This is a genomic window from Tolumonas auensis DSM 9187, from assembly GCF_000023065.1.
Lineage (GTDB): Bacteria > Pseudomonadota > Gammaproteobacteria > Enterobacterales > Aeromonadaceae > Tolumonas > Tolumonas auensis.
In genome coordinates this window covers 172,501-230,171 of record NC_012691.1, presented here as the reverse complement: position 1 = coordinate 230,171, position 57,671 = coordinate 172,501, and the positions used below count along the sequence as shown (strand labels likewise).

Annotated in this window: 45 protein-coding genes, 2 tRNA genes and 6 rRNA genes (2 of these 53 only partly in view); 25 read left to right on the top strand and 28 right to left on the bottom strand. The window is 49.0% G+C overall.

Going from position 1 to position 57,671, the window contains the following annotated elements; genetic code table 11:
* The 13 genes from tssM to tssA all read right to left on the bottom strand — a co-directional run.
* Positions 1 to 3,463 carry the 5' portion of a type VI secretion system membrane subunit TssM gene (tssM, locus tag TOLA_RS01105; protein WP_012728435.1) on the bottom strand. The gene continues 59 nt to the left of window position 1, outside the view, so only the first 3,463 of its 3,522 coding nucleotides appear in the window; it begins with the start codon at positions 3,461 to 3,463; the stop codon falls past the left edge of the window.
* Positions 3,460 to 4,326 carry a type IVB secretion system protein IcmH/DotU gene (gene icmH / locus TOLA_RS01100; RefSeq protein WP_012728434.1) on the bottom strand — a complete coding sequence of 289 codons (867 nt, stop codon included), beginning with the start codon at positions 4,324 to 4,326 and terminating at the stop codon, positions 3,460 to 3,462. Before icmH ends, tssM begins: the two co-directional genes overlap by 4 nt.
* Position 4,327: 1 nt before the next feature.
* A complete protein-coding gene (tssK, locus tag TOLA_RS01095; RefSeq protein ID WP_012728433.1) occupies positions 4,328 to 5,671 on the bottom strand; it encodes a type VI secretion system baseplate subunit TssK in 1,344 nt (447 codons plus the stop codon).
* A 73-nt stretch (positions 5,672 to 5,744) separates the two neighbouring features.
* Complete coding sequence (gene tssJ, locus TOLA_RS01090; RefSeq protein WP_012728432.1) at positions 5,745 to 6,296, bottom strand: type VI secretion system lipoprotein TssJ; 552 nt, start codon at positions 6,294 to 6,296, stop codon at positions 5,745 to 5,747.
* A gap of 5 nt (positions 6,297 to 6,301) precedes the next feature.
* A complete protein-coding gene (tagH, locus tag TOLA_RS01085; RefSeq protein ID WP_012728431.1) occupies positions 6,302 to 7,597 on the bottom strand; it encodes a type VI secretion system-associated FHA domain protein TagH in 1,296 nt (431 codons plus the stop codon).
* Between the two features lie 140 nt (positions 7,598 to 7,737).
* On the bottom strand, positions 7,738 to 8,742 hold the full coding sequence (locus TOLA_RS01080; protein ID WP_012728429.1) for a sigma-54 interaction domain-containing protein: 1,005 nt from the start codon (positions 8,740 to 8,742) through the stop codon (positions 7,738 to 7,740).
* 8 nt (positions 8,743 to 8,750) lie between these two features.
* The gene (tssH, locus tag TOLA_RS01075; protein WP_012728428.1) at positions 8,751 to 11,360 is read right to left on the bottom strand and encodes a type VI secretion system ATPase TssH; all 2,610 of its coding nucleotides are present in this window, start codon (positions 11,358 to 11,360) and stop codon (positions 8,751 to 8,753) included.
* Positions 11,347 to 12,366: a type VI secretion system baseplate subunit TssG gene (gene tssG / locus TOLA_RS01070; RefSeq protein ID WP_012728427.1), complete on the bottom strand. Its 1,020-nt coding sequence runs from the start codon at positions 12,364 to 12,366 to the stop codon at positions 11,347 to 11,349. Before tssG ends, tssH begins: the two co-directional genes overlap by 14 nt.
* Complete coding sequence (gene tssF, locus TOLA_RS01065; RefSeq protein WP_012728426.1) at positions 12,330 to 14,087, bottom strand: type VI secretion system baseplate subunit TssF; 1,758 nt, start codon at positions 14,085 to 14,087, stop codon at positions 12,330 to 12,332. Before tssF ends, tssG begins: the two co-directional genes overlap by 37 nt.
* The gene (tssE, locus tag TOLA_RS01060) at positions 14,077 to 14,490 is read right to left on the bottom strand and encodes a type VI secretion system baseplate subunit TssE (protein ID WP_012728425.1); all 414 of its coding nucleotides are present in this window, start codon (positions 14,488 to 14,490) and stop codon (positions 14,077 to 14,079) included. Before tssE ends, tssF begins: the two co-directional genes overlap by 11 nt.
* A 2-nt stretch (positions 14,491 to 14,492) precedes the next feature.
* Positions 14,493 to 15,968 (bottom strand): type VI secretion system contractile sheath large subunit, encoded by a 1,476-nt coding sequence (gene tssC / locus TOLA_RS01055; protein ID WP_012728424.1) that lies wholly within the window; start codon positions 15,966 to 15,968, stop codon positions 14,493 to 14,495.
* A gap of 18 nt (positions 15,969 to 15,986) precedes the next feature.
* The gene (gene tssB, locus TOLA_RS01050) at positions 15,987 to 16,481 is read right to left on the bottom strand and encodes a type VI secretion system contractile sheath small subunit (protein WP_012728423.1); all 495 of its coding nucleotides are present in this window, start codon (positions 16,479 to 16,481) and stop codon (positions 15,987 to 15,989) included.
* A gap of 13 nt (positions 16,482 to 16,494) precedes the next feature.
* Positions 16,495 to 18,036 (bottom strand): type VI secretion system protein TssA, encoded by a 1,542-nt coding sequence (tssA, locus tag TOLA_RS01045; RefSeq protein WP_012728422.1) that lies wholly within the window; start codon positions 18,034 to 18,036, stop codon positions 16,495 to 16,497.
* Between the two features lie 282 nt (positions 18,037 to 18,318).
* Between tssA and ppnP the strand changes: the two genes are divergently transcribed.
* The 3 genes from ppnP (at position 18,319) to TOLA_RS16745 (ending at position 19,679) form a co-directional block, all read left to right on the top strand.
* Positions 18,319 to 18,600, top strand: a complete 282-nt coding sequence (gene ppnP / locus TOLA_RS01040) for a pyrimidine/purine nucleoside phosphorylase (RefSeq protein ID WP_012728421.1) — start codon at positions 18,319 to 18,321, stop codon at positions 18,598 to 18,600.
* A 315-nt stretch (positions 18,601 to 18,915) separates the two neighbouring features.
* A complete protein-coding gene (gene ybaK / locus TOLA_RS01035) occupies positions 18,916 to 19,380 on the top strand; it encodes a Cys-tRNA(Pro) deacylase (RefSeq protein ID WP_012728420.1) in 465 nt (154 codons plus the stop codon).
* A gap of 149 nt (positions 19,381 to 19,529) precedes the next feature.
* Positions 19,530 to 19,679, top strand: coding sequence for a hypothetical protein (locus TOLA_RS16745; protein ID WP_171804895.1), 150 nt, complete (start codon positions 19,530 to 19,532; stop codon positions 19,677 to 19,679).
* A 97-nt stretch (positions 19,680 to 19,776) separates the two neighbouring features.
* Here TOLA_RS16745 and rrf (TOLA_RS01030) read toward each other — a convergent pair.
* The 4 genes from rrf (TOLA_RS01030) to TOLA_RS01015 all read right to left on the bottom strand — a co-directional run bounded on the left by rrf (TOLA_RS01030) (position 19,777) and on the right by TOLA_RS01015 (position 24,707).
* Positions 19,777 to 19,891 (bottom strand): 5S ribosomal RNA (gene rrf / locus TOLA_RS01030).
* A 126-nt stretch (positions 19,892 to 20,017) separates the two neighbouring features.
* Positions 20,018 to 22,906: ribosomal RNA gene (locus tag TOLA_RS01025) — 23S ribosomal RNA — on the bottom strand.
* A 135-nt stretch (positions 22,907 to 23,041) separates the two neighbouring features.
* Positions 23,042 to 23,117 (bottom strand) — tRNA-Glu (locus tag TOLA_RS01020).
* Between the two features lie 44 nt (positions 23,118 to 23,161).
* Positions 23,162 to 24,707 (bottom strand): 16S ribosomal RNA (locus tag TOLA_RS01015).
* The 16S, 23S and 5S rRNA genes sit together here with 1 tRNA gene alongside, the layout of an rRNA operon.
* A 428-nt stretch (positions 24,708 to 25,135) precedes the next feature.
* On the opposite strand from TOLA_RS01015, the gene TOLA_RS01010 reads away from it, so the two are divergent.
* Positions 25,136 to 26,245: a GGDEF domain-containing protein gene (locus TOLA_RS01010; protein ID WP_012728419.1), complete on the top strand. Its 1,110-nt coding sequence runs from the start codon at positions 25,136 to 25,138 to the stop codon at positions 26,243 to 26,245.
* 324 nt (positions 26,246 to 26,569) lie between these two features.
* Positions 26,570 to 27,862 (top strand): dicarboxylate/amino acid:cation symporter, encoded by a 1,293-nt coding sequence (locus TOLA_RS01005; RefSeq protein WP_012728418.1) that lies wholly within the window; start codon positions 26,570 to 26,572, stop codon positions 27,860 to 27,862.
* A gap of 51 nt (positions 27,863 to 27,913) precedes the next feature.
* Here TOLA_RS01005 and TOLA_RS01000 read toward each other — a convergent pair whose 3' ends face one another.
* Positions 27,914 to 28,774 carry a YicC/YloC family endoribonuclease gene (locus TOLA_RS01000; protein ID WP_012728417.1) on the bottom strand — a complete coding sequence of 287 codons (861 nt, stop codon included), beginning with the start codon at positions 28,772 to 28,774 and terminating at the stop codon, positions 27,914 to 27,916.
* 123 nt (positions 28,775 to 28,897) lie between these two features.
* Between TOLA_RS01000 and rph the strand changes: the two genes are divergently transcribed.
* Positions 28,898 to 29,614 (top strand): ribonuclease PH, encoded by a 717-nt coding sequence (rph, locus tag TOLA_RS00995; protein WP_321410412.1) that lies wholly within the window; start codon positions 28,898 to 28,900, stop codon positions 29,612 to 29,614.
* Positions 29,615 to 29,647: 33 nt separating this feature from the next.
* On the top strand, positions 29,648 to 30,289 hold the full coding sequence (gene pyrE, locus TOLA_RS00990) for an orotate phosphoribosyltransferase (protein WP_012728415.1): 642 nt from the start codon (positions 29,648 to 29,650) through the stop codon (positions 30,287 to 30,289).
* Between the two features lie 74 nt (positions 30,290 to 30,363).
* On the opposite strand, the gene dut is transcribed toward pyrE, so the two are convergent.
* Together dut and coaBC are read right to left on the bottom strand one after the other, a co-directional pair.
* Positions 30,364 to 30,819 (bottom strand): dUTP diphosphatase, encoded by a 456-nt coding sequence (gene dut, locus TOLA_RS00985; protein WP_012728414.1) that lies wholly within the window; start codon positions 30,817 to 30,819, stop codon positions 30,364 to 30,366.
* Positions 30,806 to 32,014: a bifunctional phosphopantothenoylcysteine decarboxylase/phosphopantothenate--cysteine ligase CoaBC gene (gene coaBC, locus TOLA_RS00980; protein WP_041609586.1), complete on the bottom strand. Its 1,209-nt coding sequence runs from the start codon at positions 32,012 to 32,014 to the stop codon at positions 30,806 to 30,808. The genes dut and coaBC overlap by 14 nt, the downstream gene beginning before the upstream one ends.
* 126 nt (positions 32,015 to 32,140) lie before the next feature.
* Here coaBC and radC point away from each other — a divergent pair, with 126 nt between their 5' ends.
* The 9 genes from radC to ppiC all read left to right on the top strand — a co-directional run bounded on the left by radC (position 32,141) and on the right by ppiC (position 39,893).
* Entirely contained in the window at positions 32,141 to 32,815 is a 675-nt protein-coding gene (gene radC, locus TOLA_RS00975) for a RadC family protein (RefSeq protein ID WP_012728412.1), read from the top strand.
* A 140-nt stretch (positions 32,816 to 32,955) separates the two neighbouring features.
* Positions 32,956 to 33,192: a 50S ribosomal protein L28 gene (gene rpmB / locus TOLA_RS00970; protein WP_012728411.1), complete on the top strand. Its 237-nt coding sequence runs from the start codon at positions 32,956 to 32,958 to the stop codon at positions 33,190 to 33,192.
* Positions 33,193 to 33,203: 11 nt separating this feature from the next.
* On the top strand, positions 33,204 to 33,371 hold the full coding sequence (gene rpmG, locus TOLA_RS00965) for a 50S ribosomal protein L33 (RefSeq protein ID WP_012728410.1): 168 nt from the start codon (positions 33,204 to 33,206) through the stop codon (positions 33,369 to 33,371).
* A 110-nt stretch (positions 33,372 to 33,481) separates the two neighbouring features.
* Entirely contained in the window at positions 33,482 to 34,111 is a 630-nt protein-coding gene (gmk, locus tag TOLA_RS00960) for a guanylate kinase (RefSeq protein WP_012728409.1), read from the top strand.
* A gap of 48 nt (positions 34,112 to 34,159) precedes the next feature.
* A complete protein-coding gene (gene rpoZ / locus TOLA_RS00955; protein WP_012728408.1) occupies positions 34,160 to 34,444 on the top strand; it encodes a DNA-directed RNA polymerase subunit omega in 285 nt (94 codons plus the stop codon).
* A 130-nt stretch (positions 34,445 to 34,574) separates the two neighbouring features.
* Complete coding sequence (gene spoT, locus TOLA_RS00950) at positions 34,575 to 36,722, top strand: bifunctional GTP diphosphokinase/guanosine-3',5'-bis pyrophosphate 3'-pyrophosphohydrolase (RefSeq protein ID WP_012728407.1); 2,148 nt, start codon at positions 34,575 to 34,577, stop codon at positions 36,720 to 36,722.
* Between the two features lie 215 nt (positions 36,723 to 36,937).
* Complete coding sequence (locus tag TOLA_RS00945; RefSeq protein ID WP_012728406.1) at positions 36,938 to 37,738, top strand: Cof-type HAD-IIB family hydrolase; 801 nt, start codon at positions 36,938 to 36,940, stop codon at positions 37,736 to 37,738.
* Positions 37,739 to 37,804: 66 nt separating this feature from the next.
* The gene (locus TOLA_RS00940) at positions 37,805 to 39,508 is read left to right on the top strand and encodes a COG3650 family protein (RefSeq protein WP_012728405.1); all 1,704 of its coding nucleotides are present in this window, start codon (positions 37,805 to 37,807) and stop codon (positions 39,506 to 39,508) included.
* 103 nt (positions 39,509 to 39,611) lie between these two features.
* Positions 39,612 to 39,893, top strand: a complete 282-nt coding sequence (gene ppiC, locus TOLA_RS00935) for a peptidylprolyl isomerase PpiC (protein WP_012728404.1) — start codon at positions 39,612 to 39,614, stop codon at positions 39,891 to 39,893.
* Between the two features lie 48 nt (positions 39,894 to 39,941).
* On the opposite strand, the gene TOLA_RS00930 is transcribed toward ppiC, so the two are convergent.
* Positions 39,942 to 40,835, bottom strand: coding sequence for a homocysteine S-methyltransferase family protein (locus TOLA_RS00930; RefSeq protein ID WP_012728403.1), 894 nt, complete (start codon positions 40,833 to 40,835; stop codon positions 39,942 to 39,944).
* Between the two features lie 69 nt (positions 40,836 to 40,904).
* Positions 40,905 to 42,476 carry a sodium/proton antiporter NhaB gene (nhaB, locus tag TOLA_RS00925; RefSeq protein WP_012728402.1) on the bottom strand — a complete coding sequence of 524 codons (1,572 nt, stop codon included), beginning with the start codon at positions 42,474 to 42,476 and terminating at the stop codon, positions 40,905 to 40,907.
* 213 nt (positions 42,477 to 42,689) lie between these two features.
* On the opposite strand from nhaB, the gene TOLA_RS00920 reads away from it, so the two are divergent.
* The 4 genes from TOLA_RS00920 (at position 42,690) to TOLA_RS00905 (ending at position 47,366) form a co-directional block, all read left to right on the top strand.
* A complete protein-coding gene (locus tag TOLA_RS00920) occupies positions 42,690 to 43,520 on the top strand; it encodes a transporter substrate-binding domain-containing protein (RefSeq protein WP_041609435.1) in 831 nt (276 codons plus the stop codon).
* Positions 43,521 to 43,651: 131 nt separating this feature from the next.
* Positions 43,652 to 44,440, top strand: a complete 789-nt coding sequence (locus tag TOLA_RS00915) for an amino acid ABC transporter permease (protein WP_012728400.1) — start codon at positions 43,652 to 43,654, stop codon at positions 44,438 to 44,440.
* Positions 44,441 to 44,467: 27 nt separating this feature from the next.
* A complete protein-coding gene (gene mdtD / locus TOLA_RS00910) occupies positions 44,468 to 45,916 on the top strand; it encodes a multidrug transporter subunit MdtD (RefSeq protein ID WP_012728399.1) in 1,449 nt (482 codons plus the stop codon).
* Positions 45,917 to 46,097: 181 nt separating this feature from the next.
* Positions 46,098 to 47,366, top strand: coding sequence for an O-acetylhomoserine aminocarboxypropyltransferase/cysteine synthase family protein (locus tag TOLA_RS00905; protein WP_012728398.1), 1,269 nt, complete (start codon positions 46,098 to 46,100; stop codon positions 47,364 to 47,366).
* 69 nt (positions 47,367 to 47,435) lie between these two features.
* Here the strand turns inward: TOLA_RS00905 and TOLA_RS00900 are convergent, their stop codons facing one another.
* Both TOLA_RS00900 and TOLA_RS00895 read right to left on the bottom strand, forming a co-directional pair.
* On the bottom strand, positions 47,436 to 48,098 hold the full coding sequence (locus TOLA_RS00900; protein ID WP_012728397.1) for a glutathione S-transferase family protein: 663 nt from the start codon (positions 48,096 to 48,098) through the stop codon (positions 47,436 to 47,438).
* A gap of 15 nt (positions 48,099 to 48,113) precedes the next feature.
* Complete coding sequence (locus TOLA_RS00895) at positions 48,114 to 48,620, bottom strand: NanQ anomerase/TabA/YiaL family protein (RefSeq protein WP_012728396.1); 507 nt, start codon at positions 48,618 to 48,620, stop codon at positions 48,114 to 48,116.
* Positions 48,621 to 48,836: 216 nt separating this feature from the next.
* Between TOLA_RS00895 and treR the strand changes: the two genes are divergently transcribed.
* The 5 genes from treR to ovoA all read left to right on the top strand — a co-directional run bounded on the left by treR (position 48,837) and on the right by ovoA (position 55,917).
* Positions 48,837 to 49,784: a trehalose operon repressor TreR gene (gene treR / locus TOLA_RS00890; protein ID WP_012728395.1), complete on the top strand. Its 948-nt coding sequence runs from the start codon at positions 48,837 to 48,839 to the stop codon at positions 49,782 to 49,784.
* Positions 49,785 to 49,985: 201 nt separating this feature from the next.
* On the top strand, positions 49,986 to 51,422 hold the full coding sequence (treB, locus tag TOLA_RS00885) for a PTS trehalose transporter subunit IIBC (protein ID WP_012728394.1): 1,437 nt from the start codon (positions 49,986 to 49,988) through the stop codon (positions 51,420 to 51,422).
* 68 nt (positions 51,423 to 51,490) lie between these two features.
* Complete coding sequence (gene treC, locus TOLA_RS00880; RefSeq protein WP_012728393.1) at positions 51,491 to 53,155, top strand: alpha,alpha-phosphotrehalase; 1,665 nt, start codon at positions 51,491 to 51,493, stop codon at positions 53,153 to 53,155.
* Positions 53,156 to 53,251: 96 nt separating this feature from the next.
* Complete coding sequence (cdd, locus tag TOLA_RS00875; RefSeq protein WP_012728392.1) at positions 53,252 to 53,659, top strand: cytidine deaminase; 408 nt, start codon at positions 53,252 to 53,254, stop codon at positions 53,657 to 53,659.
* Between the two features lie 83 nt (positions 53,660 to 53,742).
* Positions 53,743 to 55,917, top strand: a complete 2,175-nt coding sequence (ovoA, locus tag TOLA_RS00870; protein WP_012728391.1) for a 5-histidylcysteine sulfoxide synthase — start codon at positions 53,743 to 53,745, stop codon at positions 55,915 to 55,917.
* 49 nt (positions 55,918 to 55,966) lie between these two features.
* On the opposite strand, the gene rrf (TOLA_RS00865) is transcribed toward ovoA, so the two are convergent.
* The 4 genes from rrf (TOLA_RS00865) to TOLA_RS00850 all read right to left on the bottom strand — a co-directional run.
* Positions 55,967 to 56,081 (bottom strand): 5S ribosomal RNA (rrf, locus tag TOLA_RS00865).
* A gap of 55 nt (positions 56,082 to 56,136) precedes the next feature.
* Positions 56,137 to 56,213, bottom strand: a tRNA-Asp gene (locus TOLA_RS00860).
* Positions 56,214 to 56,276: 63 nt separating this feature from the next.
* Positions 56,277 to 56,391, bottom strand: a 5S ribosomal RNA gene (gene rrf, locus TOLA_RS00855).
* Positions 56,392 to 56,517: 126 nt separating this feature from the next.
* Positions 56,518 to 57,671: ribosomal RNA gene (locus TOLA_RS00850) — 23S ribosomal RNA — on the bottom strand; it runs 1,735 nt beyond the window's last position.

Genomic DNA, 57,671 nt, shown 5'->3' with positions numbered 1-57,671 from the left:
TGTGATCACCGGAGAACAGATACTGAGCCTGAACACCCTGATTATCGATGATGACCACCAGCTGATCTTCTCCGTCATGTGTTCTGACAACGCAATGATCCAACAACCGGAATAGTGACCAGGCCCCACTCTGTTTGGTCAGTAACGTTTCGCGACCATTCAGATCCTGCATGGATATATTGGCGGTACCATTACCCTGTGCCACTGGCCAACGCAGATCTATCGGTACAATCGGACCATGCTGATAAATCAGTGACTGCCCGGAATAAGCAAACTCCGACTTCAGCGCACCGGGATCCAATTCCAGCGGCTGAACTTTAAAGTTCATCCCGGCCTGGCCACCAGCCTCCGTAAAGAATGCTTTCTGGATCTGAGCTGCCCGCTGAAACTGCTGCAGCGAAGAACGACTCATGCGAATGCTTTGTCCATCAATGGAACGGGACAGCAATTCGCCACCGCGCACAAGAAAGAACGGCTTCAGCGGGCCGGAAACGAACTGATCCAGAACACCATCTTTTTTGAAGAATTCATTGAAATCACCCAGAGTTACATCCTTATCCGAGTCAGCAAACGGATAACGTCCCTTGATGGTGTTGTCATAAACAGTAAGTACATCGGTGCGATACTGCATCTGTACATAATCGGCGGCTTTATCCAGTGTCATACGCCAGGTCTGATCACCGATATCAATAAACCATGTCCGGATAGGTTCCGGTAACCGATCAGCAGCGATACGGATCCGGGTCAGTTCATCTGGTTGTCCCGACATACGGTTACTTGCCAGCTGATAAGCTGCCGCATCCTGATCCGGTGCATGAGCAAGAGCAGTAAACATTGACTGGATCGCATTCAGAGCTGTAAATGCATCCTGTAATGCCGGATTAGGCGTCCCGTTTTCCTGAACCAGCTGATGGAAGGGCGCAAATTTCAGTGCAAGCGCCTGTTTCGGTCCCTTGTTCTGCGCTTCCTCGAGCGCCGAACCAGCCTGCGCAACCAGTGCTTTGGCCAGTTTGCCCTTCCCGGTTTTCTTCAGCACGGCATTTTCAGCTTCGTCTGCAATTGATTCTGACAATTTGAACAGCGTGTTATCACGGATCAATGCCAGCACCCGCTGTACAGGCTGATTGTTATTCAGATTATTCAGCGTATTACTGGCATCGGTGATATCGCTCATCGCTTTCAGCTGCAACTGGCCAATAGCTTCATTCCAGTAACTGATGTAATCCTGAAAATAGAGATTTTCAACATCGGCATAAATTTTCTGGAATTCCCGCTCGCTCATGTCATCTGAGGTCCCCAGAACCCAGTTATCACGCATGATGTCTTTAATTAAAGCTAATCCTTTCCGCAGGAAAACATCCTGATATCCACGCTGGGTATAGAGCCCGGGAATGCCGTAGTCACCACCGGTAAAACTGTGATACTGCAGTCCCTGCACATCATCAAAATGAACAGCGGGCAAAGTTACCGCCAGCGGATCTTCCTTGATCATGCGGTAAACCAGCCGGGCGGGAGACTCCTGTTTCAGCAGATGCTGCGTGTCTTCAACCAGACGATAATCAATGTCGAGCGGTTCAAAGCCAATACTCAGCAATTTGTCGAAATGATCCAGCAGACTTTTTTGCAATGTTGCCTGACCGCTATATAAATCCGCCCAGGACAAACTGATCCACTGACGCAGGTAGTTATTATCCAGATGCGGTTTGTCATGCAGCATCAGATATGCCCGTAACGCCTTTAACAGGTAATCACGATCATCGGTGCCTGCCCGCAACTGCTCTTCCAGTAACAGCTTAATTTTCGGCAGCATCAGCTGACGCAGTTGTTGCTCGTAGGCTTTATCCACGACCGGATTAATTCGGTTACCCTGATGCAGGCTGAGTTTATTAATCCAGTCAGCCCGGTTACTTTGCGGATAAATTTCTGTCGCTTGCCGCAATGTACTTAATACCGGTAAGACGGCTGGCGTATCCGATACAGGCGGTATTTTCTGCTGCTCATGTTCTACTTTCATATGCAGATCGCGCAATATTTGCTGACGGGAACTGTTATCATGGAATACGCGCATCCAGGTTGAGCCGATGCCTAACACCACAACAAAAGCACACAGGCAGGCAAAACGATTAGTCCATCGCATACCACGGTCATAACGGGTATCAATAGTCGCCAGATCCCCCTCATTAAAGACAATATCTTCCAGCACCCGGCGAATAAAGAAACCCCGGTTTGGCGAAGTGAATGGCAAAAGATCCCGCTGCAGACCGATATTACGACCAATGCTGACCGTGGTTTCATTCAGCGGTTGGTTCACGTCAATATGTGGTGCACTGGTCAGATAGATACCACGTAAGCGGGTGGGTAAATGATAGCGGTTACGGCCAAAGGCAATTTCAACAAACAGAGCCAATGGTTCTACTATCGCCGCAAATTGCAGCGGGAAACGGATAATATCGCCACGTCGTTTCACATCCCGTTCGTGATGAATACGCGATAACACCATATCGTTGATACGACGGATCAGCTCTTCAAATTCAGTGCGTAATACATCGACCTGAGTACCATCACTGTTTTCTTTGAAAGTAACCCCGACAATCTGTTCCCGTTCTTCTTTGGTCAGGTGCTCAAAGAAGGCATTAAATCCCTCCAGATAGTCGCCTTTACTCAGCACCAGATAAACCGGGATATCCGAGCTGAGTTGTGACTGGATTTGCTGCATCCGGCCACGAACAGTACGGGCATATTGTTCCAGAGCACCTTCGTCCTGATTCAGTAATTGTCCTACATCCAGCGTAAACACAATCCCGTTCAGCGGGCGACGACGGCGCTTCTGATAAAGCATTTGCAGGAATTGCGGCCAGACCCGCTCAGCGACTGAATTTTCTTCCTGTACCATATAACGGCCACCGGCATCAATCATCACGGCCTGATTGGCAAAATACCAGTCGCAGTAGCGGGTATGCCCGATATCCCGGGTCATACGCTCATCGGTTTTATTCAGCGGAAAATCAACCCCGGAATTTTCCAGTAATGCCGTCTTCCCGCTGTTTTGATCTCCCATCAGCAGATACCAGGGTAATTCATAACGGGAGGCTCGGCGCTTGCCATAAAAACTGGCATGTTTTATGACATGGATTGCGTTGTTTAACCGTTCTTTCAGTATGTGTAACTCATCATCGATCTGCTCATCGTTTTCCAGTTCTGTTTTCAGCTGTTCCGCATTGAGCATCCGGCGACGACGACGCTTCCGCAGTGGCTGTGCCACCAGCAAAGCGACCAGCCAGAAAGCCAGCAGCAGGATCATGACCACTATGCGGGTTTCCAGTGCGGCCAGAATCGTTCGGCCAGCGATCGCAATCAGCGGACCGATGAAAAATACCAGAGCACCGCCAACGAATGTCAGCAACAACGTCCAGCACCATGTTTGTTTTAATGTGTGGATCAATCTGCGGAAGAGATTTTTCATTGTGCGTTGTGTCCTTGTTTCTGACCTGCGTCCTGATACATATTGGTAATGACGTGCGTCTGTTGTTCCAGCACATAATCAAAACCTGCGTAGACCAGCCCCAGACAGCACAACGCCATCACCACAATCAGCCAGACGGGTATATAAACAGGCAGCTTTTGCCTTCCGGACACTACCGGTTGCCAGTTAATGGCCAGATCTTTTTGTTGCTCCCCCCGGATCATGCGTATCTGGCGATACAGGCTGTTACGGATTGCGTCCAGTTCAGATAAGCCGCGTTGCAGAACCCGGTATTTCCCTTCATAGCCCAGACTTAAAAAGACATAGATCAGTTCTAACACATTGATATGTCTGGTTGGATTACGGGATAACTTATCCAATAGCTGGAAGAGTTTTTCCCCGCCGTTAGCTTCATTATGGAAGATTATCAGCAGACTGTTTTTCGTCCACTCCAGACGGGTGCTCCAGGGTTTGGTCGTAATCGCTTCATCCAGCGCCGTACACAGAACATAACGCGATGCGATAATTTCCGTGTTGTCACATCCTTGTGATAACGCCATGAATTCAAAATCTTTAATTCGCTTTACCAGTTCTTCTTTGAGTCCTGCCGGAGCGGCATACCCTTCAGAGGAAACGTCAGCAATGGCCTGAAACAGCGGTGACGCTGCCGCCAGTAACGGGTTGGTCCCAACGTTCAGCATTTTTTCATCACGCAGGCGGGCCGCGTAAATCATGCGATCATCCAGTTGCTGATAACGGACTGCCGCATTCGATTTTGTCTTGGGTAACGGGACGATGATCTCTTCGTCATCCGTTTCTCTGTGCCCAAGAAATACAGTATGTTCCGAATTAGCCATCGCCATTTTAGTTATTCCTTATAGCCCAGAGACTGAGTTGCAGTTCAGGAAATTCACCAGCTACATGCAGCGCGAAACCACCGGAACTCTCCAGTTGGGCGCGCATAGCCGCATCTAATTCCAGTGAAAAATAAATATGGCGGGCATGGAATGGCAACTGACGAGGCGCTGCGGCCAGCGGGCGCAGATTAATGCCGGGCAAATGCAGATTCACCATCTGACGGATCTGTTCAACCGGCCCCACTTTCATTTGGGCAGGTAAACGGTTACGTAATTGTTCCTGCTCACAATCGGCCTGCGCCGTCAGTACGAACTGTGAATTATCAAGTAACGTTCTGTCTTGTAACGGGGAAACCAGAATGCCGTATTTCCGGGATTGCAGCGGTAATTCAACCGCATGTTGTTCAATCACCTGACTCAGATGCAGACGTAATTCATTCATCACACGGTGGAAACAGGCATACTGTGCGGTATGGATGTAGCTCAACTCATTCAGAGGACGACGACTATCACCATTGAACGAGGCCAGCTCACTATGCAGCGAGACCATTTCCATAAAAACACGTTCCGGATGTATCTGTCTGAACTGCATCAAATGACGCAACCGGGTTTCATTCCGGTTAATGAGCGCCAGCATCAGAAAATCGCCTACTTCTGATGTACCAAAACGGCCGGTATTGCGGATACGTCCCGCCAGCGTATCGCCGCGGTGTGCCAGCAGATTCACTAATTCCCGCAGATAGCCCTGATAGGGTGCACATTCGCCAAAATGCAGAAAACTGGGCTGAAAATGCTCATCCAGCGTGACAAACCCATCGGCGCTGACATCAGAGATCCGGCACAGCGGCATTTTGATCCAGCTGGCCTCATCCGGCAGCTCATTATTACCGCCAGCCGGCTCTACCAGTAAGCGAAAATCATGACGACAGCAAAGTACGGCACAACTGTTACGCTCGCCGTAGTTGGTGTCATAGGCCAGTTTTTCAAAACTGACAAACGGGGTAACAACCTGGTGCTCTTCAGCAAGACGATTTTCAACGGCGTTGCCAGTGACTAATGGTAATGCCAGATATACCACCGCATCGTAGAGATCTTTTTTAACCTCCACAGCCGGATGATCATTTTCACCAATCCGGAAGAGAGCGCCATCCGGCAGAATACCTGCCGCCCGGGACACCACGACCTTCCCCATCATCAGGTATTGTTTATCAATTTCGGCCTCAAAGAATCCCCAGTTACAGGGCGAGGTCATCTGCAACAGTTCCCGGAACTGATGCTGATAATAATGATCTTGCTGCTGGAGATGCTGTGGCCGTAATAGCATCCCCTCGCGCCAAACGATTCTTTCCATTTTTATCCCGTATTATTATGTTATTCAGCTATATCTAAATTAAAAAAGGCTTACTACGGATGCTGCAACGCTGTTACTGCAAATTCACCGCTGAATTTGACGCGACACCTGTGGTTTTTTGTTCTATCTGAGAGACATTCAGAGCAGTGGCACTGCCTTGCTTATCTTCATACTGTGCCGGAGTCAGTGGACGGATTGCATCTCTGGTTAACGCTAAACGAATAGCAGAAAAATCCTCTTTTTCAGGCTGGATCACATACCGCCAGACCGCTTTATCCAACGCCCGGTATTCAGCAATCACGCCGATAAAGCGGGATCCCGGATGAAGACGTAATTTGAGTGTTTTGCTCTCACCGGGCCGAACTGGCAATACTTCCTCAGCGACATAATCCGGACCCAGTGTGTTTTTGGTATTTCCGGCCAATGCGAAATAGTCTGCATTTCCGAATGCTGTATGTGATTTGAGCTCAACCAGCTTAACGATCATCGGCGATGGACGACTGGTTAAATCCGGATTCAAATCGGCATCTGCCGTCATCGTCAGATCCAGTAAAGTTGGATCGGGCGTACTACTGCAGGCCGACAAAAACACACCACAAGCAGCCATGAAGAATTTATTTTTCATTGTTATCACCGTGCATCCAACTCTGACCAGGCGGCATTGATATACTGCGCCTGCTCTTCATAAACCCGTGCGTAGTCTTTAATAAACTGACTCTGCCGCCATTCCTGATCGCCAGACATTTTCTGATGATGTAATTGATATTGTTGCCAGTAGTAAGCGTCTTTACTGCCCCATTTCCCTGGCTTCCCGGCGGTCTCAAAACGATAGACCAACTGTGTGGGTGAGAATTGCTCAAACACCGAATCAAGGATGGTCCGACTGGCGGCAAAACTGGAAACCTGATGTGCCTGAATATCTTTCAATGCCTGACGCACAGCCTGCGGACCAGATAAATAACCAATCTGCCCCAGTAACATGCAATTCAGGGTCTGCGTGTAATTACCTGGTAATTTCAGTGGGTTATTCCCGCTTTCCTGTACCATGGTGCTGCCAAGACGCAGTTTATTTTTAATGTCGGCCCGTGTTCGCAGCACCTGCTGTAATCCCTGAACCGCGTGTTTCGTCAGTACTCCCAGATTTTGTAATACCGAATCCAGCTCATCCTGAGTCAGCTTGCCGAAATCAAAATCCATCGCGCTCCCAAGCACCTGCAACACACGTTGTGCAGAGTCCGGTGCATGAGCCGAAGCTGGGGAACCGGCAACCGGAGATCCAGTCTTTTCAGGTTTAAGCGGTACCGGGCGCACTGGGATCGGATTTGAGATATCTAATGCAGCAAGCATCGCCTGTTCTTCCTTAGCCAAAGGCACAGAAGCCAATGTCGGTGACAAGAATGGTTCATCGAGATCATCAAAGGATTCATTCAACGCAAAATTATCGTCTCTGCGCACAGAGAACTCACCCAGCTCAAAATCTTCTGAAGGTATCTCCGGAGCATTCAGCATGGCCAATGGATCTGTATCCAGAAACTCATCATCCGGAATCAACGCTGAAACAGAGGATGGCTCACCCATGATCTGGTGTTCAAAATGATCCGCATCCTGTAATACGCGGGCCTTAAAAACAAAACTGCCCATCCGGAAACGGTCCCCATGCGCGATCGGATAATCTTCATTTTTTTGCAGGCGGGCATTTTTAGCGACATCATAGATACCGTTCGTGCTGCGATCAGTCAGATAATAAACACCCTCTTCATAACTGATTTCTGCATGAACCCCTGAAATATGCCGGCTGCGATCAGCCAGCATCCAGGTAGCAGAGTCTGCCCGGCCAATAGTTCCTCCGGCATTCCGGAAAGTGACCGAACTCTTTTGTGCAGATGACTGCCCCTCAGCATTCACCAGATCTAAAATCAGCGGCATGATTTATTCCTGCTCATCTTGTTGATTTTGCTGAGTGATTGCCTGGTTTGGGGCTGTATCCCCCAGATAACGATACCCTTCACGCTTACTGCATGCTGTTACCAGCAAACAGACCAGACAAAAAGAAATAACAAGACGCATCATGCCCTCCAGTTCCGGGAATTAATGTTATGTTTACTGAGTTTGTAGAGCAGTGTCCGGCGGGCAACACCGAGTGCAATAGCCGTATTTTTCTGATTACCATGATGTTTTTTCAGGCTTTCAATCAACACCTGCCGCTCATAATGATCGACCAGTTCTTTCAGCATGCCACCGTGTACAGGTGATGATTCCGGTGATATAACGCCCTGAATATTAGGGAAATGATGACATTCAATGGTATCGGTATCATCAGCCAGCAAAATCGCTCGCTCAATCATACTTTTCAGCTCGCGGACATTTCCCGGGAAGTCATAATTCTGCAATGCTTTTTCAGCAGCGGCTGACAACCTCATTTCTCCACGACGTTCACGCATGGCAATCTCACGGAGAAATGAATAGGCTAATTTCTTTATGTCACCTTCCCGTTCCCGCAACGGCGGTAACTCAATAGGAAAATGAGCTAACCGGTAATAGAGATCGCTGCGGAACTCCCCCAGTGCAACCATCTCCTCCAGATTCCGATGCGTTGCGGCAATCACCCGGACATTGATTTTGTGATACTGCGTATCACCCAGTGGACGAATTTCCTGCTCCTGTAACACCCGCAACAATTTCGCTTGCAGTATTAACGGCAGATCACCGATTTCATCCAGAAACAGGATGCCGTTATGAGCAGCATCAAACATTCCTAGGTGATTGCGATCGGCACCTGTAAATGCCCCTTTTTTATAACCAAACAGTTCACTTTCCAATAGCCCGTCAGGCAAGCTGGCGCAGTTCTGTACAACAAAAGGCTGTGTACGTCGGTGACCATATTCATGAATAGCGCGAGCCACCAACTCCTTTCCGGTGCCTGTTTCACCAGTTAAAAGGATGTTGGCTTCACTATGAAGCACCTTGGAAATCAGGCGATAAACCTGTTTCATCAACTGACTGCTCCCAATTAAAGCGTATGGGTTATCCGGCTCTTGCCGCTGAGCGGCTTTATTATTTGTAATTGTCATGTTTGGGGTTACCCGATAATCAGTTCAAAATTACCGTATTCATCCTGTACTACCCGAATGCCGCGGATATTTTCCTGCTGCGTCAGCGCTTTCAGAATGCGATCTGAAATTGCCGGTAACAGATAGTTATTAACCAGAAAATCGATATTCCGGGCACCGGTGTCAGTCCGGGTGCAGCTCTCGGCAATGGCCGTTACCACCGCAGCGTCAAAGGTCAACGCGATTCCGCGGGATGCAATCCGTTGCGACAGTTTCTGCAAGCGCAGCAACACCAGTTCATGCATCACATCGTTTGCAATTGGCAGATAAGGAATAATGTTCATGCGTGCCAGCAATGCAGGTTTAAAATGTTTAGCCAGCACCGGACGGATCGTTTCTGTTATCGAATCGGTCATTACCGGCGTTTCACCGGCTGCCAGCGAGCTGATCTCTGCTGATGCCAGATTTGATGTCATAAAAATCAGGGTATTGCGGAAATTGATTACCCGGCCTTCACCATCATTGGCGATGCCTTTATCAAAGATTTGATAAAAAAGATTCAGAATGTCAGGGTCAGCTTTTTCCACCTCATCCAGCAAAATCACTGAATATGGTCGTTGACGGACGGCTTCGGTTAATATTCCACCTTCACCATACCCCACATATCCGGGTGGAGAACCGATCAGACGGGAAAGCGAATGCTTTTCCTGAAATTCAGACATATTAATCGTGGTCAGAAAACGTTCACCGCCATACAGCAGTTCGGCAACAGCAACCGCGGTTTCAGTTTTACCAACACCACTTGGCCCTGCCAGCAGGAACACCCCTGTTGGCGCCAGAGGATTACCCAACCCGGCCGCAGTGGCTTTTACAGCTCGTTCAATTAATGAAACCGCATGAGCCTGACCACGGATACGGGCTCGTAGTCGATCGGCGAATTCAACAACCCGTGCAGATGGCGCTTCAATCAGATTTTCTACCGGAATGGCTGTCCAACTGGAAATAACTTCCGCCACAACTTGTGGTGTCACTTCATGATGGATCAGAATGCCTTGTGACTGCTGCAATTCGGCTAATGCGGCCAGAACAGTTTCAGGAGCCTCGACATCCACATCCACAAGCTCAGCGGTAATTTCCGACTGATTATCTGCTGCAGACAGCAGTGATGAAACCTCAGGATTACGACTGGCAACCAACTGTGCCACCAGCGTTTTTTGCTCTTGCCAGTGTGCAGACAATTCAGCGTGTTCTTGTTCCAACTGCGGGATCTGACGTTCCAGAGCAGCCAGTTGTCCTGGTTCGACAGGCAAACCATGCTGCTGATCACGCAATAATGCCGTCTGCAAACGCTGTTTTTCAGCCAGGGAAGTCGCGATGGCCTGCAGACGTATGGGGGTTGCATGCTGGCTGTTTTTTACCCGGGCACATGCAGTATCCAGCAAATCAATTGCCTTATCCGGCAACTGACGGCCTGATAAATAACGCGCGGATAATTCTGCGGCTGTCACGACAGCATCATCGCGCAGATAGACATCATGCGCGACTTCGTAACGGGAGACTAAGCCGCGCAGGATGGTTGTTGCCTGAGTAATAGTCGGTTCCAGTACCTGAACGGGCTGGAACCGACGTGCCAGAGCAGGGTCTTTCTCAAAATATTTTTTGTATTCTGACCATGTAGTTGCAGCCAGTGTACGCAGAGTTCCGCGAGCCAGAGCCGGTTTCAATAGATTAGCCGCATCACCGCCACCCGCCTGACCACCGGCACCTATCAGGGTATGTGCTTCATCGATAAATAACACAATTGGCTTAGGTGATGCGTTGACCTCATCAATGACCGCCTTAAGACGTCGCTCAAATTCACCCTTTACACTGGCTCCGGCTTGCAACAACCCCATATCCAGTTCCAGCAGTTCAATCCCCGTCAATGCAGGTGGCACCAGCCCCGCGATGACGTGCTGTGCCAACCCCTCCACTACGGCGGTTTTACCAACCCCGGCTTCACCAACCAGAATCGGATTGTTTTTACGACGACGCGATAAAATATCCACAATCTGGCGGATCTCTTCATCCCGGCACAACACCGGATCTAACTTTCCATCTCTTGCCAGCTGGGTGTAGCTTTTGGTGAACTGCTGCAGAGCACTCCCCGCACCAGAAACTGACATGGCAGACAGAACTTCCGCCTGCAAACCATCCATTAAAGCCATCAGCTTTTCGCGGGGAATATCAGAGAAAAACTGACCATAGCGGGTACGTGCGTATTTCTCCGGTCGATCCTGAATCGCCAGTAATAATGCAAGACAAGCAATAGAAGACTGTTGCAGTTGCAGTTTTGTTATCAGAAAAGCTTCTTCCAGCCAGTTAACTAACAACGTTGAGAATACCGGATTCCGGCTTTCTGTTTTCTGGTATCCGACGGACTCCAGCAGAATGGTACGCAACGTGTCAGCACTCAGTGAAAATTGCAGCAACACTTTATTCAGGAAGCTATCCGAACCATCCAGCAACGCGAGCAAATAGTCTTCAACTAATATTTCACTTCCCGCCCGCGCTACACAGTAATTTGCTGCCTGTTCCAGCGCCTGCTTTTCAGCAGGAGCCAGAGCACTAATCAGCTCATCTAATTTAATTGTTATCATTTATATTACCCGCGACAGTTATCGTGCCTTCATCAGCTTCTAGTCCAAACCAAGTAGTCCAGCCCAGCCGACACTTATTATTGCCAGAGAGCATCAGCGGTTGTGATGACCGATCGGGCATCGACAAGCGGATGTCATACTCCAGTGGTTCCCGTAAAATAAAACCCACCAGCTCACGCAATACTGCATAGCCTTCGCCAATGGGCAGAAAAAAATGAAACGTGTCCCAGTCCAATTCCCGGATATGGATACGAAATGTTGTGTGCCGATCGAGGATGCTTTCACCCAACACCAGACTCTGTCCCAGCCGATGATTTACAAGACCAAGCTGGTTCCATTGTTCAGCCGGGATAGTTACCCGCCGGACGACACATTGTTCAATAAACAATGCTTTATGATTGAAGTAATACCTCAATACCGATTCAAGCACTGCAGCTGACTGCACCTTGATACTCAACAACCCCAGATACGGTAATAAGCGAGGCCATTCAATATGACTGCTACGCCGTAACTCCTGATATCCCAGCCCGATCAATGCGAACATCCGCTCAGAAAAAGCATCCTTGGCAGCGGGTTCAAACTGCATGTAATAGCGATATTTTTTCCAGATCGGATAAATCAACGCCTGTAAGCGCTGATTAAACAGATCGATAAAATCACGGACGACACGCCCTTGTTCATCATCGTAAGCAATCGGTTCGTAATAATGCGCAGGTAAAGGTGAACCGGCTCCAAACAGGTTGATACTGTTAATGATAAATTTCGCCCGAACGACACCCTGTTCCAGATAAAAAAAGACCTCTTCAATCTCACTTTTCGGAAAGGCCAGTGAACTGTTCCCCGCAAAAGCAATCAGCCCATATGCCTGCTCTTCATCGATCTGATTGACTTGTGACAGCCATTTACAGCTCAAGTCGATAGCCTGAAACAAATTGTAACGTCTGACTGATCCGGCAAAGGGGCCCGCCATCAGCTCAGTACTTGCTGACCCATACGCGGTGCCCATGAGTAAATCACTCCATCACTACTTTTCACCTGTAACTGATGAAATGTATTAAGGCTGGTAAAACTGCAGAAAAACTCATTCAGAATTGCAGCAAATAAAAACATGTCACCTTCACAGAGGAAGTGAGACACATCCATTTCAATTTCAGTACGCATTCCCCGTACCGGCAATCCCTGCCAAATTCGGTCACCGGCCTTCTGTGTTATCCGTTTAATACCATCCAGCATCTTTCTGGTTCGCCGTGCTTTCTTATCATCATAGAAACCAGGGAAGTCATAGGTTTCCAGCACTACACGCAAAGCCTGTACATCTGCCAGAGACTGATAATTCAACGACATATTGGAGATGATCCGCCATAAAATATCGCCCGACATGGGTGGAGGATAGGTAGCTGACAATGGAGTGATATTCCGGAAAGAAGCGAATTGCGGCATCCCATCACCCGCCACAGTGATATCCCCCACGTTTATATGATGGGCCAATGAGTGATCGCAGCATGTAAGATCGACAGAAATCGTTTCCGCCATTTGCTCCCCCGCCTGAGTATTATTAAAACTCAGCCAGGTTTCCGTGCCGTGATTGCCAATCCCCGGCTTGTAACGCGCCCGGAAATAAGCATTCCCGTCGTCACAATCATGATTACGAAAACTTTCGAACTGATTGAATTCCCGCATACCAATGTTACCGGGCAACCAACCGGTTACCGTATTAATCGAAATGATACTGGATGTGTCCAGACCAATGTCCGCCGGAATTACTTTATATTCAGTCTGGCGCTGATCGTAACGAATCGGGATCGCATGAGTGTTGAAAACATTTGCAACCGGCGAGCAATATAAATGCACATTCTCTTTCTTCGGTTGAAAATGCATCATTGGTGTACGCGATAGTTCAAACTGCAACTCAATGCTGCGGGCTTGTGCTTGCTGTTTGCAGAATTGCAGCATGGATAATCCCCCCACTTCCACAAACAAGAATTTCTGAGGAAAAGAGAAATACTCCTGTAGCAGTACATAACCATCGAAACAGTTAAGCGGATAATCCAGCAACCGCTCATCTTTACTGAAACCAACCGGACGGATCTGCGAATGCTCAAGCGTCAGCTGTTCCAGAACTTGCCCCTGCTCATCTTTCAGCAGCAATAAAACACGCTGTGTCAGTTGCAGCAGACTGAAATAAAGAGACGTAGTAACCGCACGTTCACCCGCAAAGTGCAGACGCAAAGAAGAAAGAAACAAATCAGCAATGGATACATCTGCTATCGGTGTTAATTCCAACTGAATAACACCTGCATCCCCCTGCGGATAGAAACTAACCCCTTCTATTTGCAACGGCTGTAATGCCGTGTCAAAACAAGTCTGAAACTGACCATTGGCTGATTTGCCTGCAGTTGAGGACATGCAAGCACCTTTCGGTACGACAGGGATCTGATTTGCCTGATGCACCGGTTTAAATTCCAGCATGCCAAAACTGGGAACCGGACGCAGATAGTTCGGCCAAAGAAGTTGTAGTAATGAATGGCTTAACTCAGGCAGCTCATCATCTAGCTTCTGCCGCAAACGGCCGGAGATAAATGCAAATCCCTCAAATAGGCGTTCCACATCGGGATCGCGGCCATCCTGACTGAGAAAAGGAGCCAGAGCAGGATTCTTCCGGGAAAAATCCTGCCCTAACTCTTTCAACGCCAGTAACTCACTCTGGAAATATTGGTTAAACGACACGTTGCAACCTCAATTCAGAACCACTATACACGTCCACCCCCACAGTCAGCGGAGCCACCAGACCATCTTTCTGCATTGTTCCTGTAATGCGGAACCTCAGCGCAAGCAGAGATCCCGCATCAGGCACATATATCACCCGAATACCACTCAAACGAGGCTCATATCGACTGATAATCCAGCCCACATGACGACGGATCCGGTTAATTGAGTCATAGATACTGGCATTCCCATCATTTAAGTCAGGTAAACCATAATCAGGCAGGCAAAGAACAGTTCCCTGCCGTGTCTGCAGCAGCTTATTCAAATGATTCAGTATCGACGCGGCCAGACTCTCTTCGGTCAGCTGTGAATTGCGGCCAACCGTTTCACCGTTCAGCCTTTCAAACAGACTGCCGTAGCCCACGCTTATTCCTTATCAAGCTTACCGACAAGGGAAAGAGTGAAATCTGCCCCCATAAATTTGAAATGGGGACGTACGGCGATGCCAACCCGGTACCAGCCCGGTTCACCATCTACATCTTCCACCGTGATTTGAGCCGCACGCAGAGGGCGACGACTACGTACTTCTGCTGGCGGATTTTCCTGATCAGCGATGTACTGGCGCAGCCACTTATTCAGTTCCGTTTCCAGCTGAGTTCGCTCTTTCCATGAACCAATCTGCTCACGCTGTAATACTTTGATGTAATGAGCTAAACGACATATAACAAACATATACGGCAGTTGGGTGCCAAGCTTGTAATTAAGTTCAGCTTTCTTACCCTCTTCGCTATTACCAAAAAACTTTGGTTTTTGTGCAGAATTAGCAGAAAAGAAAGCGGCATTATCAGAGCCTTTCCTCATTGTCAGAGAAATGAACCCCTGCTCAGCCAACTGATATTCTCGGCGATCAGAAACTAATACCTCTGTCGGAATCTTTGTTTCAATTTCCCCCATGCTTTCGAAATGATGCAGAGGCAAATCATTTACTGCGCCACCGGAACGAGGGCCGATAATATTTGGACACCAGCGATATTTAGCAAAACTTTCTGTCAGACGGGTAGCAAACGCATAAGCTGAATTACCCCATAGATAATGTTCATGGGTCGCCGATACATCTTCCTGATAAACAAATGTTTTAACTGGGTTATCTTCAGGACTATATGGCTGACGTAAAAGAAAACGAGGCAGAGTCAAACCCACATAACGACTGTCTTCGGTTTCACGAAAACTCTGCCATTTGGTGTACTGAGGGCCATCAAAATGATCGTTCAGATCTTTAATGTTTGGCAAACCCTCATAACTTTCCAGACCAAAGAATTTAGGACCTGCAGCAGAGATAAAAGGTGCATGAGACATCGCAGCAACAGAAGAGGCGTATTGCAATATTTTCACGTCCGGTGCGGATGGTCCGAATGCATAGTTAGCAATAATAGCGCCGACCGGCTGACCACCGAACTGACCATATTCTGAGGTATAAATATGTTTATATAAGCCGGAGTGGGTAATATCCGAAGCGTCCTCAAAATCATCAAGCAGGTCCTCTTTAGAAACGTTAAGTATTTCCAGCTTAATGTTCTGATCAAAATCGGTACGATCAACCACCATTTTCAACCCACACCACGCCGATTCCATTTGCTGAAATTTAGTATTGTGCAGAATTTCATCTACCTGACGACTGAGCTTTTCATCAATAGCCGCGATCATTTTATCGACTAAGGCTTTTTTTACCGGTTCCGCAGAAGATTTACTTTTCAGAAGCTCTTCAATAAATGCGCTGACACCCCGTTTTGCGATGTCATAGGCTTCATCCTGCGGAGTCAGCTTGGTCTCCGCAATAATACGGTCTAATATATTTACCGGTTCAAGCGTTGCTGTAACCTGCTCACCTAATCTCTGTTTCATATCCCGTATCCTGTATTATTATTTTTCAACCATTCCCAACTCAGCCAACACTTTTTCTCTGGCATCCTGGTTGGTCAAAACTTCTTCAATTGCTTTACGGAAAGATGGTACGTTGCCTAACGGCCCTTTCAGTGCAACTAAGGCATCACGGAGTTCCATTAGAGCTTTCATTTCTGGTACTTGCTGTACCAGATTCGCCGGGTCAAAATCTTTTAATGTTTTGAAACGCAAACTAAGTGCTATTTCTTCATTCACATCATGGTTACTCAGACGATTCGGAACTTGCAGATCTAAACCAATATTCTGATTTTCCAGTACCTCATTGAAATTGTTCTTATTGATATTAATGGCTTTACGATCTTCAAGTTTGCGATCATCTTTTGTCAGAGTGTAATCACCAATCATCATTAACTTAAGTGGCAACTCAAGCTCTTCCATCCCTTCACCAGTAGATGGTTTGAAGGTGACATTAATCCGCTCTTTCGGTGCAACAGAGCCTTCTTTTCCCGACATTTTATGCTCCTGGTCAAAACGCGATGGAAATATCCATTCGATAAAGATTTGTTTTTATTTCTTTTATTTTTTCCTGATGTTGTTTAGCATTTACCTTTTCAAGACTAAACAGTAGTTGCTGTAATACGTTTTTCTCTAATAATGGTTCCCACTGATTAAGCCGAAATTGATAAATATACTGATGTATATCTTCCAGAATAAAAACTGCCAGATCATGACGCTGATATTGTTGACAGAGTTTAGCCAATGCCAATAACCACATCGTTTTATCTCGTCCAGATGTCGCAGTGTTAGCCAGAGTCTGTAAACTACGTATTTCTTGTTTTAAACATGAAATATCATGATTAATATTTTCCTGAGCCATAGCTAATGCCATTAACCAGGGCTGCTGTTCATCCGCTGAATTATTGAAGACTGCACAATTAGTCATCTGCTCTGATGATGCAGTTGAGAGCCATAGTTTAGTTGTCTCTGAGGCAAAGGGGCTGCCGTCATCAAAAGATAATTCAAGCAATGAGGGATGTTTGCTTAGAAAGGAACATAAATAATCCCGTAAGTGATTAGCCATCTGATGATGACCTAACCCGTCCAACGCCTGAGCACACCAGTGATGACCATCCAGCCAGAAGGGTGCTTTTGATAAACTAACTTCCAGCTCCGGAATCAACACAGCAAACTCTTTTGCTGACAATTTTTGTTGATATTCCTGCAACTTATTAGCAGTTAATGGTTTTAACTTCGTAAGACCTTGCGCATCAGCTAAAGGAGCAGAAACCACCTGTAACCATGCGCTGCTACGTGTTAGTAAGTAAGCACGGGGATCTGCCAAATCTTTACTAAGAAACCAAATCGTAAGTAAACGGGATTGTTCCTGAATATAACGGGCAATACGAATACTATCGTTATCTTCCGTTATCGTACTCAGAACAGGAACCAATACATCGATCACCGAAGTATGATTTGGTGATACCGGATTAGCTAAAACCGGTTCAATTTTACTCATGTTCTGCCGTCGCCGAATATCACGTAACAGCTGAAGCTTGGGCTGTAAAAAAGAAATCTCGCCATCAAATTTTCCGTTCAGTATTTCATCGCATGATTCCAGAGATAAAATAAGTAAGTTCAGTTCATCGCTGGATAAATTTTCTGCGTATTTATTTTCATTGTAATCAATGCGGTCAAACAACCAGATTAATGCGGCTAAACGAGCTCTGATTTTTACAGGGAAACATTGTTCCCAGTATTGCTCAATTACTTTTTGCAACATAAAAAGCACAGCAGGCAACCGAACCAACCCGTTAACTTTCAGTTGTGCATATGCATACCAGCAGACAATGCGCAGATCTTTACTACGGGTTGTGAGCAATTCATAACTTAATTGCAGAACTAATTTCCAATCAGTTTTGTGATCTTTATAGACACTAGTCAGTTTCGCTAGTTCGGCTTCAACCATTTCAAAATCAGAATCATAGCGAACATCCTCACCCTGTGGAAAAGCGTGACCGATGACAGGTGCAATGATGGCATTTACCATTTCAGTATCATTTAATTTCATTTTTATTTTCCGTTTGCAATAAATGGTAAATAAAAAATAATTTATTATCAACGAGCAATCATATAAACAATTAATAATCTGTCAGATATATCAGAGTTAATAATAAAAATAACATCACCTATATTTTTTAAAGAATAAAACCTGTCTTTTATAACGGATATATTTACTTATCAGTTCATGGGCTTCTCGATGATAAAAAGCACATTTATCCGCTTCTGCTCTGCCGAAAAATGTATCTCTGTGCTATGCTTTTGGCGTTTATCTACAAGGAAGCGTTGAACTATGTTGCAAGTTAATGAGTATTTTTCAGGTAACGTGAAATCCATCGGTTTTGATCTGGCTGATCAGCGCGCTACCGTAGGTGTCATGGCTCCGGGTGAGTATGAATTTGGCACAGGAGCACCTGAATTAATGGTGGTTATCCGTGGTGCCCTGACAGTACAGTTGCCAGGTGCAACCGAATGGCAGACTTTTTCTGCTGGTCAGGAATTCAACGTGCCGGGTAACAGCAAATTTCAGCTGAAAGTTGCAACAGACACAGCTTATCTGTGTGAATACAAATAATTAAAAAGCCTGCCGCTTTCGCTGACAGGCTTTAGGCTACTCATGCCTCAATACAGGTAAAAATCCGGGATCAATTTTATTTGATCCCGGATTTTTATTTTTCAGACACACCACCAGTCTTCATTATGCTACTTAAGAAAAAATCAAGGATGGTATGTCAATTTTTATGGAGTATCCTATTCATACAGACTTAAAAAGCTGATCAGCTCACGATATATAAGTTGATTCAATCCGGATTAGCTTAAACAAGCCTGACTTCATCATTAATATATAACCATATTACCGAAATTTCCTGGATACATGGAGGAGATAAAAATGACCCCAGCTATTCGATTTCTAAAACACATTGGCTCAGAATTTAAAGTACATACTTATGAATGCAATGTCAGTGATGATTTTGGTAAACACTGTGCCGAGCAATTAAGAATGGAAAAAGGCAAAGTTTTTAAGACATTACTGATTCAGCATGGTACACAAGCCGTAACTGCTATTATTCCAGTAAATATGCATCTGAATCTTAAGGCCTCCGCAAAAGCAGCTCATCTTAAACATGCAATAATGATGAATCCAAAAGATGCTGAACGTGTTACGGGATATAAATTAGGAGGGATTAGTCCTTTTGCTCAAAAAAAAGTATTACCGACATTATTAGATGAAAGTGCATTTTTGTATCCATCAATCTTAGTTAGCGGTGGTAAGCGAGGTGTATCTGTAGAAATTTCACCTCAGGCTCTGGTTCAACTACTGGATGCATCAGTTGCTGCAATCAGCGACAAATAACCTTTTTAAGTCATTATGTATAATCGAACTATCTTAGCTTAGCTCCACATAGATCGTACGTCATAGAATGGCTGCTTTACGACGAACGCTATAGACTCCGATAAATGCAGTTTTCATGCATTCACATCACAGATAGGAGCCAACGCAATATGGATACACATTTAACAGAAATCAAAAATGCCCATCTTTTTATGGAGTATTTGGTGAGTATCGGCGAGAAATCACCACGCTCACGTCGTGATGACTGGGAACTTGTTGATCAAGAAAGGGTTATAGATGCTATTCAGGGGCTGAAATAGAATGGATTACATTAATAATTAAGTATTAATTTCTACTAAAAAATAAAAACACAAAAACCCCGCGTAAGCGGGGTTTTTGTCTTCTTTCAATTTAGAAGCCTGGCAGTGTCCTACTCTCACATGGCGAATGCCACACTACCATCGGCGCTACAACGTTTCACTTCTGTGTTCGGCATGGGTACAGGTGGTTCCATCGCGCTATTGCCGCCAGGCATATTCGGGTCCCTTATCACTAACTCATTGGGTCTCGTTAGCAATAAGTCTTGGAAAGCTGTGACCTCGCGGTCTTTATTTCGTTCATCAATCAAACAAGCGCTTCAAAACTACTTGGGTGTTGTATGGTTAAGCCTCTCGGGTCATTAGTATGGGTTAGCTCAATGTATCACTACACTTACACACCCCACCTATCAACGTCGTAGTCTTCAACGGCCCTTCAGAGGACTTATAGTCCTAGGGATGACTCATCTCGTGGCAAGTTTCCCGCTTAGATGCTTTCAGCGGTTATCTTTTCCGAACTTAGCTACCGGGCAGTGCCATTGGCATGACAACCCGAACACCAGCGGTTCGTTCACTCCGGTCCTCTCGTACTAGGAGCAACCCCACTCAATCATCCAACGCCCACGGCAGATAGGGACCGAACTGTCTCACGACGTTCTGAACCCAGCTCGCGTACCACTTTAAATGGCGAACAGCCATACCCTTGGGACCAACTTCAGCCCCAGGATGTGATGAGCCGACATCGAGGTGCCAAACACCGCCGTCGATATGAACTCTTGGGCGGTATCAGCCTGTTATCCCCGGAGTACCTTTTATCCGTTGAGCGATGGCCCTTCCATTCAGAACCACCGGATCACTATGACCTGCTTTCGCACCTGCTCGACCTGTCCGTCTCGCAGTTAAGCGGGCTTATGCCATTGCACTAACCTCACGATGTCCGACCGTGATTAGCCCACCTTCGTGCTCCTCCGTTACTCTTTGGGAGGAGACCGCCCCAGTCAAACTACCCACCAGACACTGTCCCTGACCCAGATAATGGGTTGAGGTTAGAACATCAAACATACCAGGGTGGTATTTCAAGGTCGGCTCCATGACAACTGGCGTCATCACTTCAAAGCCTCCCACCTATCCTACACAGGTAGGTTCAATGTTCAGTGTCAAGCTATAGTAAAGGTTCACGGGGTCTTTCCGTCTAGCCGCGGGTACACCGCATCTTCACGGCGAATTCGATTTCACTGAGTCTCGGGTGGAGACAGCGTGGCCATGGTTACACCATTCGTGCAGGTCGGAACTTACCCGACAAGGAATTTCGCTACCTTAGGACCGTTATAGTTACGGCCGCCGTTTACCGGGGCTTCGATCAAGAGCTTCGCTTGCGCTAACCCCATCAATTAACCTTCCGGCACCGGGCAGGTGTCACACCCTATACGTCCACTTTCGTGTTTGCAGAGTGCTGTGTTTTTGTTAAACAGTCCCAGCCACCTGGTCACTGCGGCTGTCATTCGCTCCGGAAGTAAATTCCTTCACCAACAACAGCGTACCTTCTCCCGAAGTTACGGTACTATTTTGCCTAGTTCCTTCACCCGAGTTCTCTCAAGCGCCTTGGTATTCTCTACCTGACCACCAGTGTTGGTTTGGGGTACGATTCTTCGTAACCTGAAGCTTAGAGGCTTTTCCTGGAAGCGTGGCATCAGTAACTTCATGACCGTAGTCACTTCGTCTCGGCTCTCGGAATAAAGTACAGCGGATTTGCCTACCGTACATCCCTACCACCTTTCACCAGCACTACCAACCGCTGGCTTACTTAGCCTTCTCCGTCCCCTCATCGCAGTTACAAAAAGTGCAGGAATATTAACCCGCTTCCCATCGACTACGCCTTTCAGCCTCGCCTTAGGGGTCGACTCACCCTGCCCCGATTAACGTTGGACAGGAACCCTTGGTCTTCCGGCGAGGGAGTCTTTCACTCCCTTTAACGTTACTCACGTCAGCATTCGCACTTCTGATATCTCCAGCATGCGTTACCACACACCTTCACAGACTTACAGAACGCTCCCCTACCACTTGCACTTGCGTGCAAATCCGCAGCTTCGGTGACTAGTTTAGCCCCGTTACATCTTCCGCGCAGGCCGACTCGACTAGTGAGCTATTACGCTTTCTTTAAATGATGGCTGCTTCTAAGCCAACATCCTAGCTGTCTGAGCCTTCCCACATCGTTTCCCACTTAACTAGTACTTTGGGACCTTAGCTGGCGGTCTGGGTTGTTTCCCTCTTCACGACGGACGTTAGCACCCGCCGTGTGTCTCCCGGATAGTACTTACTGGTATTCGGAGTTTGCATCGAGTTGGTAAGTCGGGATGACCCCCTAGTCGAAACAGTGCTCTACCCCCAGTAGTATTCGTCCGAGGCGCTACCTAAATAGCTTTCGGGGAGAACCAGATATCTCCGAGTTTGATTGGCCTTTCACCCCTAGCCACAGGTCATCCCCTAATTTTGCAACATTAGTGGGTTCGGTCCTCCAGTACCTGTTACGGCACCTTCAACCTGCCCATGGCTAGATCACTCGGTTTCGGGTCTACACCCTGCAACTAGTCGCCCAGTTAAGACTCGGTTTCCCTACGGCTCCCCTATTCGGTTAACCTTGCTACAGAATGTAAGTCGCTGACCCATTATACAAAAGGTACGCAGTCACCCCACAAAGAGGCTCCCACTGCTTGTACGTACACGGTTTCAGGTTCTATTTCACTCCCCTCACAGGGGTTCTTTTCGCCTTTCCCTCACGGTACTGGTTCACTATCGGTCAGTCAGGAGTATTTAGCCTTGGAGGATGGTCCCCCCATGTTCAGACAGGATACCACGTGTCCCGCCTTACTCGTTTTCATCTCAAGGTCGTTTTCATGTACGGGGCTATCACCCTGTGCCGCCAGCCTTTCCAGACTGTTCCACTAACTTCCAAGAAACTTAAGGGCTAATTCCCGTTCGCTCGCCGCTACTAAGGAAATCTCGGTTGATTTCTTTTCCTCGGGGTACTTAGATGTTTCAGTTCTCCCGGTTCGCCTTGCATGACTATGTATTCATCATGCAATACTGCATAAATGCAGTGGGTTTCCCCATTCGGATATCTGTGAGTAATAGCGTCTCTTACCGACTCCTCACAGCTTAACGCAGGTTAGCACGTCCTTCTTCGCCTCTGACTGCCTAGGCATCCACCGTGTACGCTTAGTCACTTAACCATACAACCCCAAGTAGTTTCCTACTCAACGCTGCATATGTGACCAGTTATACTGGTTTACATACCAAGTTTTTTCCAAGACGCTTGTTTGTCTTGATTGAACTTTTATCAGCTTTCCAAATTTTTAAAGAACTTCTGGCGTCCCCTAGGGGATTCGAACCCCTGTTACCGCCGTGAAAGGGCGATGTCCTGGGCCTCTAGACGAAGGGGACACAAGCAATCTGTGTGAGCACTCACATAGTCAATTAGTTTAAGGTAAGGAGGTGATCCAACCGCAGGTTCCCCTACGGTTACCTTGTTACGACTTCACCCCAGTCATGAATCACACCGTGGTAATCGTCCTCCCCGAAGGGTTAGACTAACTACTTCTGGTACAACCCACTCCCATGGTGTGACGGGCGGTGTGTACAAGGCCCGGGAACGTATTCACCGTGGCATTCTGATCCACGATTACTAGCGATTCCGACTTCACGGAGTCGAGTTGCAGACTCCGATCCGGACTACGACGTACTTTGTGGGTTCCGCTTGCTCTCGCGAGGTCGCTTCCCTCTGTATACGCCATTGTAGCACGTGTGTAGCCCTGGCCGTAAGGGCCATGATGACTTGACGTCATCCCCACCTTCCTCCGGTTTATCACCGGCAGTCTCCCTTGAGTTCCCGGCATTACCCGCTGGCAACAAAGGATAGGGGTTGCGCTCGTTGCGGGACTTAACCCAACATCTCACGACACGAGCTGACGACAGCCATGCAGCACCTGTGTCTGAGTTCCCGAAGGCACATTCGTATCTCTACAAACTTCTCAGCATGTCAAGGCCAGGTAAGGTTCTTCGCGTTGCATCGAATTAAACCACATGCTCCACCGCTTGTGCGGGCCCCCGTCAATTCATTTGAGTTTTAACCTTGCGGCCGTACTCCCCAGGCGGTCGATTTATCGCGTTAGCTTCGGAACCCACGCTCATAATGGCACAAACTCCAAATCGACATCGTTTACAGCGTGGACTACCAGGGTATCTAATCCTGTTTGCTCCCCACGCTTTCGCACCTGAGCGTCAGTCTTTGTCCAGGGGGCCGCCTTCGCCACCGGTATTCCTCCAGATCTCTACGCATTTCACCGCTACACCTGGAATTCTACCCCCCTCTACAAGACTCTAGTCGGACAGTTTCAAATGCAGTTCCCAGGTTGAGCCCGGGGATTTCACATCTGACTTATCTAACCGCCTGCGTGCGCTTTACGCCCAGTTATTCCGATTAACGCTTGCACCCTCCGTATTACCGCGGCTGCTGGCACGGAGTTAGCCGGTGCTTCTTCTGTAGGTAACGTCAATGATGATGCGTATTAGACATCACCCCTTCCTCCCTACTGAAAGTGCTTTACAACCCGAAGGCCTTCTTCACACACGCGGCATGGCTGCATCAGGGTTTCCCCCATTGTGCAATATTCCCCACTGCTGCCTCCCGTAGGAGTCTGGACCGTGTCTCAGTTCCAGTGTGGCTGGTCATCCTCTCAGACCAGCTAGAGATCGTCGCCTTGGTGAGCCGTTACCTCACCAACCAGCTAATCCCACCTGGGTGCATCCAATCGCGGTAGGCCCGAAGGTCCCCACCTTTCCCCCGCAGGGCGTATGCGGTATTAGCAACCATTTCCAGTTGGTATCCCCCTCGATTGGGCAGCTCCCCAGGCATTACTCACCCGTCCGCCACTCGCCGGCAGGATAGCAAGCTACCCCCCGCTGCCGTTCGACTTGCATGTGTTAGGCCTGCCGCCAGCGTTCAATCTGAGCCATGATCAAACTCTTCAATTAAAGTTTTTTGACTCAATGAATACTTGTTTCTTAATAGTCACTCGCATCATTGATTAAATTTTTTCAATCTAATCAATCTACGCAAGTGCCCACACAGATTGCTTGATATATTGTTAAAGAGCGTGACCGCATTGGGTCAGGGAGGCGCATTCTACGCTTTCCCTCTGGCTTGTCAAGTGTCGTTCGTCACAACCACTTAACTTGCTCTGTCGCGGCGTCTGCCGTCTCAGTGGGGCCGCATTATAGGGAGCCGAACTTTTTAGGCAAGCGCTTTATTGCGGATTTTTGCTGAGTGCTTGGTTTTGCATCACTACGTGCAGAAAACCAGCAAAGGGCGTGCACGAATCACTCAACACGATAAATGCTCCTAGGTATATCTCTCAATTTTTCCGATTCCGAGAAATGAGAGATAGACGTCAGAGTAAAGTGTGCCATTCTTAAAATACATTTATGTTGTTTTTATGGGTCATATAGTTATGAGACAACTGATAGTGGAATCACCTTGCTTTCAGCTCTTTGTTCGTCAGGCCATACTCGCGGCGATATCAGTGCATGTGCTGTTTCTCTTAGTATTTGTATATTTCAGCATACCTGTACTGATTGTGACCAACATTGGCAGTCTTCTGCTTTATATCATTGCGTTGTGGCTGCTGCGTGCACGTTCATTCAAATCTATTGCCGCATTGATATGGATAGATTTGATTGGACACTCGCTTATATCAAGCGAGGTATTGGGCTGGCAGAGTGGATTCCATTTTTATTTGCTGTTACTGGTGCCAATGAGTTTTCTATACGCGTTCAAATCGCAGGCAAAGAGAATATTTTTCATTGAAGCTGTGCTTGTTATTTACCTATTGCTGGACTATCACTCCTATGGCAGTCCGGTTATGTTCGAACTGCCTTCCTTTTACAGCATGCTGGTTCGTTATATTAACCTGGTGATCTTCTTTATAGGTTTGAGTTATCAGCTCTATGTCTATAACTTCTTGCTGCAAGAGGATGAATCGCCCATACCGGAATCAGCCACTACTGATCAGTTAACCGGTCTGGATAACCGCTGCGCGATATTGTCAAGGATTGATGAGATATTCGCTACGTCACCATATGCCAGACAACCAATGGCTCTTATTATTGCAGAGGTGGATCACTTCAAATCAATGCATGAACGATATGGACAGAGTATTAGCGATACGGCTCTCATTCATGTAGCTCAGATCTTACATGACTCAATTCGGCATAATGATCGTGCTTCCCGTTGGGGTGGTGGTGAATTTTTGCTTCTTTTGCCCGGTGGATCATTAACGTCTGCAGAACAAATCGCAAAACGGGTACAGGAAAAACTACTTGCTGCGCCATTACGGAAAGAAGGTATATCACTTCCTGTTTCTCTGACATTCAGCGTCGCAGAATTGTTACCTGATGAAAGTTTTGATCAATGTTTAATCCGTGCGGATACAGCGTTACAGCACGGTAAACAGAGTGGAGGAAACCGGATCGAACTCGCATCGGTCGATTTTGCGACTACATCGCCGGCTTAGACGCCGGCGAATGTTAAAAACAATCATTTTGTCCCTCATTGCTGTAACATCCCGCTAAAGCAACCGTCACTTCTTCTTAATTTATTGCTCTATTTGGTTTTTTATTGAGCAACAACCTGACAAAACATGCAAATGCATGACGTTTTGTAGTAAATTCAGCCAAATATTCTGATGCTGCTAATTCCTGCTTTCACCCGCTCTCTCATACCACTAGGTATGTATGCATCTGATATATGCGTCTACTCAAAGATGCGCTGCATGGAAGAATCCCATTGACATGATGTCTCTTCGCTTTGTTTACATCTACTTAGGAACAAAAACATAATGAAAATGAATAAACTGACGGCCATGATCCTGATCAGTATGTTAGTGGGTATTCTCACTGGACATCTGTATCGTTCGAACGTGACTGATCCTGCATCTATCGCAGCTTTTGCCTCAAATATTTCAATTCTGACCGATATATTCCTGCGCTTAATCAAAATGATTATCGCACCGCTGGTGTTTTCTACACTGGTCGTGGGTATTGCTAAAATGGGCGACAGCCAGACTGTTGGCCGTGTTGGTATTAAAGCCATGGCGTGGTTTATGACTGCATCACTGGTTTCACTGGCCTTGGGCTTGATCATGGTCAACCTGCTGCAACCCGGTGTTGGTCTGAATCTGCCATTACCGGACGTGACAGCTAAATCAGGTATCAGTGCTACCGCCATCACGCTAAAAGACTTTGTAACTCATGCAATTCCGCGAAGTGTTGTAGAAGCGATGGCAACGAATGAGATCCTGCAACTGGTCATCTTTTCTCTGTTCTTCGGTGTGGCTGCATCAGGTATGGGTGAAAAAGCCAAGCCTGTTGTTAATGTGATGGAAAGCATCGCGAACATCATGCTGAAAGTCACCGGTTATGTGATGAACTTTGCTCCGTTTGCCGTTTTTGGTGCTATTACGGCGTTGATTGCTAAACAAGGACTGGGGATTCTGCTGACTTACGGTACTTTTGTTGGTGAAGTCTATGGTTCGATCCTTGTTCTGTGGTGTCTGCTGTTATTGATGGGTAGCCTGTTTCTGGGCCGTCGTGTTTTAAGTCTGCCGAAGTTTATCCGTGAACCAATTCTGCTGGCATTCTCTACTGCCAGTTCAGAAGCAGCTTATCCAAAAACACTGCAAGGTCTGAAACGTTTCGGCTGTTCAGAAAAGATCTCCAGCTTCGTACTGCCAGTCGGTTATTCATTTAACCTTGACGGCTCCATGATGTACTGCACCTTTGCAACGATGTTTATCGCACAGGCTTACGGTATGGAAATCTCCATTGCACAGCAGATCACTATGTTGCTGCTGCTGATGGTGACATCAAAGGGTATGGCGGGCGTTCCACGTGCATCTCTGGTGGTAATCGCGGCAGCTATGGCGCAATTCAATATTCCGGAAGCAGGCCTGTTATTGTTACTGGGTGTGGATCATTTCCTGGATATGGCACGCTCTGCAACTAATGTGATGGGGAATGCCATCGCATCGTCTGTTGTTGCTAAGCTGGAAGGTGAGCTGACCGAGTCAATTGAAGATGATGACGATCTGCTGGGCGATTCAGTTCTGGTAGAAGAACAAGCGACTGGCTAATCAGAGATCCAATGGTATTGAAAAAAGCCCGCTGCTGCGGGCTTCTTATGGTTACTCAACGTTTTGGATCTGCTCACGCATCTGCTCAATCAACACTTTCAGCTCCACAGCTGCCTGTGTCACCTCTGCATTAATTGATTTTGATGCCAACGTATTCGATTCGCGGTTGAATTCCTGCATCATGAAGTCCAGACGGCGACCACATGCACCACCTTTACCGATGATTTTACGGGTTTCAGTCACATGCATATCCAGCCGGTCTAATTCTTCTGCCACATCAATTTTCTGTGCCAGCAGGACAATTTCCTGTTCAATACGGGTAGGTTCCAGCTCAACTTTGGCTTCTGCCAATCGATCAAGCAGGCGCTGGCGCTGCCAGTTGAGAATTGCAGGCATATGTTCCCGCACTTTCGCTGCTTCAACCGCAACACCTTCCAGACGTTGTTCCAGTAAAGCTTTCAGTTTATCGCCCTCGGAACGACGTGCAGCAATAAACTCTTTGAATACCTCATCAAATGCTGTCAGCAGAATGACATTCAGGGCATCCATATCCTGTTCTTCACCTTCCATCACACCAGGCCAGCGCAGGATATCTACCGGATTAAGCTGCCCTTGTCCGGCACGATCAATCACCCATAAAGCATTATCAATCAACTGCTCAGCCAGAGCTTCATTGATCTGTAATTGCCCCTGGCTAACCTGACTTTCAAACCGCAGATTACATTCGATTTTGCCGCGTTCTAATCCCTGACGGAAACGCTCTCGCAATACCGCCTCCAGATTACGGAAGGACTCCGGCAGACGGAAATAGGTTTCCAGATAGCGTTGGTTCACGGAGCGGATTTCCCAGACTGCCGTTCCCCAGTCACCTTTGAATTCTTTGCGGGCGTAACCGGTCATACTATGGATCATGGCGTGCTCTTTAGTAGCGAGGAATTGTACCGATTATACTCAACCCATCCCGTGACGTCAGTAGCCATGCAATACAGGCATAGATCACGTATAATTCGCGGTAATTTAATACAGTCAGGAATCATCATGCGTCCAAGCGGAAGAACGCCGGAACAACTGCGTCCAATAACAATTACCCGTCAATATACCTGCCATGCTGAAGGTTCAGTACTGGTTGAATTCGGCCGGACTAAAGTACTGTGTACAGCGACAGTCACTGAAGGTGTCCCTCGTTTTCTGAAAGGAAAAGGTCAGGGCTGGGTAACTGCAGAATATGGCATGCTGCCACGTTCCACTCATTCCCGCATGCACCGTGAAGCCGCGTCTGGCAAACAGGGTGGCCGGACTTTAGAAATTCAGCGCCTGATTGCACGTTCACTGCGTGCGGCCGTCGATCTGACTAAACTGGGTGAAAACACCATCACCGTTGACTGCGATGTATTGCAGGCTGATGGCGGAACACGGACTGCCTCGATCACCGGAGCCTGTGTGGCGCTGGCGGATGCACTGAACTGGATGTTAGCAAAAGGCTCACTGAAAACGAATCCGCTGAACTTCATGGTTGCTGCCGTTTCAGTTGGCATTTATGAAGGAGCTCCGGTTTGCGATCTGGATTATGACGAGGATTCCAGCGCAGAAACTGACATGAATCTGGTGATGACTGAAACTGGAAAAATGATTGAGATCCAGGGTACCGCAGAAGGTGAACCATTCTCTCAGGAAGAACTCATGCAGTTACTGGAACTGGGCAAGCAGGGTATTCAGCAAATCATTCAGCATCAGCGTCAGGCACTGGCCTGATATTCAGATTCAGGTAACAAGGGAAAAATCACGATGAAGGCATATCAGCGCGAGTTTATTGAATTTGCTCTGGAAAAACAGGTACTGAAGTTTGGCGAATTCACCCTGAAATCGGGTCGTAAAAGCCCTTATTTCTTCAATGCCGGTTTATTTAACTCCGGCCGCGATCTGGCCAAACTGGGCCGTTATTATGCAGCCGCACTGGTAGATAGCGGTATTGCGTATGACGTACTGTTTGGCCCGGCATATAAAGGCATCCCGATTGCATCTGCGACGGCGGTACAGCTTGCAGAACTGCATGATCAGGACGTTCCATGGTGCTTTAACCGTAAAGAAGCCAAAGATCATGGTGAAGGTGGCAATCTGGTTGGTAGTCCGCTGAAAGGCCGCATCATGCTGGTTGACGATGTGATCACCGCTGGTACCGCAATCCGTGAATCGATGGATCTGATCCAGGCTAATGGCGCGGAACTGGCTGGCGTGTTAATCGCGCTGGATCGTCAGGAAAAAGGGAAAGGCGAGTTATCTGCCATTCAGGAAGTACAGCGTGACTATAATGCGCCGGTGATTGCAATCATTACACTGGGTGATCTGATCCGTTATCTGGAAACTCAGCCGGAAATGACTGAATATCTGGAAAAAGTGAAAGCATACCGCGCCAGTTACGGCGTCTGATTTCTTTGCTGATACACGCAAATACGACAAAGAGGAGTGATTTATCACTCCTCTTTACATTTCAGCAGGAAGAATTAATGTCGGCCGGATGAGCCAAAACCGCCCTCACCACGTTCTGACGTATCAAAATCATCAACGATGTTGAAACTGGCCTGCACTACTGGCATAAACACTAATTGCGCGATGCGCTCACCTGGTTGGATAGTAAAAGTAGTATTACCACGATTCCATACTGACACCATTAACTGACCTTGGTAGTCAGAGTCAATCAGACCGACCAAATTCCCCAATACGATGCCGTGTTTATGGCCTAAACCGGAACGCGGCAGAATGGTGGCACACAAACCCGGATCAGCGATATGGATGGCCAGCCCGGTTGGGATCAGTTGTGTCTCACCAGGGGCCAATACAACCGCAGCGTCCAGACAGGCGCGCAGATCTAAACCGGCAGAACCGGGTGTCGCGTATTCAGGCAGTGGAAATTCATTTCCGATGCGGGCATCGAGGATCTTAAGTTCAATCTGTTTCATGTTGATAGCGCTGTATGATTAATGAAATGAGTTGTTGGGCGACTTGTTGTTTGCTGGCCAGAGGCAATTCCTGCTGCTCATTCTGCCAGAATACCGTCAGTGCATTCTGATCAGAATTAAACCCCTGTTCTGTGCGGCTGACATCGTTGGCGGCGATCATATCCAGCCCTTTACGTTGCAGCTTATCCAGCGCATAACGAGCCACATCCTGTGTTTCGGCGGCGAAGCCTACCACAAAAGGCTTATCTGCGCGCGCCGCAACACCGGCAATAATATCGGGATTCTTCACCAGTTGTAGTGTCAGCGTATCGCTGTCAGCCTGTTTCTTCATTTTCTGTGGCGCAACCGATTCCGTGCGGTAATCAGCCACCGCGGCGCAGCCAATAAAGATCTGATGCCGGGACACTTCTGCGTCAACCGCTGCTTGCATATCCAATGCGCTTTCGACATCAACCCGGTTGACGCCTTTTGGTGTCGGTAAATTGACCGGACCAGCAACCAGCGTCACTTTAGCACCTAATGCTGCTGCCGCTTCCGCCAGAGCAAAGCCCATCTTACCGGAGCTGTGATTACTGATATAACGCACCGGATCGATCGCTTCACGCGTTGGTCCGGCAGTGATCAGAAAAGAGAGTTCAGAATGGGGTGCCGGTTGGAAAAAACGGATTACTTCTTCCACAATATCCAGCGGATCCAGCATACGTCCCGGCCCCACATCGCCGCAGGCCTGACTGCCGATACCCGGCCCCCAGATCTGCACACCACGCTCAGCCAGCACTTTCAGATTATTCTGTGTCGCCGCGTGCAGATACATCTGCATGTTCATCGCAGGCGCGATCGCTAATGGTGCCGGACTGGCCAGACAGAGTGTCGTCAGCAGCTCATCACCCATCCCTGTGGTAAGACGGGAAATCACATTAGCTGTTGCCGGAGCCACCAGCACCAGGTCAGCCCACTTCGCCAACTCGATATGCCCCATGCCGGCTTCGGCCTGCGGATCAAACATACTGTTGGCAACAATATGACCGGATACTGCCTGTAATGTCAGCGGTGTGATGAATTCCTTCGCTGCATCAGTCATTACAACGCGGACCTCTGCGCCATGCTCACGCAAACGGCGAATAATTTCTGCTGCTTTGTATGCAGCGATCCCACCAGTCACCCCCAGCAGGATCCGTTTATTTTGTAATTGCATCAGTATGCACCCCAGATCCATAAAAACTGGCAAAGATAGTACACAATGCCTGTCGGTGATCACAGGCATTTGCAACCACAAACATCGCTTAAAGTAAGCTTTTCTGCGCCAAAAATAAGGAAAAGTATGGCTATCTGTGACTGGCCGGAAGATGAACGTCCCCGGGAAAAGTTATTACAACGTGGTGCCAGTGCGTTAAGTGATGCTGAATTACTGGCGATTTTTCTGCGTACCGGGGTGGCTGGTTGCAATGCCATTGAGCTGGCAAGAAACCTGTTGCAGGAATTCGGCTCGTTACGGGCATTATTGGGAGCAGAACAGGCACAATTTTGTCAGGCGCACGGTCTGGGGCCAGCTAAATATGTGCAACTGCAGGCGGTGTTAGAAATGAGCAACCGCTATCTGTCGGAATGTCTGCAACGTGGCGACTCACTGACCAGCCCACAGCTAGTCCGGCGTTATCTGCAAGCACAATTACGCGATCGGCCACGGGAAGTATTTGCGATGCTGTTACTGGATAATCAGCATCGCGTTCTCAGGTTTTGTGAATTATTTTTTGGTACAATTGATGCGGCAAGTGTCTATCCACGGGAAATCGTACAGACAGTATTAAAACATAATGCTGCCGCAGTCATTCTCTGTCATAATCACCCGTCCGGCGTAGCCGAACCAAGTCACGCCGATCGCCATATCACTGAGCGTATTTGCGACGCTTTACGTCTGATCGACGTGCGGGTGTTGGATCACTTTGTGATAGGAGATGGGGATCCCGTCTCTTTTGCCGAACGTGGATGGTTATAAAACGATCCTGATAAGGGCTTTTTGCTTGATCTTGTCGGGGCGATGCTGTATAAAATGCCGCCTTCTATCTTGTGCTCTGCTATACGGCAGCGGGGCAACAGAAAATGCGCGAGCAGAAGTAAGATTTTTGGAGAGACAACATGTCTAGAGTGTGTCAAGTAACCGGTAAGCGTCCGACAGTGGGGAACAACCGTTCTCACGCTAAAAACGCGACCCGTCGCCGTTTCCTGCCTAACCTGCAATCTCACCGTTTCTGGGTTGAAGGCGAGAAGCGTTTTGTTACCCTGCGTTTAACACCGAAGGGTATGCGTATCATCGACAAGCTGGGTATTGAAGCTGTATTGGCTGATATCCGTGCTCGTGGCGAAAAGGTGTAAGGAGATAAATCATGGCTAAAGGTGCTCGCGAAAAAATTCGTCTGAACTCCAGCGCCGGTACTGGTCACTTCTACACTACGACCAAGAACAAGCGCACCATGCCTGAGAAAATGGAGATCAAAAAATTTGATCCTGTTGTTCGTCAGCATGTAATTTACAAGGAAGGCAAGATCAAGTAATTGGTCTGGCGTTCTAAAAAACCCGGTCTTGTGCCGGGTTTTTTGTTATCAGCCCGTCACCATACCCTGACCGGCAAAACTATTTTCCTGTTACTTGATAGGAGCGCATCATGGCTGCTGCAGGTACGCTATTTATTATTTCCTCTCCCAGCGGAGCAGGAAAATCCAGTCTGTTAACAGCGTTATTGTCACGCTATAACAGCGATGGCCGGATGGCACTTTCCGTTTCTCATACCACGCGGGCGATGCGCCCCGGTGAAGAAAATGGTGTGCATTACCACTTTGTCAGCAAAGAAGAGTTTCAGGCTTTGATTGCCCGCGATGCTTTTTTTGAATGGGCAGAGGTATTTGGTAATTATTACGGCACATCCAAAGAATTGATAGAACAGGCGCTGGCTAAAGGTATTGATGTATTCCTTGATATCGACTGGCAGGGCGCACGTCAGATCCGCGAACTGTATAGCGCAACCCAATCTATTTTTGTATTGCCGCCAAGTTTGCCAATCCTGGAACAACGACTGATTGGCCGCGGTCAGGACAGCACTGAAGTGATTGCCAAGCGCATGGCGCAGGCGGTTTCAGAAATGTCGCACTATCCTGAATATGACTATCTGATCATCAATGATGATTTTGAACAGGCATTGCAACAATTGCATGCCATCGTACTCGCGGGTCGCGCAAAACTGCGTCCGCAGGCTATTTGTCACGCCGAACTGCTGAATCAGCTACTGGCGGGATAAATTAAAACCAAGTAGAATTTTCACCCTCGATTTATATGGGAGTTTGCTATGGCACGCGTTACTGTTGAAGATGCGGTAAAACAAGTTGGCAACCGCTTTGATTTGGTGCTGGTGGCCGCTCGCCGCGCTCGTCAGCTTGCCGTTCAGGGCAAAGAACCGCTGGTAGATGAAGAAAATGACAAACCAACCGTGATCGCATTGCGCGAGATCGAAGAAGGTTTGATTTCTAATCAGTTCATGGATGCGCAAGAGCGTATCGAACAGCAGCAGCAGGAAGCGAGTGAACTGGCTGCCGTAGCAGCGCTGACTCAGGATCGCGATTACGGATTCTAAGCATTCATTTGTTGCTTATTACGAACGGCACCCTAGTGGTGCCGTTTTTGTCATTATTTACAAGTGTGCGGAATAATCGCAAACTGCGGGATATGGTTGTACGCCGATGAGTCGTGAAGCGGGGTCACTTTTGTATCTGTTTGAAGATCTGAAAACATTACTGGGCAGCTATCTGCCCGAAGAACAGGTGACCCGGATCCAGGATGCCTTTCTGGTCGCACGCGATGCTCATGAAGGGCAAACCCGTTCCAGTGGCGAACCCTATATCACCCATCCTGTTGCAGTGGCGACGATCCTGGCAGAAATGCATCTGGATTATGAGACCATTTCTGCAGCCTTAATGCATGATGTGATCGAAGATACCCCGGTTACGAAAGAACAACTGGCCTTGCAGTTTGGTCCGGCGGTAGCTGAACTGGTTTCCGGCGTATCCAAACTCGATAAACTCAAATTTCGTGATCATAAAGAAGCACAGGCAGAAAACTTCCGCAAAATGGTGATGGCCATGGTGCAGGATATTCGCGTTATCCTGATCAAGCTCGCCGACCGCACACACAATATGCGGACTCTGGGGTCTTTACGTCCGGATAAACGTCGTCGTATCGCCCGCGAAACACTGGAAATATTCTCGCCCATCGCCAACCGCCTCGGTATTCACACCTTTAAGAGTGAGCTGGAAGAGCTTGGTTTTGAAGCTCTTTACCCGATGCGCGCCCGTATTCTGCGCGAATCGGTAAAACGTGCGCGCGGTAACCGTAAAGAGGTGATTGATTCCGTTTATAAGGAGATCGCGGGTCGTCTGCAGGACGCTGGCATCAAAGCGGAAGTCTGCGGCCGCGAGAAAAATCTCTATTCCATCTATAACAAGATGGTGAAAAAAGAGCTCCGCTTTTATGAAGTCATGGATATCTACGCCTTCCGCGTGATTGTCGATGATATAGATACCTGTTACCGGGTGCTCGGTCAGATGCACAGCCTGTATAAACCCCGCCCCGGTCGTTTCAAAGATTATATCGCCATCCCTAAAACCAACGGCTATCAGTCATTGCATACCTCGCTGGTCGGTCCGCACGGTGTGCCGGTAGAGATCCAGATCCGTACCGAATATATGGATCAGATGGCAGACAAAGGGGTGGCGGCACACTGGGCTTACAAGAGTAACGGAGATATCACTGGCAGCACAGCACAGATCCGCGCACAACGCTGGATGAAGAATCTGCTGGAACTGCAGCAAAGTGCCGGTAGCTCGTTTGAGTTTATTGAGAGCGTAAAAACGGATCTCTTCCCGGATGAAATTTATGTTTTCACACCGGAAGGCCGTATTCTGGAACTGCCGGCGGGAGCAACCCCGGTTGACTTTGCGTATGCCGTACACACCGATATCGGTAATAGCTGCGTTGGTGCCCGTGTAGAACGCCAGCCCTTCCCGCTCAGCCGTCCGCTGACCTCCGGACAAACCATTGAAATCATTACCGCACCCGGAGCCCGTCCGAATGCGGCCTGGCTGAACTTCGTGGTGACCTCGCGGGCCCGAACCAAAATCCGCCAGTTCCTGAAAAACTTGCGTGCCGAAGAGTCCATTATTCTCGGTCGACGTTTGCTCAGCCATTCTCTGGGCGGGAAAAAATTCGAAGAGATACCGGCGGAAAACCTGCAGCAGGTATTACAGGATACCCGACATGAATCACTGGATGGTTTGCTGGCTGATATCGGCCTCGGCAACCAGATGAGTGTGGTCATCGCCCGGCGTCTGCTGGGACAGCATGAACAGGAACCGGAGAAAAAAACATCGCCGGCTTACCGCAAACTGCCCATCCGGGGTGCCAGCGGCATGCTGGTGAGTTTTGCCAAATGTTGCCGCCCTATTCCCGGTGATGCCATCGTTGCCCATATCAGTCCGGGTAAAGGACTGGTGGTACATCAGGAAGGCTGTCCGAACATCCGCGGTTATAACCGGGAACCGGATAAATATCAGCCGGTACAATGGGATATGGAACATTTAGGCGAGCAGGAATTTAAAACCGGTATCCAGGTCGAAGTGGTTAATCACCAGGGGGTACTGGCACAACTGGCCAACGTGATTTCCGCAACAGGCGCCAATATTCACAGCATCAGTACCGAAGAAAAAGATGCGCGGGTGTATCAGGTAAACCTGCTGATTACGGCCAAACATCGGGTCCATCTGGCGGACATTATGCGGAAAATCAGAGTAATGCCGGACGTATTACGCGTGAACCGCACCACCAGCCGGTTGCGGACCAAAGAGGCCGACGCATAAATCCTGGAGAGCAAGCCAGTTTTTATCCGTGCGGCTATCTGTTGCCGCACGGCGAACAACAACGGTTGCTATTTGCAGGTGGTTATCCACGTCCGACTGCTTTCATTCGCAATAAATGGCATTTCAAGTGAATGTTAATGCGCTGTTATCGTTCCTCCGTTATACTGTAACCGCTCCCATAATCCGCTATTTAGCCGCTGTAACGAGGTTCCAGTATGTATAAAGTCGTTATCTCTGACCTGGATGGTACCCTGCTGAATAACCAGCATCATGTTTCAACGCATACCCGAAAAGTCTTAAAGCAACTGGTCGCCGAAGGGACCAAATTTATCGTGGCGACCGGCCGCCATCATATTGATGTAAAAGCGATCCGGACTGCATTGGGACTGGATATTTATCTGGTGACATCAAATGGTGCGGTAGTGACCGATAAGCAGGATGAAATGATCTTTAACCGCACTTTGCCGGCGGATATTGCGCAGGAGTTATCCGAAATGCCGCTGCCAGATCCTGAGATTGCCGTTAATATCTATACACCGGACGCCTGGTTTACCAATAAAGAGATGCCGGAATATCTGGAATATCACAAAGACACCGGCTTTTGCTATACCAAGACGGATTTAGTCGTTCTGGACAAAAGCAGCATCAATAAATTCTTTTTTATCGCCGAACATGAACCACTGCTGGAACTGGAAAACACCCTGCTGGAACGTTATGCCGGTCAGCTGAGCATTGCCTTTTCACAACCAGACTGTCTGGAAGTAATGGCTTTGGGTGTCAATAAAGGCGCGGCGATTACCTCCATTCTGGAACAGCACGATATTCCGCTCAGCTCGGCCATCGCGTTCGGGGATGGTATGAATGATTACGAAATGTTGTCAGTGGTCGGACATGGTGTGGTCATGGGCAATGCACACGATCGTCTGAAAATGGCACTGCCGGATCTGCCGCGGGCCGGGATCAATGATGAAGACGGGGTAGCCGAATATCTGCAGCAATTGCTGCTGGCCGAGTAGCTTTTTTAACGCCACCAGCGACAGATCGTATAAACTGGACAGAATATTTTCTGTACGGGAAACCTTATGCCGTTGTCACGTTTTGTCTTGTCTGGTCTGCTGATTGCACTGGTAGGATGTAACACTACCAGTGTTCCCGGGAAAAATACCCAGACACTTGTTGCTTCCGACATGTCAGCCAGATTGCAGCAAGAACTCTCTCCGTTGTTCAGCGGTACCATCCAGCGGCAGGCAGAGCAGGCTGTCTTCACGCCTTGTGGCAGTAACCAGCAGTGGCAACTGGTGATGGATGACAGTTTCTGGCAGCAATGGCAACAACTCGGTTCACCGCAGACCTTACAGGCCAGTCTGAGTGGTCAGCTCTCCCCCGGTGCCGGCCGCGGAGCGCCCTTCAGCCTTGAAGCCAAACACGTTTCCCGTATCACCACCGATCAGAGTATCTGTCAGAACAGCAGCGAAAATTACCTGCTGAAGGCTGGCAACAATCAGCCATTCTGGTCACTGATCATTGATGGTCAGCAGGCATCGCTGACGACCCCCGATGGTGTTGATAGTTACCAGCTGACTGACGTCACCCGTCCGGCAGAAAAACAGTTACAGCTGGCACTGGATAATCAGTCCGGCAAACAAGCGACGCTGAATCTGCGGCCTGGTTACTGCCAGGATGCTGACAGTCAGCAATGGCTCGGTTATGTAGTAACACTGGAACTGGATGATGGTCAGACGCTCTCCGGCTGTGCGGAACAGGGAAAATCACTGACGCAGCAACAACCGGCGCATGACTGGCAAGGCCATGACGATACGCAAAAAGCAGATATCAGTCTGGTGCTGGAAAGCAATTATCAGGCGAAGATGATTCATACCCGTGAAACCGGGCCGGAAGTGATCTACGACGGTGCGTGGCAGCCACAGAACGATCAGACCATCCGGGTGATGTTTAATCAGCGCATGGGCTTACCGATCAATGAAAGCATCACCTTCCACTGGAAAGATAACACGCTGACCGCAGATTACCGCGAGCTGGAAGCCGGCAAGGCCTATTTTGATAAACCACTGGTACTGACCACGAAAGATGGCCGTGAAAATACCGTAACAACTGATTCCGCTACCCTTCCCACAGGTTCAGCAGCAGTGGTCGTTGCACCACCGGCAACACAGGAAATTCCAGCCGGTGAAAGCAGTTTTGCACAGAATGAAACAGTACTGAATGGTGCCGCTGCAATTGCGGCAACCAGTATGACCTCCGGTATGGCAAATAACAGTTCGGCTGTAATGTCGGGAACGGCTACTGCGGCTACGCTGGCGAGTTTCTCTGCCGGTATACTGCAGGCGTCCGTGCAAGCGGATAACACCATTGAACAGGCTCTGCGTCAGTTTCTGGAAAGTAGCGGCAGTCAGGCCAGTGGTACGCAATATCGCTATGTGAAAGCCGATCTGAACGGTGATGGTTCGCTGGATGCACTGGCAGAAATGAACTGGTGTGATAAATCCGGTTGTGTCTGGCTGGTGTTGCAGGGCAACAACGGTCAGTATCAGCAGGTCGGCCGGTTAGAAGGCTTCAGTGGGACGGTGATGGTGGCACCATCAGCCCACAATGGCTGGTTTGATCTGCTGATACCTTCTGCTGAACAGGCCAATACCTACCTGACGCTGGAACATGATGGCAGTGCCTATCCGTCACGCCCGGCTGTCAGCAATCAGCCACAGCCCGATCCGAATACGCTGCTGCAACTGCGTTTCGAGGGTGATAACTGGCTGACCATACCGTAACCCCCTTTGCCAAGAGGCTGCGATCATCCGTGGTCTCTTGGCTGGAAAATCCGGCACCTTCCGCTATAATCCCCGCCCCTTTGATCGAAGAGAACTTATCATCATGGCCCGTACCGCATCCGCACTGCATATTCTGGTAAAAACAGAAGCTCAGGCACTGGATATTATGAAACAGCTGGCGGCAGGTGCTGATTTTCAGCAACTGGCAAAAAAATACTCTACCTGTCCGTCGAAAAAACGCGGTGGCGATCTGGGGGAATTTAAAAAGGGTGATATGGTGGCATCATTCGATAATGCGGTGTTTTCCTGCGAACTGCTCCAGCCCGTAGGTCCGGTTAAGACCCGCTTTGGTTATCACATCATTAAAGTGCTATACCGTTCATAGGTATAGTCAGTCACCTGATCGTTAGCGCCGATTCGGTGACTGTTGTCTTTATTTAAGATCTTTGGCTAACTGAGCAATATGCTCCGGCGTAATGCCGCAGCAACCGCCGATAATGGTGGCCCCTGCGGCTATCCACTTCTTCGCCCAGTTCAAATAGGCATCAGGATTTAAATCAGCACGGATCTCGTCCAGTTCGGCGTTTGCTTCCGCCTCTTTGGATTGTGCCGGAAACGCATTCGCATACACCCCGACCGGAATAGCTTTACCCTGACGCTGGATTTCGGCCACGGCATCGTGTACTGCATTCGTCATCACTTCCGGCTGACTGCAGTTAAACAGAATGGCCGAGACATTCAGCCCGATTGCTGCCGCCACGGCATCCGTCACGGTCTCACCGGAACGCAGTAAGGCTTGTCCACCAGCGGGTTCATCATCCAGCGTAAACGAAACCCAGAGCGGTTTGCTGTTATCACCCAAAGCCTGACGCACAGCCTTAACCTCGGCAATTGAGCTTTGTGTTTCTGCCAGCCAGTGATCGACAAACGGCTCCTGTGCCGCAATCAGTACACGATAGATCCGCAGAGCAGCTTCCATCTGAAACAGATCCGGACGATACGAACCCAAGACTGGTGATAAGGAGCCAGCCACTGTCACGGGATGAGCAGCCTTGTCCGCACAGGCGCGGGCAATTTCCGCAGCCAGCTGTGCCAGCGCATGTCCGCGTTCAGTGAAACGAACTTCACCGATATGGAACGGAACGACAGCATAACTGTTCGTAGTAATAATATCGGCACCACTGCCGATAAAGGCATTGTGCGCCATCGTCACATATTCCGGCGCATCCAGCAGCGCCAGTGCAGACCATTCCGGCTGCTGAAATGGCGCACCGATACGCTTCAGTTCACGTCCCATGCCACCGTCGAGAATTTGTACTTTACTCACGATTTCTCCTCATGCCAGCTGTATAGACTAACCGGAGGCCGAACCAGCCTCCGGTTTGGGTCTTAGGTCTTAATGTGAAGCAGGAGTGATGACAGGAATAGCAGCTTTGTGCTGCAGCCAGCCTGACTCATAGAACCATTGTGTCATATCCGGTAACAGATACATGGTGGATAACAAGCCAACACCCGCCAATACAATCGTATATGGCAACGCCATCCACATCATACGGCCATAAGACATCCGCACCAGCGGTGCCAGCGTGGAAGTCAGCAGAAACAGAAAGGCCGCCTGTCCGTTCGGGGTCGCGACCGACGGTAAGTTAGTACCGGTATTAATCGCTACCGCCAGCAAATCAAAATGATCGCGGGAAATGACATTGTTCACCAGGGCGGTATGCGCCTCATTGATATAGACCGTTCCGACAAACACATTATCGCTCACCATCGACAGCACACCGTTGGCAATATAGAACAGTGTCAGCTGCATCTCTTGTGGCGCTGAAAGCACCATCTGAATCAGTGGTCTGAACAGTTCCTGATCAATGATCACCGCAACGACAACGAAGAAGACCGAAAGCAGTGCGGTAAACGGTAACGACTCTGTAAATGCCCGGCCAATGGCATGTTCATCAGAGACACCGGTAAAGGTGGTGGCCAGAATAATCACTGACAGCCCGATCAATCCGACCGCCGCCAGATGGAATGCCAGACCTACAATCAGCCAGACACAGATAATGGCCTGACATACCAGCTTGAGCCGTTCCTGCGTTGTCCGGTGAGCATCATCATGATCGGCCGACTGTTTCAGAATGAGATAAACCGATTCAGGGATAACAGTGCCATAACCGAACCATTTCAACTTTTCCATCAGCACACATGTCGCCAAACCACAAATAAGGACCGGAATGGATACCGCTGACATACGGATAAAAAACTCACTAAAATTCCAGCCCGCCATTTCACCGATAATCAGGTTTTGTGGTTCGCCGACCAGCGTACAGACACCACCCAGGGCCGTACCTACCGCCGCATGCATCAGCAGACTGCGCAGAAACGCCCGGAACTGCTCCAGATCGGCGTGATGCTGTTTATGAATACTGTCATCGTTATTAATGTCATGTTCCGGATGAGTTGAGACATATTTGTGATAAACAGAATAGAAACCGACAGAGATACTGATGACCACCGCAACCACCGTCAGCGCATCAAGAAACGCCGACAGAAAAGCAGCCATCACTGAAAATGCCAGCGAAAGTGCAATTTTGGAGCGGACAGAAATTAACAGTTTAGTGAAAACATACAGTAACAACTGACGGACAAAGTAAATGCCGGCTACCATAAACATCAGCAATAGCAGTACTTCAAGGTTCGCACTGAGCTCATGTTTCACCTGCTCAGCCGATGTTAGACCTGAAAACACCGCTTCCAGCGCCAGCAGGCCGCCCGGCAATAATGGATAGCATTTCAATGCCATACTGAGGGTAAAGATAAATTCCGCCACCAGCAGCCAGCCGGCAACAAATGGATTTAACGCAACGATAAAAGGGTTAATGATCAGAAACATCACGATGGTCATTTTGTACCATCGGGGGGTGCTTCCCAAAAAATTACGAGCCAATGCACTGGCCATACTTGCAACCATAAATCTCTCCGCAAAAAATAAATATGTAAATTAAGAGCAGTAAACGCGCGACACACCAGGATATGAACCTGAGCCGGGTCGTTTAGCGGACATTTATAAATTGCATAGCAATCGTCATACCAATGAATAAATCATGATTCCGGTAACCATTGCTATTGCCTTCTGTAAATGCATTTCAGATTATGTACGTTTACTCACCCTTAGGGAATAATGATGCAATACAAAACACTGCAAACTTTACTGCTTCTGGCAGGATCTGTGACGATCAGCCATGCTTCGGTAGCTGGTGAAACACTGGATCGCATCAAAGAGCGTGGCGAACTGATCGGCGTTATGGATCAGGCTTATCCACCCTACTCGTTTCTGAATGATAAAAATGAAATGGACGGCATGGACGTCGACCTGACGAAAGAATTTGCCCGCCGTCTGGGCGTTAAGGCCAAAATCGAAACGCCGGCCTGGGAAGTGACAACTGCGGGTAACTGGCGTGGACGCTGGGATATCTGTATCTGCTCCATGACGCCCGATGCACAACGCGCCCGCTCCCTGGATTTCGTGACACATTACTACAGTTCACCAGCTGTACTGGTTACCTCTGTTAACGGCAATCCATTGACCAAACTTGCTGATATGGAAGGCAAAAAAATTGCAGCTCAGCAGGGCGGCTCTTATGAGCGTTATCTGAATCAGACACTGAAAATGGAAGGCTACGGTGCCAAACCGGTGACTTATCCATTCAAGGCCGTACAGGTAATGCCATATGGCAGCGAAGATCTGGAATATCAGGATCTGTCACTGGGTGCTGGCAAACGTATTGACGGTCTGGTTTCCAACCTGGTTACCGCCAATGAACGTATCAGTAAAATGCCGGGCAAATTCAAGATTGTCGGTGAACCACTGTTTGAAGACCCGAACTGGGTAGCGATCGACAAGGGTGACAAAGAGTGGCGTGATACGGTCGTGAAGATTTTTGACGACATGCGCAAAGACGGCACACTGCAAAAAATCACCGTGAAATGGATCGGTACTGATATTTCCCGCTAATTAAAACCGCTAGTCAAACTACGAAACAAGGGCGAGTTTTCGCCCTTGTTTATGCTTTGTTAACTGCATTTTGTGATGTATTCCGCTAAACTAGCGCCTTTCCTATAGACTCCACCTGAAAGGATTTCTCATTGAACCGCAACACCATCATGACCAGCAAATTTAAGTGGCAGGTAACGCTGGTCTGGCTGGCGCTGATGATCGGCTTTATCTGGTTTATTGCCAAATTCGATCTCGATATGGCCTATGTATGGGAAAAGCTGCCTTTCCTGGCGGGCCTGCATCTCTCCCCTGATGGTTTTATTCAGGGTGTCCCGCTGACCATTTATGTCTGCGTGATAGCCATGCTGGCTTCCGTGATCCTCGGCTTATTGGCAGCGCTGGGGCGTCTGAGTCTGAATCCTCTCGCCTATGGAATATCAACTTTCTATACATCGTTTTTCCGCGGCACCCCGTTGCTGCTGCAGGTATTGCTGATCTATCAGGGGCTGCCGCAAATTGGCCCGATTCCGACGGCAATACCATCCGGCATTATCGCGCTGGCACTTTGTTATGGCGCCTACCTGAGCGAAATTTTCCGTTCTGCGATCGTGGCCATCCCGCGTGGTCAATGGGAAGCCGCCATGGCGCTGGGGCTTAAAAAACACCAGACTTTCCTGAAAGTGATCCTGCCACAATCAATGAAAGTAGCGATCCCGCCGGGCATGGCGATGTTCATTGCGATGCTGAAAGACTCGTCACTGGTTTCAGTGATGGGCTTATGGGAAATCATGTTTCTGGCCCAAAGCTACGGCCGTTCAGCCTACCGCTACATGGAAATGCTAATCACGGCGGCAGTGATTTACTGGATTCTCTCTTTCCTGCTGGAACTGATTCAGGCGCGGTTGGAGAAAGTCTTCCACGGTGGAAAAACGCGTTAATCCGTTTTTGATTCCAGAGGTGCGTTTTTGACGAAGTATCAGGTCACAGCTAAAGAAAAACGCATCCTCCCCTGGCTCGCGGCCGTCGGCTTCTTTATGCAGGCACTCGACGGCACGATTCTGAATACCGCCTTACCAGCTATCGCCGCAGATTTTCACGAAAGTCCTCTGCAGATGCAGGCTGCTATCATCAGTTATATGCTGACTGTCGCCATGCTGATCCCGGCCTCCGGCTGGCTGGCCGACCGTTTTGGCACCCGTCATGTCTTCCTGTTCTCTATTTTTCTGTTCACCGCCGGTTCGCTTTTCTGTGCGGAATCCACGTCATTGTCACAGATGGTGATAGCACGCATCATCCAGGGGGTTGGCGGTGCCCTGCTGGTGCCGGTAGGGCGACTCACGATATTGCGCGTGTTTCCCAAAGAAGAATTTCTGAGCGCCATGTCGATGGTGGTGATCCCCGGCCTGATTGGTCCGTTAATCGGCCCGTTACTGGGTGGTTTGCTGGTGGAACATGCGACCTGGCAATGGATCTTCTTAATCAACCTGCCGATCGGCCTGATAGGCTGTGTGCTGGCATTTTTCTTTATGCCCAATATCCGGGAAAAGACCGCCTCCTTTGACTGGAAAGGGTACTTGTTCTTCAGCAGTGGCGTCGTGTTGTTGTCGATCGCTATTCAGCGGCTGGGTGAACCTGACGCCAGCGTCACCTCATTCCTGTTACTGGCTATTCCGGGGGCACTGGGGCTGTATACCTATTTCTGGCACAGCCAGCGTCATCCGCATGCGCTGTTCAGCCGGGCTCTGTTCAAAATCACCAGCTTCCGTATCGGTATTCTGGGTAACCTGATCGCCCGCCTGGGCAGTGGTGCGATCCCTTTTCTCACACCGCTGTTTTTACAAGTGGCACTTGGCTTCAATCCGACACATGCCGGCCTCACCATGGTCCCGATTGCACTCGGCGCAATGAGTACCAAATTACTGGCAAACTGGGTGGTAAGGCGTCTGGGTTTCCGGCCGGTATTAATGCTGAATACCCTGCTGCTCGGAGCCCTGATCGCCGGTTTTTCTTCCGTGAGCAACGAAACGCCCTATGCGTTATTACTGCTTTATCTCGCTTTGCTCGGCGTATTCAATTCCATGCAGTTTACCGCGATGAATACGCTGACCTTAAGCGAACTTGAGCGGGAAGAAGCCAGCAGCGGCAACAGTTTGTTGTCGGTGGTGATGCAACTGTCCATGAGTCTGGGGGTCGCAATATCAGCCACTTTATTCGCTTTGTTCTATGGTAGTGGCACCGTGCTGAAGGGCTTACAGGCCAATAGCAGCCAGCAGGCAGAAATCCTCTCCGCGTTTCATGATACCTATATCACGGTGGGTTGCCTCAGCATGCTGGCAACGCTGATTTTCCGCCGCTTGCCCCAAAAAAATCATTCACTTTCTTCTGCGGAAGAAGAGCCGGTGATCAGGCGATAGGCCAACTATCGCCATGCTTACCCACCGGTTTCTATCAAAAAAAACTGTGCAGCGAGCGCACCGGGAAAAGCGCCAGCTCAACGTAATCTACCATTTCCCGGATTGATGACTTTACAGCGCCAAACAGCAGCAGTTAGATTGAGCATTATTTCTCATTTCATTGTGACAAGGACGATTTCTCATGAAAGACGCAACACTGGCGCTGCACCATGGCTTCCAGAATGATCCGACTACCAAGTCCGTAGCCGTTCCTATCTATCAGACCGTAGCTTACGAATTCGATAATGCCCAGCATGGCGCGGATCTGTTCAATCTGGAAGTTCCGGGCAACATCTATACCCGCATTATGAATCCGACCAATGATGTGCTGGAAAAACGTCTGGCCGCACTGGAAGGTGGTATTGCGGGATTAGTCGTTTCAGCCGGTAGTGCTGCGATCAACTACGCCATTCAGACCCTGACCCGTGCCGGTGACAACATTGTTTCGACGCCGCAACTGTATGGCGGTACCTACACACTGTTCGCGCACATGTTCCCAAGTTTTGGGGTCGATGTGCGTTTTGCCCGTGACGATTCGCCGGAAGCGATTGCTGAGCTGATTGATGACAAAACCAAAGCGGTGTATTGCGAAAGTATCGGCAACCCGGCAGGTAACATCGTTGATCTGGAAGGGCTGGCCCGCGTTGCGCACGCCAAAGGCGTACCGCTGGTAGTGGATAATACGGTTGCATCACCCGTGCTGTGTAAACCAATCCAGTTTGGTGCTGATATTGTGGTGCACTCCATCACTAAATATGTCGGTGGCCATGGTAATTCGCTGGGTGGCGTCATTGTCGATTCCGGTAAATTCCCATGGGCGGAACATGCCGAGCGTTTTCCGCAATTCAGTAAACCTGAAGCGTCTTATCATGGTGTCGTATATACCGAAACATTCGGTCCGGCAGCTTTCATTGCCCGCGCCCGCACCGTACCGCTGCGCAATACTGGTTCAACTCTGTCGCCGATGAACGCCTTCCTGCTGCTGCAGGGGCTGGAAACTTTATCGCTGCGTATGGAACGTCATGTTGAAAACGCCCGGAAAGTCGCTGAATTTCTGCAAAATCATGCCAAAGTAGCCTGGGTTAGCTATGCCGGTCTGCCAAATCATCCGCATCATGCGCTGGCGCAGAAATACATGAATGGCACACCATCGGCGATCCTCTCCTTCGGTCTGAAAGAGGGTTATGAAGCCGGGGTTCGTTTCTATGACGCGCTGAAGATCTTTAAACGTCTGGTCAACATCGGTGATGCCAAGTCACTGGCCTGTCATCCGGCTTCTACCACTCATCGTCAGATGACTCTGGAAGAACAGGCGAAAGCCGGCGTCAAACCGGAAATGATCCGTCTGTCAGTCGGTATTGAAGCGATTGAAGATATTCTGGAAGATCTGGATCAGGCACTGAAAGCCTGATAACGGGTCTGCTGATGTGAAAAGAGCGCCATCAAGGCGCTCTTTTATTTGGTATGCAAAAAACAACGGTTACTGCGCAGTTAAACCAACTTCATAGCCCATGATAACGGCTTGTTCCTGCTGTGCCGCATGTAACCAGGCCTGCACATCCGCATCCTGTAACACCGTTTGCAGATATTCATCCGCCAGTCCCTGAACATTGATGCCATAGGTATTAAAGCGAAAAACCACCGGAGCAAACATCGCATCGGCTATGGTGAATTCACCGAACAACCAGGGGCCTGCATGACCGTAACGCTGACGGCATTCATTCCAGATGGCCTGAATGCGCTCAATATCTTTTTGCAACGCGTCATCACCAACGACTTCGCGCCCTGTCGCCCGGCAATTCATCGGCATCTTACTGCGTAATGTCATGAAGCCGGAGTGTATTTCTGCACAGATGGAACGCGCAAATGCCCGCGCAGCCTTATCTTTAGGCCAGGCCTGCGGAAATTGCTCCGCCAGATATTCCGCGATGGCCAGAGAATCCCAAATGGCCAGCCCGCCATCCAGTAAAACCGGTACTTTAGCTGCCGGAGAATACTGCATTGCCTGTGTTTTAAAATCTTCGGATTGCAGTAATACCTGTGTTTCCTCAAAGCTGACGCCTAATTTTCGCAACAACAACCATGGCCGCAGCGACCACGATGAATAATTTTTATTGCCAATAATCAATTGAAACTCAGGCATACCGCCTCCTTCAGATTATGCGGATGGCGCTAACAGCGCTTTGTGTACCTTGAATACTATTTTGCGTAACTGACCCGGCTCCGTCAGTGTGCACAGCGGCGTATGCAGTTCACCCGGCGCGATGACCACAAAATCACCGGGCTGCAGACCAACATAAGTGGTTGACGGCTCGTCCATGAAATAGAGATCAGGATGCGGATTATCCGCCCGATCCAGTTCCACAGTATGAGGTCCGATGCCAATCCACTCCTCGCCCGACAGCAATAGCTGAATATCCAGATACGTATCATGAAATTCAGCACGACGTTCGGTCACCAGTTGGGAGGTATCCATCGACACAATCATAAAGAGTGGGTCTTTCGGCATATCGGCCGGAGCAAACTGCGCCGGAACCGTCAGATCTATTTTGCCTTTTGGCAGTTCCAGTACATCTGCATTAGTTGCGACAAAGTCACGCAATACAGCCGCAATCAGCGGATGCAGTAATACGTCATCCAGTTCCTGTAAGTTACCAATAAACATAACAAGCTTATCCTCAAAAACCGGCACCACTGCACCGGATGGTTAGCCATTGACTGCCACCAGCATAAATAACTGCCGGCAGGATCACAAACCTGATTCCGTTTTCTGCGGGTATTTTGCTGAGAACAACCAGAATCAGGCAATTCTGCATTTGCCTGCTTGCCTAAGCCGGGAAAAATCCCAACAATAACCAAAAGTTAGTTTTACCGGCCAGCCATGACTAAACGCTTAACCATTCTCGACATCGCCAGACTGAGCGGGGTGGGTAAATCCACCGTCTCACGGGTACTGAATCAGGATCCCAACGTCAATCCGCAAACCCGTGATCGGGTGGAAGCCGTGATCCGCGAACATGGTTTTGAGCCCAGTAAATCAGCCAGAGCAATGCGCACCAACAGCGCCCGGCTGGTGGGAATCATCGTTTCCCGGCTCGATTCGGCTTCCGAAAACCGCGCCGTTCGCGGCATGCTCGAAGTGCTGTATGCCCGTGGTTATGATGCGATGCTGATGGAGAGCGAATTCGACCCCGCTAAAGTGGATGAACACTTAGCCTTACTTGCCCGTCGTGGCGTGGATGGCGTGATCCTGTTTGCCTTCAGTGCACTGGATCTGGAACGGCTGCGCTCCTGGCAGGATAACCTGATATTAATGGCACGGGCCTGGCCAGATATGTCCTCAGTCTGCTACGACGATGAGGGCGCCATTCAGCAGATCCTGGAAAAACTGTATGCCGCGGGGCGCCATCAAATCGACTTCATTGGTGTCGATCAGAGTGATGCCACCACCGGTGCCCTGCGCCTGCAGGCGTATCAGCAATTTTGCACGGCACATCAGCTTCCCTGCCGTTATCTGACCGGTTCGCTGGATGTACAGAGCGGTTATGATCTCACCGCCAGACTGCTTACGCCTGCGACCGATGCCGTGGTCTGCGCTACCGATACCCTGGCGATGGGAGCCGCCAAATATCTGCAGGAACAACAGCGCCACGATATTCAGCTCACCGGCGTGGGAAATAATCCATTACTGCATTTCCTCTTCCCACAGGTGCTATCGGTAGATCCGGGATACAAACAGGCTGGTCGTCTGGCGGCAGAACAATTGCTGTTACAGTTGGAACAGCAGGCGGAACCCTGTGCACAAATAGCACCTTCCCACGACTTATAGATCCGCAACGAAATACGAAACAAGTCCTTTCTGATCCTTAAGGATCCCTGCTTATCGCTGGATCTGTGAACAATCACGCAAATTGGGAACGTTCCCTTTTGCGTTTTAAATGATCAGTCCCATACTAACTGGGAACGTTACCAACTATATTTAAATCATATTCCATCCCGGAAATATGGTTTGGTTTACCAGGGGACACACATGAGCAAATCATTCTCTCAGGACGTCACTCGTCTAATCAGTCTGGTCGGAGGCAAAGACAATATTGCCACCGTCAGTCACTGCCTGACCCGGCTGCGTTTTGTGCTGAAGAACACCGCACAGGCTGATATCAAGGGCATTGAAAAACTGGCTTCCGTCAAAGGCTGTTTCACCAACGCCGGTCAGTTTCAGGTGGTGATCGGAACGGAAGTCGATCAGTTCTACAAGCTGCTAATCGCGGAAACCGGCGTGGATGGTGCCAGCAAAGAGGCGGCTAAAGTTGCCGCCCGTCAGAACATGAATGTGCTGGAACGTGCCATATCCCATCTGGCAGAAATCTTTGTACCGTTACTCCCTGCCATTATCACCGGCGGTCTGATCCTCGGCTTCCGTAACGTCATCGGTGATATCAAGATGTTCGACGGCAAGAGTCTGACCGAAATCAGCCAGTTCTGGGCGATGGTGCACTCCTTCCTCTGGCTGGTCGGTGAGGCGATTTTCCACTTCCTGCCGGTAGGTGTGTGCTGGGCAACCGTACGCAAAATGGGTGGCAGCGAGATCCTCGGGATCGTGCTGGGTATTACGCTGGTCAGCCCGCAACTGATGAATGCTTATCTGATCGGACAACAAGCACCGGAAGCCTGGGATTTTGGTCTGTTTGCCATTCAGAAAGTCGGTTATCAGGCGCAGGTGATTCCGGCTATCCTGGCGGGCGCTTTGCTGGCTTTGATTGAAACACGTCTGAAACAGATCATCCCGGCCTATCTCTATCTGGTCATTGTACCGTTTGTTTCCCTGCTGCTGGCGGTCATTCTTGCGCACAGCCTGATTGGCCCATTCGGTCGCTGGATTGGTGATGGTGTGGCCTTTGCTGCGAAAGCCGTGATGACTGGTGGTTTTGCGCCAATTGGTGCCGCCCTGTTTGGCTTCCTGTATGCGCCACTAGTGATCACCGGGGTACATCACACCACCAACGCCGTTGATTTGCAGTTAGTACAAAGCATGGGTGGCACACCAATATGGCCACTGATTGCGTTGTCTAACATCGCTCAGGCATCTGCGGTACTGGGTATCATCCTGATCAGCCGGAAAGAAAATGAACGGGAAATTTCTGTTCCTGCCGCAATTTCTGCCTACCTCGGCGTCACTGAACCAGCGATGTACGGTATCAACCTGCGTTACAAATTCCCGATGCTGTGCGCAATGGTGGGTTCTGCACTGGCAGCGCTGGTTTGTGGTTTCAGCGGTGTACTGGCCAATGGTATCGGTGTCGGTGGTCTGCCAGGCATTCTCTCTATCCAGCCACAATTCTGGGGGATCTATGCCGTTGCCATGCTGATTGCGATTGCCGTACCTCTGACGCTGACCATGGCGGTGTACAAACATAAATTCCGTAATCAGACCCAAGCTGAACTGTCAGCGACTGAAGTCGCTTAATCAACTAATAACAATAAGTTCCGCTGCGGTATCACGCCGCAGCCTTTTCTTGGAATGGAGAAGTTTTGATGTCTTATCCCCAACATGACTGGTGGCGTCAGGCCGTGGTTTACCAGATCTATCCGAAAAGCTTTCAGGATTCAGGTGATAAAGGCACCGGCGATCTGCAGGGAATTATCCGTCGTCTGGATTACCTGCAACAACTCGGCGTAGATGCCTTATGGATCACCCCCATCTATTGCTCACCGCAGGTCGATAATGGCTATGATATTGCCGACTATTATGCGATTGATCCTGCTTTCGGCGGCATGACTGACTTTGAACAGCTGGTCGCTGCCTGTAAACAACGTAACATGCATATCATCATGGATATGGTGTTCAACCACACCTCCACCGAACACGTCTGGTTTAAAACCGCCCTCAGCGATCCACAAAGCCGGTTCCGCGATTTTTACATCTGGCGCGATCCGGTCAATGGCAAAGCACCGAATAACTGGCAATCCAAATTCGGTGGCAACGCCTGGGCTTTCGATCAGCAAAGCGGACAATACTATCTGCATCTGTTCAGTGAGCAGCAGGCCGATCTGAACTGGGAAAACCCGGAAGTGCGCGAAGAGATCAAAAAAGTACTGCATTTCTGGGCAGATAAAGGCGTCGATGGTTTCCGTCTTGATGTGATTAACCTGATCTCCAAACAGCAGGATTTCTGTGATGACTTCACTGGCGATGGCCGTCGTTTCTATACTGATGGACCACGGGTACATGAATATCTGCAGGAATTATCCCGCGATGTCTTCCAGCCCCGCGGTTGCATGACGGTCGGTGAAATGTCCTCCACCACGCTGGAACACTGCCAGCAATATTCACAACAGGATGGTCGTGAACTTTCGATGGTGTTCAATTTTCACCATCTGAAAGTGGATTACCCGAATGGCGAAAAGTGGCAACTGGCAGAACCAGACTTCATTGAGCTGAAGCAGATCTTTGCCAAATGGCAGAATGGTCTGCATCAGCAGGGCTGGAGTGCGCTGTTCTGGTGTAACCACGATCAGCCGCGGATCGTCTCGCGCTTCGGACATGAAGGCCAATACAGGGAAAAATCCGCCAAGATGCTTGCCACCGTATTGCATATGCTGCAAGGCACCCCATATATCTATCAGGGGGAAGAGATCGGCATGACCAATCCTCATTTTTCCCGGATCGATGATTACCGTGATGTGGAAAGCCTGAATGTCTATCTCGCTCATCAGCAGCAAAAGATACCAGCCGAAGAAACCCTGCAGATCCTGGCTGCCCGTTCGCGTGATAACAGCCGCACACCAATGCCATGGGATACATCTGCCGGAGCCGGTTTCAGTCAGGCTACACCGTGGATCCAGCTCGGGGATAATGCAGGAGAGGTTAATGTGGCTAAGGCACTGGCGGATAAAAACTCCGTGTTTTACTACTATCAGCGCCTGATCCAGTTACGCAAACAGCAGCCCGTGATCGTTAACGGAAATTATCAGGATCTGCAGCCGGACAATCCGGATCTCTGGTGTTATCAACGTGACGATGGCCAGCATAAGTTACTTATCGTCGCCAACCTACGTATTACAGCCACGCCATTTGTACTACCTGAACAGTGGCGGCAGACTACAAGTGAATGCCTGATCCACAATAGTGAAACGACACCGGCACTTTGCTCCCGTGAACTACAACCCTATGAAGTCATGGTCTGGCTCAACAAATAAATCGGCTATTTCATGACGCAATAAAAACACGCCAGCTTGTTGATAACCGGCTGGCGTGTTAAAAAATTCTGCATACTTTCCGTATAAGGATTTGTTATGCCACAGATCGATGACACCCAGCTCATGCAACTGATGGATGCCGCCAAAGCCAGCATCCGCCATGCCTACATGCCTTATTCCAATTACCCGGTCGGGGCCGCCGTATTAACCGCAGATAACCGGATTATTGCTGGTGTGAATATTGAAAATGCCGCCTACCCTGCCGGTATGTGTGCCGAACGGGTAGCACTCGGTAATGCCATCAGCCAGGGATACACCCAATTTAAAGCTATCGCGGTTTTTTCCCCAAAAGGCGAAATCAGCCCTTGTGGTGTCTGCCGCCAGTTCATCTCGGAGTTTGGTCCGGATATTCAGATCCTGTTCCACTGGCAAGGCCAGTTGCAGCAAATGCCAATCAAAGATCTGCTGCCATTCTCTTTCAGTCAGACCCAGCTAAACGCATAAAGATCACTGATCTGAAACTGATTTCTCCCGTACTGTATTTGAACAGCTATAGTTTCAGATAGACAGTACGGGGAGAACAACCTGTGGATACGCCAAATCAGTTTTCACTCAGTGATACTCAAATAGCCTCAGCCAGTGCCTTACCCGCACCCACCCATACGCTATGGCTACATGGCACAGATGTCGCCGCCAAACGGCAGGAACTGCTGAATTATTTTATTCAGACCTACGACCTCTACGACTCGCTGTTTGATTGTCTGGCTTGTGACGATGCCTGGTATAAGAAAGCCATTCCACTCCGTCACCCGCTTATTTTCTACTACGGCCATACTGCGGCATTCTTCATCAATAAACTATTAGCAGGTCAGTTCATCCAGCAACGTATTGATGCTGACATCGAAGCCACTGTCGCTATCGGTGTCGATGAGATGAGCTGGGATGATCTGGATGAAAAACACTACCGCTGGCCAACGATTCAGCGACTAAGGGAATACCGGCAACAAGTCAGATCCCGCGTCATTCAATTCATTCAGGATATGCCACTGGAATTACCGATTACATGGGAAAACCCGGCTTGGGCAATTCTGATGGGTATAGAACATGAACGCATTCACCTCGAAACCTCATCGGTGTTAATTCGCCAGCTACCACTGGAACGAGTACAACCACAACCACGCTGGCAATACTGTCCGACGCAGCGTAATAACATTGCCGATGTTCCGCAAAATGCATTAATCACGGTAGCCGGAACAACCATCCAACTGGGTAAACCGGAGAGCGACACCACCTACGGCTGGGATAATGAATATGGCCAGCGCAGTATTACGCTGGAATCCTTTCAGGCCAGCAAATATCTCGTCAGTAACGCTGAATATCTCGAATTCATTCAGGATGGTGGCTATCAGCAGCCACAATGGTGGAGTGAAGAAGGTCTGGGCTGGTTAAATTTCACTAAGGCCGATAAACCAACATTCTGGTGCGGTGATCCAACCCAAACAACGTCATTACGTCTGCGGCTGATGTGTGAGGAAATCCCCATGCCGTGGGACTGGCCAGTCGAAACCAATCAGCTGGAGTCCGCCGCCTTCTGTCGCTGGAAAGCGGCTAAAACCGGATTACCCATCCAGTTACCCAGTGAAGCAGAATGGATGGCATTGCGGGAAAACATTACCGCTGACCAGCCGGACTGGATAAAGGCGCCAGGTAATATCAATCTGGAATACTGGTCATCCTCCTGCCCGATAGATCAATTCCTCCACGGAAAGTTCTATGACGTGATTGGTAATGTCTGGCAATGGACCAGTACCGCGATTGATGGGTTTAATGGCTTTCGGGTACATCCACTTTATGATGATTTCTCGACACCGACTTTTGATGGGAAACATAATCTGATCAAAGGAGGATCCTGGATCTCGACCGGTAATCTGGCGATCAAAAATGCACGCTATGCTTTTCGTCGTCATTTTTTCCAGCATGCCGGCTTTCGTTATGTGGTTTCACGTTATCAGGAACCTATGCTGGTTAACCCCTACGAAACCGATCCACTGATCGCACAATACCTTGATTCCCATTATGGTGCTGAACGTTTCGGTGTACCTAATCACTGTAAAACGCTTGCCGAAATCGCCAATCAATTTTGTCAGAATAAAATCCGCGCACTGGATATCGGCTGTTCAGTTGGTCGTGCCAGTTTCGAACTGGCGAAATACTTCCAGCATGTGGATGCGGTAGATTATTCCGCACGTTTTATTGATATTGCACAGATTCTGGCTCAGCAAAATAGCTTCCGCTACGCCATGACCAACGAAGGTGAGCTAGTGGATTACCGGGAGGCCAAATTAACCGATTGCCAGCTATCGCCAGAGTTAGCAAATCACATTCATTTCACCCAAGGTGATGCCTGCAACCTGAAAAATAAATATCGGCATTATGACCTGATTCTGGCCGCTAATATGCTTGATCGTTTACGCGAACCTGCGCGTTTTCTTAAGGATCTAGCTCACCGGTTACGGGATGATGGTATTTTAATGATTTGCTCACCCCATACTTGGCAGGAAGACTCGACAGTTAAGTCCTATTGGTTGGGCGGTATTCGGGAGAATGGTGAAGCACTAACAACTTATCAGGCACTGCAGCGCATACTAAGCAAAGAATTTGAGGAAATAACGAAGCCACAGGATATTCCATTTGTGCTGCAGGAAACAGCCCGGAAATATCAGTACTTATTGTCTCAACTAACCGTCTGGCGGAAAAAATAAACCAAAAACAAAAAGCCCCGAACGCATGTTCGGGGCTTATGATTTGAGAGCCTGGCAGTTTCCTACTCTCACATGGCGAATGCCACACTACCATCGGCGTTACAGCATTTCACTTCTGTGTTCGGCATGGGAACAGGTGGTTCTACTGTGCTATGGCTACCAGGCAAATCTGGTTTAACAAAAAACCTTAGCTGAAACTAAGGCTTTTCTTTAAATTATTGGCGGAGTGGACGGGACTCGAACCCGCGACCCCCGGCGTGACAGGCCGGTATTCTAACCGACTGAACTACCACTCCGCACTTTTCGTCTATGCTCGCTTAACCGTTGTCACCCGGCCAAGGTCTTCACATTAATTTGGTGCCTGGCAGTGTCCTACTCTCACATGGCGAATGCCACACTACCATCGGCGCTACAACGTTTCACTTCTGTGTTCGGCATGGGTACAGGTGGTTCCATCGCGCTATTGCCGCCAGGCATATTCGGGTCCCTTATCACTAACTCATTGGGTCTCGTTAGCAATAAGTCTTGGAAAGCTGTGACCTCGCGGTCTTTATTTCGTTCATCAATCAAACAAGCGCTTCAAAACTACTTGGGTGTTGTATGGTTAAGCCTCTCGGGTCATTAGTATGGGTTAGCTCAATGTATCACTACACTTACACACCCCACCTATCAACGTCGTAGTCTTCAACGGCCCTTCAGAGGACTTATAGTCCTAGGGATGACTCATCTCGTGGCAAGTTTCCCGCTTAGATGCTTTCAGCGGTTATCTTTTCCGAACTTAGCTACCGGGCAGTGCCATTGGCATGGCAACCCGAACACCAGCGGTTCGTTCACTCCGGTCCTCTCGTACTAGGAGCAACCCCACTCAATCATCCAACGCCCACGGCAGATAGGGACCGAACTGTCTCACGACGTTCTGAACCCAGCTCGCGTACCACTTTAAATGGCGAACAGCCATACCCTTGGGACCAACTTCAGCCCCAGGATGTGATGAGCCGACATCGAGGTGCCAAACACCGCCGTCGATATGAACTCTTGGGCGGTATCAGCCTGTTATCCCCGGAGTACCTTTTATCCGTTGAGCGATGGCCCTTCCATTCAGAACCACCGGATCACTATGACCTGCTTTCGCACCTGCTCGACCTGTCCGTCTCGCAGTTAAGCGGGCTTATGCCATTGCACTAACCTCACGATGTCCGACCGTGATTAGCCCACCTTCGTGCTCCTCCGTTACTCTTTGGGAGGAGACCGCCCCAGTCAAACTACCCACCAGACACTGTCCCTGACCCAGATAATGGGTTGAGGTTAGAACATCAAACATACCAGGGTGGTATTTCAAGGTCGGCTCCATGACAACTGGCGTCATCACTTCAAAGCCTCCCACCTATCCTACACAGGTAGGTTCAATGTTCAGTGTCAAGCTATAGTAAAGGTTCACGGGGTCTTTCCGTCTAGCCGCGGGTACACCGCATCTTCACGGCGAATTCGATTTCACTGAGTCTCGGGTGGAGACAGCGTGGCCATGGTTACACCATTCGTGCAGGTCGGAACTTACCCGACAAGGAATTTCGCTACCTTAGGACCGTTATAGTTACGGCCGCCGTTTACCGGGGCTTCGATCAAGAGCTTCGCTTGCGCTAACCCCATCAATTAACCTTCCGGCACCGGGCAGGTGTCACACCCTATACGTCCACTTTCGTGTTTGCAGAGTGCTGTGTTTTTGTTAAACAGTCCCAGCCACCTGGTCACTGCGG

Excerpts from the sequence above, each read along its gene's own strand:
- icmH (WP_012728434.1), bottom strand. The coding sequence starts at position 4,326 with ATGGCGATGGCTAATTCGGAACATACTGTATTTCTTGGGCACAGAGAA.
- tssK (WP_012728433.1), bottom strand. The coding sequence starts at position 5,671 with ATGGAAAGAATCGTTTGGCGCGAGGGGATGCTATTACGGCCACAGCAT.
- tssJ (WP_012728432.1), bottom strand. The coding sequence starts at position 6,296 with ATGAAAAATAAATTCTTCATGGCTGCTTGTGGTGTGTTTTTGTCGGCC.
- tagH (WP_012728431.1), bottom strand. The coding sequence starts at position 7,597 with ATGCCGCTGATTTTAGATCTGGTGAATGCTGAGGGGCAGTCATCTGCA.
- TOLA_RS01080 (WP_012728429.1), bottom strand. The coding sequence starts at position 8,742 with ATGACAATTACAAATAATAAAGCCGCTCAGCGGCAAGAGCCGGATAAC.
- tssH (WP_012728428.1), bottom strand. The coding sequence starts at position 11,360 with ATGATAACAATTAAATTAGATGAGCTGATTAGTGCTCTGGCTCCTGCT.
- tssG (WP_012728427.1), bottom strand. The coding sequence starts at position 12,366 with ATGGGCACCGCGTATGGGTCAGCAAGTACTGAGCTGATGGCGGGCCCC.
- tssC (WP_012728424.1), bottom strand. The coding sequence starts at position 15,968 with ATGAAACAGAGATTAGGTGAGCAGGTTACAGCAACGCTTGAACCGGTA.
- tssB (WP_012728423.1), bottom strand. The coding sequence starts at position 16,481 with ATGTCGGGAAAAGAAGGCTCTGTTGCACCGAAAGAGCGGATTAATGTC.
- tssA (WP_012728422.1), bottom strand. The coding sequence starts at position 18,036 with ATGAAATTAAATGATACTGAAATGGTAAATGCCATCATTGCACCTGTC.
- ppnP (WP_012728421.1), top strand. The coding sequence starts at position 18,319 with ATGTTGCAAGTTAATGAGTATTTTTCAGGTAACGTGAAATCCATCGGT.
- ybaK (WP_012728420.1), top strand. The coding sequence starts at position 18,916 with ATGACCCCAGCTATTCGATTTCTAAAACACATTGGCTCAGAATTTAAA.
- TOLA_RS16745 (WP_171804895.1), top strand. The coding sequence starts at position 19,530 with ATGGATACACATTTAACAGAAATCAAAAATGCCCATCTTTTTATGGAG.
- TOLA_RS01005 (WP_012728418.1), top strand. The coding sequence starts at position 26,570 with ATGAAAATGAATAAACTGACGGCCATGATCCTGATCAGTATGTTAGTG.
- TOLA_RS01000 (WP_012728417.1), bottom strand. The coding sequence starts at position 28,774 with ATGATCCATAGTATGACCGGTTACGCCCGCAAAGAATTCAAAGGTGAC.
- pyrE (WP_012728415.1), top strand. The coding sequence starts at position 29,648 with ATGAAGGCATATCAGCGCGAGTTTATTGAATTTGCTCTGGAAAAACAG.
- dut (WP_012728414.1), bottom strand. The coding sequence starts at position 30,819 with ATGAAACAGATTGAACTTAAGATCCTCGATGCCCGCATCGGAAATGAA.
- coaBC (WP_041609586.1), bottom strand. The coding sequence starts at position 32,014 with ATGCAATTACAAAATAAACGGATCCTGCTGGGGGTGACTGGTGGGATC.
- radC (WP_012728412.1), top strand. The coding sequence starts at position 32,141 with ATGGCTATCTGTGACTGGCCGGAAGATGAACGTCCCCGGGAAAAGTTA.
- rpmB (WP_012728411.1), top strand. The coding sequence starts at position 32,956 with ATGTCTAGAGTGTGTCAAGTAACCGGTAAGCGTCCGACAGTGGGGAAC.
- rpmG (WP_012728410.1), top strand. The coding sequence starts at position 33,204 with ATGGCTAAAGGTGCTCGCGAAAAAATTCGTCTGAACTCCAGCGCCGGT.
- gmk (WP_012728409.1), top strand. The coding sequence starts at position 33,482 with ATGGCTGCTGCAGGTACGCTATTTATTATTTCCTCTCCCAGCGGAGCA.
- rpoZ (WP_012728408.1), top strand. The coding sequence starts at position 34,160 with ATGGCACGCGTTACTGTTGAAGATGCGGTAAAACAAGTTGGCAACCGC.
- TOLA_RS00945 (WP_012728406.1), top strand. The coding sequence starts at position 36,938 with ATGTATAAAGTCGTTATCTCTGACCTGGATGGTACCCTGCTGAATAAC.
- TOLA_RS00940 (WP_012728405.1), top strand. The coding sequence starts at position 37,805 with ATGCCGTTGTCACGTTTTGTCTTGTCTGGTCTGCTGATTGCACTGGTA.
- ppiC (WP_012728404.1), top strand. The coding sequence starts at position 39,612 with ATGGCCCGTACCGCATCCGCACTGCATATTCTGGTAAAAACAGAAGCT.
- nhaB (WP_012728402.1), bottom strand. The coding sequence starts at position 42,476 with ATGGTTGCAAGTATGGCCAGTGCATTGGCTCGTAATTTTTTGGGAAGC.
- TOLA_RS00920 (WP_041609435.1), top strand. The coding sequence starts at position 42,690 with ATGCAATACAAAACACTGCAAACTTTACTGCTTCTGGCAGGATCTGTG.
- TOLA_RS00905 (WP_012728398.1), top strand. The coding sequence starts at position 46,098 with ATGAAAGACGCAACACTGGCGCTGCACCATGGCTTCCAGAATGATCCG.
- TOLA_RS00900 (WP_012728397.1), bottom strand. The coding sequence starts at position 48,098 with ATGCCTGAGTTTCAATTGATTATTGGCAATAAAAATTATTCATCGTGG.
- TOLA_RS00895 (WP_012728396.1), bottom strand. The coding sequence starts at position 48,620 with ATGTTTATTGGTAACTTACAGGAACTGGATGACGTATTACTGCATCCG.
- treR (WP_012728395.1), top strand. The coding sequence starts at position 48,837 with ATGACTAAACGCTTAACCATTCTCGACATCGCCAGACTGAGCGGGGTG.
- treB (WP_012728394.1), top strand. The coding sequence starts at position 49,986 with ATGAGCAAATCATTCTCTCAGGACGTCACTCGTCTAATCAGTCTGGTC.
- treC (WP_012728393.1), top strand. The coding sequence starts at position 51,491 with ATGTCTTATCCCCAACATGACTGGTGGCGTCAGGCCGTGGTTTACCAG.
- cdd (WP_012728392.1), top strand. The coding sequence starts at position 53,252 with ATGCCACAGATCGATGACACCCAGCTCATGCAACTGATGGATGCCGCC.